Here is a 57671-nt window from a genome sequence, read left to right as displayed (position 1 = left end):
GGAAAGTGCCTATATTAAGACCGTAGCAATTAATTAGACTGTTAACTCTTTCAGCCATTTCTTTAGCAGCTTTATTAGTAAAAGTAACGGCTAGAATATTTTGAGGTGACGCTAAATTTTGGTGAACAATATTAGCTATTCTTGAGGTAAGTACTTTTGTTTTACCTGTCCCGGCACCTGCAAGCAATAAAAGCGGTCCTTCAGTATGAAGAACTGCTTTTTGCTGTTGTGGATTTAATGTATGTATGAAATCTTGATTTTGCATTTTACCTGTCATACCGTGGCTTGACCACGGTATCCACAAAATAATTAATACTAGCTACTTTAGTTTTTTACTGGATACCGTGGTCAAGCCACGGTATGACACTATTCTAAAGCATCACCTAATTCTTTTCAGATTTTTAATAATATAAGAAATAGTAATTATCGGACTACAAATAATTATTTTAAATAACCTAAAATAAGAGCTTAAATTTCTATCTTCAATAAACCAATTATATAAATCATTTATAGGTTTAATCTCAGCAGGAATAATATATTTATCTTTAAATAATTCTTTTAAAGCTCTTTTGGCCTGTTTTGCTTCTATTTTACGCTCTATTGTTAAGCTTTGATCATGTACTCGGTAGAAATATAAAGATTCCGGTATATGAGCAAATTTTGTAACAAGTCCAAAACGAAGCCAATATTCATAATCATCAACTAACTGCATATTTTCATTATACCCGCCTACTTTCCTTGCTAAATCAGCTCTATACAAGAAACATGCACCGACGCAATCTCTAATCGGTAAAAACTCAGGCGATTCTTGATAAAGTCTTGCACCTATACTACCTTGCTCATCGATTAAAGTATAATCAGTATATACAAGCCCTATCTCAGGTGAATTATCAAGTGTCTTAACCATTTTTTCTAAAGCATTTTCATGGAAAAGATTATCATCTGAAGTCCAAGTAAAATACTCCCCCTTGGCCTCTTTAAAAGCAACATTCAAGCTTGCCGGTAATTTTTTATTGGTCTCGTTTACTATTACCTTAATACGTGAATCCTGCTCTGCATATTTCCTAGCTACTATAACGCTACTATCTTTTGAGCAATCATCAATAATAATAAGCTCAAAGTCTTTAAAGCTTTGATTAAGGCAGCTCTCAATAGCAAAAGGTAATAGCTTCTCTCTATTATAAACCGGTAAAACTATTGAGATTTTTAGAGTGTTAGTACGCATTCACCCCTAGAATATCAAGTTTTTCTATATATTGAATTACGGTTTCTTGTAATTCGTCGGAATAATAATTATGCTCAAAGTTTAATAATGTATTACATAAAGCATTATTAAGCCCTTGAGGTATTATAATTTCAATCTTATTAAATTGTTCAATTAGTCGTACTATAGGATCAAAATATTCAATTGAAAGCGGTATCTCTTTATCTAACAATTCAGCAAGATTATTAGATGTTATGTGTAAGTGGTGATTAACTTTTTCTTTACCTATTATTAAACAAAGCGGTTCATAATTATCAAGTATAAGGCTAATTTCTTCAATTTTTCTTTCAATATCATTTATAGGAACAGGCATAATTTTTATTTCATTATCATATAGGTGTTGTTGCATGGATCAATTCTCCCGTCATTGCGAGGAAATTACGAAGTAATTGACGAAGCAATCTCAGGATGGTCATGCCTCCATATTGCAGTTACGCCTATTAAAAAGCTATACGTTCAATAAGAGTACCAATAACCTTATCATGAATATCCAATGACTTGGAAAAGCAGATTGTCTTACGTGCAAGCCTCTTGCATCTCGTTCTAAGGTTCAAGTTACTTCGTTCTATCCGTTGAGTGTATTTTTTACTGATAATATGCTTTTTAGGGTCTAATAACCTAGCATAACTCCCCCATCCATCTGTATAGTAAAAAGTCACCTTGAAATTCTCTAGTTTTTTCAGTAATGATTCTAATGTGCTATCACATCTTGTACCAAACGTATAAGCAACTACTTTTAACGAAATCTTATCCAAGGCATACCAAAGCCATCGTTGTCTGGATTTATTCTGTACATAAGACCATTGTTCATCTATCTCAGGAATTGAATATCCTGACTTTATTACTTCTTCTGTGTTGTTACAATATCTACACTTAACATCTATTTTTGCCATAACTCCTTAACTATAATTCTCTCTTATTACTGTTTGAGGATTATAGACTATTTACTCTAAACTGCAATACGGAGGCACGACCCTCAGGATATTTGATAAGATTGCCACGCAGCCTACGGCTGCTCGCAATGACGATTTGGTATCTACGCTTGTAAATTTATATATTTCGTATTTAGATATTCAAATATCCCTTCAAATGAGCCTTCAACTCCAAAGCCTGAAGCTTTACGCCCTGCAAAAGGTGCTTTTGCATTTCCGGGCAATGGGTTATTAATTGAAACCATACCAAAATCAAGCCTAGTTGCTATCATTTGTGCCACAGATATATTATTTGAATATACATATCCTTGCAAGCCGTATTCGGTATTATTTGCACGTTCTATTACTTCATCCAAATCTTTAAATTTATAGCACGCAACCACTGGACCGAATATTTCTGTTCTAAAGATATCCATATTATCCAAACAGTCAATAATAATAGTAGGCTCAATAAAATTATCAACAGCTTTACCGCCGCAAATTAATTTAGCTCCTTTATTTTGTGCATCAGCGAGTAGCTTTTGTATTTTTTCTATGGCAGCAGAGTTAATTAACGGACCTATATCTGATGCTTTATCAAATCCGTCACCAGATTTAAGCTTAGTAAATTTAGCCTTTAGAATTTCTATAAATTTTTCATATATAGATTCTTCTATAAATATCCTATTGGGTGAAGTACAAGACTGCCCGCTATTTCTAGTTTTAGCGATTACTAAATCACTTGCTACTTTCTCTAAATTATTATCTGCCGTTATAATGAAAGGAGCATTGCCGCCAAGTTCCAAAGATAAACGTTTTAGAGTATTTGCAGCATTTTGATATAGAATTTTACCGACATTTGTAGAACCGGTAAATGATAATTTCCGAAGCCTAAAATCTTCACAAAAAGACTTACCTATAACATCCGAATCACCGGTAATCACGTTAAATACTCCGGCGGGCAAACCGGCATCGCTTGCAAATTTCGCAAGTATTAAAGCTGATAGAGGCGTAAGGCTTGACGGTTTTAATATAACGCTGCAGCCTGCAGCTATTGCAGGCACTACCTTACGAGTAATCATTGCATTTGGAAAATTCCAAGGAGTTATAGCCGCAGACGCTCCAACCGGCTCATATTGCGTAACAATTTTATGAGCTTTACTACTGCCTGGTTTAATAGTCCCGTGAATATTATGTATAACATATGTATACCAATCAATAAAAGATGCTCCGTATAGAATTTCTTTTTTGGATTCAGCGAGTACCTTACCCTGCTCTAGTGTTAATATATGACTTAACTCATCAATATTTTCGATTACTAAATTATACCATTTTCTAAGAATCGTTATTCTTTCTTCAAATGAACTTTGTGACCATGAAGAAAAAGTTTGCACCGTATTATTAATCGCTGAATTAATCTCAGATAATCCTAAATTCGGAACTGTAGCGATTTCTTTTAAGGTCGAAGGATTAATAACGGATATTTGCTTCCCGAACTCTATAAATTCACCGTTTATATAATTCTTTCCCGTAATGTTTTTAAGTAAGTTCATAAATCCCTCATAGCATTATTGCGTGGATACTAAAATCGTCATTGCAAGCGAACATTGGCATTACTCGCATGGCTCTTATGTCATTCCCGCCTACGCGGGAATGACATTGAGGTGACATATAGTATTTTTCTAATCTTAAAATTATCCGCTAATACTAGCAAGAGAAATATAATAATTAAGCTACTTCATCGTAACAACTTCTTACTACGCCGGCAATATTTGTATCAAACTCTTCTACTCCAATCGTGAATTGTTGACCGTCTTTAGAGAACGTAATTTCTTTATCGGTATCTACTTTATCTCCAATAAAAACATCACCTTCTTGTACTCGTGTTATTAAATTTAGGTCGTGCCTCGTATTAAAAGTGGGTATCAATACAGTTATCCGTGTTTTAAAAAAATCTAGTATTAAAAACAATAAATCATTCTATCAGTACAACAGAAGTAATTATTGCTCCTGAGATAGATGAACAATGGTCTTATGTACAGAATAAATCCAGACAACGATGGCTTTGGTATGCCTTGGATAAGATTTCGTTAAAAGTAGTTGCTTATACGTTTGGTACAAGATGTGATAGCACATTAGAATCATTACTGAAAAAACTAGAGAATTTCAAGGTGACTTTTTACTATACAGATGGATGGGGGAGTTATGCTAGGTTATTAGACCCTAAAAAGCATATTATCAGTAAAAAATACACTCAACGGATAGAACGAAGTAACTTGAACCTTAGAACGAGATGCAAGAGGCTTGCACGTAAGACAATCTGCTTTTCCAAGTCATTGGATATTCATGATAAGGTTATTGGTACTCTTATTGAACGTATAGCTTTTTAATAGGCGTAACTGCAGGCATGACCCAGTTACCTTTGTAACTCCTATTTCTGCTCCTATAGCTTTTAAAAAAATTTCCCATTTTTTCTCTGAAGTTAAGTGCTGTGTAGGCATAATTCCTCTCTATTTTATAAAATTAGAAAGAAAGATTATATTGCTATAATTTTTAATACAAGAATTTATTAAAAAAATTAATAAATTCTTGTATGATTATGTCTTTTTTTTAGGAATTTTATTATTTGTTCAAAAATTTCTCTACCTCAAGAGCAGCCATACAGCCACTACCTGCAGCAGTTACTGCTTGTCTATAAATTTTATCCTGAACGTCACCGGCAGCAAAAACCCCTTCTACGCTAGTTTTAGTTGTACCTAACTTCGTGATGATATAATTATCGTCATCCATTGCAATTTGTCCGGTAAATAGCCCCGTATTCGGTGCATGCCCGATAGCTATAAATACACCGCTACAATTCACTAAACTAATTTCTTTGGTGTGGACATTTTGAATTTTAACTCCGGTAACGGATTTTGGTTTATCGCTACCTACAATTTCATCTACTACATGATCCCAAATTACCGATATTTTAGGATTTTTAAATAATCGATCCTGTAATATTTTCTCAGCTCTAAAACTATCTCTTCTATGTATTATAGTAACTTTGTTAGCATGATTGGTTAAGTATAAAGCTTCTTCTACTGCACTATTTCCCCCCCCTACTACAACTATTTCTTGATTCTTAAAAAAGAAACCATCGCAAGTAGCACATGCCGAAACACCAAAACCACGAAATTCCTGCTCTGAAGCTATACCAAGCCATTTTGCTTCTGCACCGGTACAGATGATTATACTTTCTGCTTCATATTCATTTCCTGATCCTGTAAATACTTTAAAAGGCCTCTTTGATAAATCCACTTTTTCCACATAATCACTAATAATTTCTGTACCGACATTTTTAGCCTGCATAGACATTTGTTCCATAAGCCAAGGTCCTTGCACCGTTTCCGCAAATCCGGGATAATTCTCAACATCGGTGGTAATTGTAAGCTGCCCGCCTGGCTGCATACCATTAATTAATATTGGTTTTAGAGCGGCTCTAGCCGTATAAATAGCGGCACTTAGACCCGCAGGACCTGAACCTATTATTAGTACTTTAGTAGTAATTTTCATAATTATTGTTTGTTTATTAATTTGACTTTATGTTATTGTATGGATACTAAATCGTCATTGCGAACAGCCATAGGCTGCGTGGCAATCTCATGAAATTAAAACTAGATTGCCACGTCGAGGCTTTGCCTCTCCTCGCAATGACGATGAATGACCTCACACCTTCTTCTCTAACCAAGATTTGATATAGTTAATTTCTTCAGGATTCATTAGGGAAGGAGCATGACCAGCATATTTTATTTCATAAAGATCAAAAGTTTTTGTTTCTTTCATCTTTTTAACAGTAGATTTTGTTAAAATTTGAGATTTCATCCCATGAATTACTAATATTCTACATTTTATTTTATTCCATACGGACCATAGTTTAACATCTTCTTGGTTACTAGCATTTTTCATTCCTTTTGTTATAGCAGGATCATAATTCATTTTATATTTTCCGCCAAATGTAGAAATTACGCTATATTTTGTTAAATAATCCCAATCTTCTTCATCTTTAATACCTATTTGGGCATAAATAAGTTTTAAATGTTCTTTTGCACTAGCCAAATCATCTAAGAGTACCGTTTTTTTAGCATAACCTCCAATTTTAATTAAAGGAACAGCATCAATAAATGCCCCTATATCATTTAATATTAAGGCTTTAAAAATATTTTTATATTTACTGGCAAGTACCATACCTATAATACCGCCCATTGAAGTACCGAGCCAAATAGGTTTTTCAATATTTAGTCTTTTAAAAAAGAATAACGTATCTTTAATATAGGTAGTATAATTATAATGATTAGCTTTTTTAAAATTTTCGCTATCACTACGACCGGGATAATTTATTGAAATTACTCTATAATTTTTACTTAACTCTTTAGCTATTTTATCAAAATCATGAGCATTTCTAGTTAAGCCGTGAGCACATACTATTATATTTTTATTTTTAGGATCACCGAATTCCACATAAGAAATTTTATGTTTCGGTATATATTGAAGAGGTAATAAATTAATATAGGGACCAATTTTTATTGAATTAATTTTCATATGAACCTATTAATACCAATTTAGAATAAATTTTAAAAAAATCATTGTCATCATGTTATTAATTTAAGTCACTTAAAAATATACTGACCATTGTCGGCATATATATAACTACAAAAAGCAAAGATAAAAACACGGTAGCTGCAACTTTCTCAGGATAAAATTTCTGTAAATTCGCTATAACTATAGTATTTGCTGCGAGTGGCGCCGTAGAAAGTAGTTTTAGAGCATTATAGTAATCATTGTTATACCATTTTGTTACAAAATGATCAAACATGATAAATAACCCTACTCCCAAAGGATAGAATAAAAATTTAGCAGCAAACGTAGCAAGAGTAAATTTTATATCGACTTCAAATTTTTGTAGAGATGAAAGAGCAAGGCCCACCATTACCATACCGAGTATCGAAAAAGAGCCTTTCATATTATATATAAAATCATCTAAAAAATCCGGTAAAGTAAAACCGCAAAAACTAAATAAACATCCCAAGAAAAAAGCATTTAAAATCGGTAATTTTACTACTTTTAATATACTATCGGTGGTATTTGCAAAACTTCGCATACAAATATAAAAGCCGACGGAACATTCATAAATATTAACTCCTATAACAGCCATCATGTAAATACTTAATGTATAATCATCGAAAAGTGCTGCAGCTATAGGCAACATAAAATATCCGCCATTTGCTGTACCTGCAGACAAAGCTATAATATTACGTGTATGATCTTGCCAAAATTTACCAAAAAAATAATAAGAAAAAAGCGATAAGAGTGTTGCAATTACAAATGTTACGACCGTAACGCTTAATGCCGAAAGTGTTAAGGTTGTACTAGCAGGTATCGTAAAAAATACTATAGGTGATATAAAATAGAATAGTAAAGAAGAGATACTATCTCTTTCAACATTTGAATATTTACCTGCTAAGAATCCTATTACTACACTTAATAATACCGAAACGGTTTTAAAAAAACTATACTAAAGATTATCATGTAATGAGCTAAAGATATAATTACTTATAATATATGAGGTTTTATTTTTTTTCACTAAATTTTGTAAAGATTTTTATTTTATTAACTTTTAATTAAAATAATATAAATATTATGGTATTTAAGATTTGTTATTTAATATTATATATTTATGCAAAATCTATTACCCTTATTAATTATATTTTTTGTTTAAATACCTATTCTAATCCTATGCCGCTTGGTCTTGAATTAAATAAAACTACCAATATAGATTTAACAAAAAAATACAGAATCATCAATAAAGAACCTAATTATTGGCAAGGATATAATTATTATATAGAACCAAATGAAAAAGCTATATCTAAAGCTTTAGTAATATGTAATGATTTTAATGTAATAGAAGCCGTTATCTTAACTATAGATAAAAATAAGTTTGAAGAGTTTTATAACATTTTAAAAGATAAATATAGTTTAGAAGAAGAAAATGATAAAGTGGTTACTTTCAAGGATGGTGAATGTTTAATCATACTTGAATCTTCTGAATTAAATACCGAAATGGAACTTGTATATATAACAAACGGTTTTTATAAAGAATTTTTAAATAAACTAGATAAAGAAGAAAAATTAGAGCAGCACCGGATAAAAGATTTGTTATAGTATAAATTTGACATTTATTAAATTATAACTTATGTTATTAATTTATTATTAATATATTTAATTAGACAAGCTTATGAAATCCGATACTCAAGAAATAACACTAGATAATAGAATTATTATACCTGAAGGAGGTAAGTTAGCATTACAAAACCCTTTACCTAATACACATATTACTTCTGAAAAATATCCTAATAAATTTGTAAAAATACTAGAATTTAATCCAATTTCTAATGAAATACTTATACAAAACGATAGCTTGTCTTTTCCTTTAAAATTTCAGGTAGACCATGGGGTAGTTTATATAGATGATAGTTTAGCAGTACGAATGTTAGGGCATTGCTAAATAAAGATAGATACCATCATTGCAAGCGACTATAGGCGTTGTTGCACAAATACCGAGTCGTCATTGCGAGCAGGCATCACAACTGTCCGAAGTTAAAATGAACAAAAGCTATTTAATAGCTAAAAATGGTATTTTTAACGTAAAACATTAAAAATACTACCAGCAATAGTTATAAAAACAATTGCTTATTCTACTTATTTTTCAACTTCGGACAGTTGTGAGCAGGCATCGGCGTTGTTGCATGGAATAATACTTATGCAAGGATAATATAATGAAGAATATGTAGACGAAGTTTAATTTGGAAAAGAGCAAGGCGTCTTGAAGCTGATAACCGCAGCGTACATACTAGTACGTGAGGATTATCAGCAAAAGACAACGTAGCCAATTTTTCAAATTAAACGAGTATACAGGAAGCCACTTCGGAAACTATAGGCATCTGCAAATTATATTTTTTTATCAAATCTAAAACTAACTTTAACGCTTCTCTTCCCTCTACTAATTCTTTATATTCTTGTAAAAATTTCTTTTTGTCGCTACTAATTCCAAGCTCATAACCGAATTTTGTATTGCGTGAGCCTAAGGAATAACAGGTAAGCACTAAATCACCTACTACTCCAGCTTCTAGTAAAATATCCGTCCTTTTACTACCCAAAGCCTTAGATAAAGTAGCAATTTCTTTTAAGGCGGATACTATAAGCGTTGCTCTTGCATTCTCGCCCTGCTTCTTTGCTAAATCAATTCCGCTTTTAATAGCAAAAATATTTTTTAAAGCTCCTGCTACTTGTAAGGTCACAATATCGCTTGTCACATTAGTAGTAAAATTTTTTGAACCTAGATTATAAGCTATCTTATTTGCTATATCTATATCTAAACTTGCAATACTTGCCGAAGCCGGTAAATTTTTAGCTAGTTCTTTCGCTAGATTCGGACCTGCAAAAAACACTGTAGTGCTATGCGGTAATAGAGTTTTTAACCTATCTGAAAATAATTCGGTAGGGTTACGAGCAAAGCCTTTTGTTGCGATTAGAAGAGTATTGTCTTTAGAAATGCTATGAGTTTTTAATAATTTTATTGAGTCATCAAAAGCATAAGACGGCACTGCAATAATAATTAGTTCAAAATCCTTAATTACACTTAAATTTGTAGTAGCCTGTAAATGAGCAGGTAATTTAATATCCCCTAAATATTTTACATTAGTTTTGTTATGTAAAATTTCTTTGGCTATTTCCTCATCACGTAAAAATAAAGTAACGTTATTACAGTTTTGTGCTGCTAAAGAAGCAAGACTAGTACCAAAACTCCCTCCTCCATAAACCGCAATATTTTTAAATTTATTCATTTTATTTTTTCTTTGTCACCCCGCAATACACAAATCGTCATTGCGAGGAGTTGCTTTAGCAACGACGCGGCAATCTCGTCAAATATCCTGAGATTGCTTCGTCAAAATTTTCAATTTTTCCTCGCAATGACGGAAAAAACGATCTACAACTCCTCTACTCCACAGCTTTCTCAAGATTTACTATTATTACAGGTGACTTATTTATTTCCTGTTTCAAGGTTTTACGGATTGTTCCTTTTATTGCTTCGATTACTTGTTCATCCGACAATGCTTTTTTAGCCTGTTTATTTTGAATGGTAACAAGTTCTTTAATGTCGTTTTTCATAAGGTTAACTAATGCCATATCCTCTTTTGGATCAAGCAGACCAGGCATAGACAGCATGGGGTTTGCAGCAAGCAGCCCTTTTTTATTAATTACTACTGATGCTACCACGATACCCGACTCACGCATACGTCTTCTAGCTTTGAAAATCGGAGATTCTACAGGGAGTAAATAATTACCGTCTACAGCTAAATAGCCATTTTCAACCTTTGAAATTACTTTTGCATTATTAGGTTCAAGCAATACTACACTACCATTTTCAACCTCTACTGCCTGTTTTATGCCGTTTTTCTTAGCAAGCTTAACATGTTCATGAATATGTACAGGCTCGCCGTGAACAGGTATACAAATATTCGGTCTAATTAGAGAATACATTTTTTGCAGCTCGTCAATCGATGGATGTCCTGAAACATGCACAAAATGGTCACGTTCGGTAATAACTTCTACACCGGCTTTAACAAATATATTAAATAGCCTGAATATTTTCTTTTCATTACCCGGAATAATTTTTGAAGAAAAAATCATTGTATCCTTAGGAGCAAGCTTTATAGATTGGTGAGAATTACTAGCTAATTTTGCGGTTGCTGCCATAGGTTCGCCTTGACAACCGGTAGCAATTACTAATAATTCTTCTCTTCTAAATCTACTAACGTCACGTTCACTAATTAGAGGAGCAATATCTTTGAAATAGCCGCTTTCTTGAGCAGCAAGCATCATACGATGCAAACTTCTACCGGTTAAAACTACTTTTCTACCGGCCAGCCCTGCAGCATGAATTATCGTATCAAGCCGTGCTAAATTAGAGGCAAAGGTTGAAACTACTACCATTTGAGGGCAGCCGGCTATGATATCTACTAAACTTTTTCTAACATCGCCTTCAGAACCTGAACTTCCTTTATTAAATACGTTAGTTGAATCACAAACAAGTGCAAGAACCCCTTCATCTCCATAAGACTTTAAAAGCTCCTCATCAGCTTTTTTACCAAGCACCGGATCATTATCAAATTTCCAATCTCCCGTATGTAAAATATTACCTGCATCTGTACGAATCATAACTGCTTGCATTTCAGGAGCCGAGTGAGTGAGCGGCACCATTTCTAAAGAAAAAGGCTCTAGATTTATTTTACTACCCGGTTTTACTTCGTGAATTTTTATATTTTTAGCAAAATCATATTCATTTAAACGAATTTTTAAAAAATTTGCTGTGAAAGTAGTAGTATAAATAGGACATTTAAGGCTATTCCATAAATATTGGACACCGCCTAAATGATCCTCGTGAGCATGAGTTAAAATCAGACCTACTATATCTTTTTTATATTTCTCTATAAAGCTACTATCGGCAATTATCATATCAACACCAGGTAAGTAGTCATCGGCAAAACCGCTACCGCAATCAATCATTAACCATTTACCTTTATAATGGTAAAGATTAAGATTCATACCTATTTCATTAGATCCTCCTAGCGGTACAAATAGCAGATCATTTTTATGATTTTTGATGTTGAATGATGACATAATTTAACTTAATATTTATTTTATTACTTTATTCTTATAACTTATTATTAGTTAAGCGTCTATACATTAAAAAAGAAATTCATATAATGAATATAAATAAAATAGCATTGATTTATAACCAAAATTCCAAACATCTAGATATTATAGAGGAAATAAAAAAACTCTATAATTATTGTAAAATAGAGGAAGCAGAAGCAATTATCGTAATAGGCGGCGATGGAGAATTACTACATAATATTCACCGCTATATGAATCTTAATATCCCTTTTTATGGAGTTAATTTAGGAAGTCTCGGCTTTTTAATGAATCCTTTAGATACCAAGAATTTATTACAAAATATACATGAAAGTACAGTTTCTATTCTAAATCCTCTTCTTATGCAAGCTGAAGATATAAGCGGTCAAATATATACAGCACTTGCTATTAACGAAGTATCGATATTTCGTAAAACTAATCAAGCTGCTAAATTTAGAATAGACGTAAACGGAATAGAGAGAATGAGCGAATTAGTAGCAGACGGAGCTTTAGTTGCAACGCCTGCCGGAAGTAGTGCTTACAATTTATCTGCCGGCGGTCCTATTTTACCGCTTGATTCAAACATGTTATGCCTAACCCCTATCTGCTCTTTTAGACCGCGTAGATGGCACGGTGCTTTACTGCTTTCATCTGCTACAATTAAATTTGAAATACTTAATACAAATAAACGACCGGTAAATGCTACTGCCGACTTTCAGGAGTTGAATAATATCACGAATGTTACCGTTAAATCTACTAAGGATAAACCTATCAAACTACTCTTTAATAAAAACCATACGCTGGAAGATAGAATTATTAAAGAGCAATTCGGTGGATAGGCATTGCTAACTAAAGAGAGATAAGGTCATGCCTCCATATTGCAGTTACGCCTATTAAAAAGCTATACGTTCAATAAGAGTACCAATAACCTTATCATGAATATCCAATGACTTGGAAAAGCAGATTGTCTTACGTGCAAGCCTCTTGCATCTCGTTCTAAGGTTCAAGTTACTTCGTTCTATCCGTTGAGTGTATTTTTTACTGATAATATGCTTTTTAGGGTCTAATAACCTAGCATAACTCCCCCATCCATCTGTATAGTAAAAAGTCACCTTGAAATTCTCTAGTTTTTTCAGTAATGATTCTAATGTGCTATCACATCTTGTACCAAACGTATAAGCAACTACTTTTAACGAAATCTTATCCAAGGCATACCAAAGCCATCGTTGTCTGGATTCATTCTGTACATAAGACCATTGTTCATCTATCTCAGGAGCAATAATTACTTCTGTTGTACTGATAGAATGATTTATTGTTTTTAATACTAGATTTTTTAAAACACGGATAACTGTATTGATACCCGCTTTTAATACTCTTACTGTATCTCTAACTCCAGAGCCGTTGATTGACATTTCTACTATTTGCTCCTTAACTCCAGGCTTAGATGCATTATTAATATACTCCAATTGAAAATATCGATTACACCGCTTGCATTGATATCTCTGTTGTTTTGAAATTGAATATCCTGACTTTATTACTTCTTCTGTGTTGTTACAATATCTACACTTAACATCTATTTTTGCCATAACTCCTTAACTATAATTCTCTCTTATTACTGTTTGAGGATTATAGACTATTTACTCTAAACTGCAATAATACGACCAGAGATAATAATAAAAAGCATCCCAGAGATAATAATAAAAAGCTCGATGTCATTCGTAATTTATTCACAGGATCAGTTAAAAATATCAATAATATTGATATTTTTAGTTGTTTTTTCTGGATACCGTGGACAAGCCACGGTATGACACACCTCTCTTTAGTTAGCAATTCGGTGGATAATTATTAAAAAATATTAATAATTTTTTGACTAAGAATTAAATTAATGTATGATGCCTTGTTAAAAATAACTAGGCATTATATATGAAATCAAAAAGTCTTCTATTAACTTTTCTGAAAATAACCATATTTTATGGTTACCGCTTGTTGGTGATATTATGTTACAAGGGACAACAACATATATCGAAGATAAAGTTAGAAAGTTTAAAATAGAAAATTATTTAGAAACTATAGAGAACGTAAAGGATTTAAAATTAGCTTTAGAAACAGCAAATATAGCAAGTAATAGACTAAGTAATAGACATAAAAAATTATTACTAAAATGTTTATTAAAAAATTATAATTATGAAGACCTTAAAAGCCATAAATTATTTGAAGATTATACCATAAATCAAGATAAAACGGCTATAATTCACAAAAGCTATGAATCAGAAATTAAGTTTAAATTTGAACCTATATCATTTCAAAATCCTTTAGATCGTATTACTTATAAGTATAATGCACAAAAAAATATTTTCTTTATAGCAGTAGTAGAAAAATATTCAAATTATGGAAAAAATAGCCAAAGATCTACTTAATACTGCCCCTGTAGTTTCAAAATTACTAAAAACTACAATAGATTATCCACAATATCTTCAATTCTTAGAACATATTGTAACATTTATAAAACCTGAAAAGCAACTTGAAGTTATAAAAAATTTAATAAATACAATAACTATAAATCTTATGAACTTAGCTCATTTTTCAGGAATATTAAGTAATGCTAAAGAATATGAAGCAGTAATAATAATACTTGAGTCTACACTACTTAATCCTCAGTTACCAACTTTAGTAAGTGACGGTGAAAAAAAAGAAGCTTTATATCGTTGTCGGACTAATCTGTGGTCAGCATATGTTAATACAAGAAATTTAGCATCAGCTGAAGAGCAATTATTGCTCATGTTAAAAGACAAACCAAATAATAGTAACTTCTATAATTTGTTTACGATTTATAGGCTCAATGGAAAATTTACAGAAGCAGAGAATTTAATACAAAATGCTTCTAATGATATAAAAACTTTAGCAAAAATGATTTTGAATTCTAACGAAATTTCTCAATCTAACTTAAATTCAATTAATCAAAATAATTTACCTGATAATTGTAAAGGCATGTTACGCATCTTTCAATATATGGCTAAATATAATAAATATTCTACTTCTGAGAAAATTTTAAATAAAGAAAACCTACGAGATGAGCTAATTAAAATTAGTAAGAGTGTTAATGAACCGTATACATTAGCTCAAATTGCATTAAAGACTAAACAATACGAACTAGCACAGCAGTTTTTAGAAAAAGTACCTCAAATAACTCTCTATCTAGATACACAAGTAAATAATACTTTTAAGGAATTAGAATTTTTACTAAACCCTGAAAAACATAGCAATCAAATCCATATAGAAAATCTTACCAATAAACTTCATTTTTCATCAGACCAAGCTATAAAAATAGTTGATAAGGTTAGCATCGGTTTGATTGCAGATAAGAAGTATAATCTAGCTTTAGAAAAAATTGATGAAGTTCTAAACCATGAGCCTCAAAATCAAGAAGTGCTTGAAAGAGGTTTAGAGGTTGCTTCATTAATTAACAATCAAGAAAAGATACAGCAATATTCTAATCTCTTACCTAAAGATGATAACTATGAGCTACCAAAAGAGTGGGATCCTATAGAAATCCATAAATATTATCAGTTAAGAAAAGAACAGGATTTATTTCATACTATACAACAAATTAATCGCCACCAAGAAATTATTCCTAATAGTATATGGCATATTACAAAAGAGCATGATATTACTACTAACGACGTTATTCCGCTTGGTAAATATAGAGGTTTAGATTGTTATGGAAAAATTAGTGAAAAATTACAAAAAAAATTAGATAAGAATCAATATGATAAATTTATAGATGCCTTAACGAAAGGTATAATACATAGCCCACAAGGTAAGAACGGCGTTAAATTTATCGGTAAAAAAGCAGTCGAAATTAAAATTGACGGTGACCAGCGTTTATTCACAAATATATTACATTCAAACGAACAAAGTGAATTGCTGATAAATTTTGATCATCAAGGGAATCATAATGATGTAGTAAAATTCGCCGGTGAACATCATCTAGAATTTCATCAAGATTTGCTATAGCTTTAATTGCTCTTTAATAATTCAATATTAAAGAGCAATTTGGCGAATGATTATTAAGATATAATATTTAATTATATTATATCCCCAACTAGTTCTTCCCCTAATAATTTTGATAATTCATATTCACTTGCTTCAGTCCAAGTTACAGGCGGCTCTTCATTCGGTAAACCGGTATCGTAACGATCATTAAATACTCTGACGGCTTGTTGAGTAATTTGATCAAAAGTACTTGTAGATTCTACTCCATAACCATATGCTTTTAACTTTGTTTGTAAAGTATCAACTTGTTCTCCAGTACTATCAGGACTTAATAATACTTTACTCTTTTGATCTTGCGTAGTCTCAAAATATCTACCAAAACCAGCTTCAGCTAATTCTTTCCAAGGAAATTTTGATCCAGGAGCTATATGAGCATTTCCTTCACGGTTTACAGTTACTTCACCAAGACCGACTAAATCATGTTTTAAATCTAAATCCGGATATCTTGTTGCTATATCTGCAAGAAAGCTTTTTAATTTCCCTATTTGCTCTTTAGAAAAATCGTTTTTTGCATCATTAATAAGCATATTCCCAATACCAAACTTATTAACACCCACTTCTCCTTTCCAGCTACTCTTGCCCGCATAAAAAGCTTGATCTGTTAAATCGTTATGATATTGATATTGTGTTCCATCCTTATCAGTTATGTAATGAACACTTGCACCTCGTGCTTGTAAGGCTTCAAGAGTGGAATTAATATTATTACTTACAGAATAAGTAATAACTACACAGTTAGGTTTTACTCCTTCCCATATATTTACCGTTTGGGCTATTTGTGTTACTGATACCGTTATTATTATCATTTGGCATAATATTTACCTCATATTTTTTTAATAAAAAGTTCAATCACTGAACTATGGCACTGTTAACAAAATAATTTGGTCGTGCCTCCGTATTGCAGTTTAGAGTAAATAGTCTATAATCCTCAAACAGTAATAAGAGAGAATTATAGTTAAGGAGTTATGGCAAAAATAGATGTTAAGTGTAGATATTGTAACAACACAGAAGAAGTAATAAAGTCAGGATATTCAATTTCAAAACAACAGAGATATCAATGCAAGCGGTGTAATCGATATTTTCAATTGGAGTATATTAATAATGCATCTAAGCCTGGAGTTAAGGAGCAAATAGTAGAAATGTCAATCAACGGCTCTGGAGTTAGAGATACAGTAAGAGTATTAAAAGCGGGTATCAATACAGTTATCCGTGTTTTAAAAAAATCTAGTATTAAAAACAATAAATCATTCTATCAGTACAACAGAAGTAATTATTGCTCCTGAGATAGATGAACAATGGTCTTATGTACAGAATAAATCCAGACAACGATGGCTTTGGTATGCCTTGGATAAGATTTCGTTAAAAGTAGTTGCTTATACGTTTGGTACAAGATGTGATAGCACATTAGAATCATTACTGAAAAAACTAGAGAATTTCAAGGTGACTTTTTACTATACAGATGGATGGGGGAGTTATGCTAGGTTATTAGACCCTAAAAAGCATATTATCAGTAAAAAATACACTCAACGGATAGAACGAAGTAACTTGAACCTTAGAACGAGATGCAAGAGGCTTGCACGTAAGACAATCTGCTTTTCCAAGTCATTGGATATTCATGATAAGGTTATTGGTACTCTTATTGAACGTATAGCTTTTTAATAGGCGTAACTGCAATATGGAGGCATGACCAATAATTTTAAAGCTAATTAAATTATTTTGTTAACAGTGCTATATTAATTATTAGTATTAATTAATAATTAGGTCAAGAAATAATTAATTTTTATTAAGTAATTAGATAGGTAAAAGCAATAATATTTTACTCAAAAGGTTGGCGTAGGTTAATAGCGGCAGATAAGGTACCCTCATCTAAATAATCAAGTTCACCTCCGATAGGTATACCGCTAGCTAGGCGAGAAGTTTTGGCAGGATGTTCTTTTAAATATTCAGTAATAAAATACGCAGTAGTTTGACCTTCTAAAGTAGAATTAGTAGCAATAATAACTTCTTTAATATTTTCTGCAAAACATCTTTTAAGTAGTTCAGGTAACCGAAGTATGCTAGGATTTTGCCTACTAGCTGCCGATAAATTATGACCTAGTACGTGATATAAACCTTTAAAATTACCGCTACGCTCCATTGCCCATAATTCAGCTACGGTTTCAACAACAGCAATAACCGATTTATCTCTATATTCAGAAGAGCAAATACAGCAAATATTTTCCGTATCCATATTACCGCAAATCTCGCATTTTACTATTTTCTTATCTATCTCTACAAGGTTATTAATCAGGCTTTTTAACCTAACATCTTTGTCTTGTAGTAGATAAAGCACTATACGTCTTGCCGACCTACTACCAAGCCCAGGCAATTTAGAAAAAAGATAAATTAGCTGGTCTATATCATTTGTGTTGTTGTTCATATATTAAGATTTGATTACGACGGTTCCGGCTATCTTATCATGCAATGCTTGTTTTTTAGAAGAAAAAAGTATGAAAAAAATACCAATAGGAAAAGTCATATACCCTAAAAATCTTTTAATTAACTGCTTTAAAGTCGGACGATTGAATGTTACGGCATCTACGATTTTCATACGTAAAAACATTTTACTAAGCGTTGCACCTTTATAATACCAAAGCGTTACGAAATATGAGCCTATTACTAATATATTAGTAGCAAAAATTGAAATATTAAACAAAATATATTTATTAAAATTCCCTGCTGTAAGATATTCATAAAATTCCTGACTCATAACAGAGTTAAACATTTCATTGGAATTATGAAGATTAATGTTATTACTAAGGAAATAATCATTAAAGAACAACCATAATAAATTAAAAGAACAAAATTGTGATATTGGGATTGCTATAAAGGCAAATAATGATAAATCAAGTGCCGTAGAAAAAATTCGTGCTATAAAATCAGGATAAATAATTTGCTTTTTCATTGCCGGTTACTTTATTTTGGTGTTAGATAGTAGGGGTTACCGAAATCGTCATTGCGAGGAGATGCGTAGCATCGACGCGGCAATCTCATAAAGTAATACCAATTCCTGAGATTGCCACGCTCCCTATGGTCGCTCGCAATGACAATTAGTACCCCTAATCAAAATTCAATATATTACATTTATGAACCAATTTGAAGCATATAGTTTATTATTTGTTGATAGTTTTGTCTCAAATCTTGTTATCGGTTTTCAGAATGAATTAATATTTCATTCTATGAAAATGTTTGGGGGCTATAATAGTTTAATAATGCTGCTAGTGGCTATTTGTGCTTCTCTTAGCGGTAATGCAGTCAATTATATTTTTGGAAGAATAGTTTTAAATATCTTTTATGCTTCCAAAAATGAACAAAATATCTTAAGACATAAAAATTTAACAAAATTATATTATAAATATGAGATATTTATAATTTTCTTAATGGCTTTTCCTTTTTGGGGATGCTTTATTTCCTTATTTTCCGGTTTTTTTAAAACAAAATTTCTAAAATTTTTAGGTATTGGTTGTTTGGCAAAAGCATGCTATTATACTCTAACATTATATATTTTATAATTTATGAAAAAATTAACCAAAACTAATTCTCATAGACAACAAAAATTAGCAAGCATTATAAATGAAGCATTAATCGAAATTCTAAGACGTGGTAAAATGCTGGATAGCAGACTTTTTGATTGTCCTCTCACTATTACAAAAGTTATAGTTACTGCTGATCTAAAAATAGCTAATTGTTATTTCTTGCCTTTTAATACTAAACTAACAATAGATGAAATTATGGATGCCTTAAGTAATTCTAAAAATGCTATCAGAAATTTTATTACTAATAAAATAAATATGAAATTCTCGCCTGATATAAGATTTCATTATGATCACGGATTTGATAATGCTATAAAAGTGGAAGAGTTGCTAAAAAATATATAGGTGCTAGGGGATAAACTCAATCATTGAAAACAATAATTATCCGTTATACTAAAAACGCTTAAAAATTAAGCCTTTAGTACAACAGCCCCCTAGCATAAATAAACTAAAGGCTATAAATGTTTTGCAATGATGGAGTTTAAACATCATTTACAAAACAATAATATCATAATAATTGAAATAATCAAGGTATTTTAGTTATCTTTTAATATTTTTTTTAAACTTTAAGCATAAGTCAAATAAAAATAAATCCTTATTTTTATTAAATAACTTTAAAAGATTATTTTTTTATATTAAGATATAAGAATAATCTTTTAATAAAAATAAATAGAAAATGTCTCCTCAAATAATAGAGTTATTAATTTTTGCCGTTATTGCCTTTTACATCATCAACAAATTAATTACGACTCTCGGTTCTACTTCAGAAGAGGAACAAACAAAGCAAAAATCTTATTTTGGCGAACCGGTTATTAAGGACGTAACTTACAGTACAGTTAAATCTAATAAAGAAGAAAAAAATATTCCAACAGCCCAAGATATTAAAGCTTTTAAAGATATAATAGTGGAACATAATATAACTGCGGTCGTAGATGGAATGGAACAAGTCCATAAACGCCTTTACTCCTTTGATCCGGTTAAATTCATAAATAATGCTAAAACTGCTTTTCAAATGATTATAGAGGCGGCTTATAAAAAAGATGCTAAAGAATTATCTGAGCTGATAGATAAAAGATATTTGGAAGAATTTGAAAAAATAACATCGTCCTATGGTGATTTTTTTGACTCATCGGCTTTAAGTGCAAAATATTCAGAAATTTACATGTTCGGTAATAACATATTTATTAAATTACTATTTCAAGGTAAAAATGTAGTTGACAAAATTGAAGATTTAAAAGAAGAATGGACGTTTACACGTAATGCTAATACTAAAGAAGTTGATTGGTTTTTAAGCAATATTGAGAAGGTGTAGCTGTCATCCCATGGCCCTTATGGCATTGTTGCGTGGATATAAAAACGTCTTGGGTGTCATACCGTGGCTTGACCACGGTATCCAGTAATTAAAATATACACATATTTTTAAAATTAAAAGCTCTATTCTTCTCGCTTTACCTGGATGCCGTGATCAAGTCACGGCATGACACTTATAAATAACCTAACAAACCATTAGTAATGAGTAAAATTTTCTATATTATAGGCACTATATTAATAATAAGTGTCGGTATTTTTATGTTTCAAAAGCAAACGATAACGGATAACAATCAAATAATCCCAAGAAAAGTTTTATTCGGTAACCCTGATAAAGCAAGGGTTTCTCTAACCCACGACGGCAAATATATTCTATATATTGCACCGAAAGACGGTGTATTAAATATCTGGCTAGCCCCCTCAGATGATATTAGTAAAGCAGAAGCCATAACCCATGACAAAGGACGTGGTATTTGGTCTTATGCTAAAGCTTATAATAATAAAAATATTTTATATACCCAAGATTTTAACGGTGATGAAAATGACCGAATTTATAGCTATAACATAGAGACAAAAGAGACAAAATTACTTACTCCTGAAAAAGGAGTTAAAGCCGGAATAGCAGGAGCAAGTCATAAGAAACCAAATGAGATATTAATATATTTAAATGAGCGTAATCCTGAATATTTTGATATTTACAAATTAAATCTAGATACTCTAGAAAAAGAATTAATTTATAAAAATGATAGATTTACTGATTGCGTAGTCGATGAAAATTTAAATTTAAGATTCGGTAGTTTACTAGATAAAGACGGAGCCGTTGAATATTATGAATTAAGAGACGGCGAACCTAAATTATATACTAAAATCTCAATGGAAGATTCTTTCAATACTTCTATACTCGGTTTTGATGCTAGCGGCGAAATTCTTTATATGCTTGAGGGGCGTAACCGCAATACTTCAGCCCTTAAGGCGATAACACTTGCTACAGACAGCGAAGAAATATTAGCCGAAGATGCAAAAGCCGATATCGGCTTATTTACAGTTCATCCCACAAAGCAAACTCCGCAAGCAGTATCTATAGATTATGATAGAGTCTCATATAAAATATTAGATAAAGATATTGAAGATGATATTAAATATTTGCAATCTCTCGATCGCGGTGATTTAATTATTAATAGTAGGACGCTAGACGATAAAATTTGGATTGTTGCTTATATGGCTGATAATGCACCGGTGAAATATTATAAATATGATAGGGCAAATAAAAAAGCCGAATTTTTATTTACTAATCGCAAAGAACTTGAGCAATATAATCTTGCTAAGATGATACCGGTAATTATCAAGTCACGTGACGGGCTTGATTTAGTTAGCTATATCACTTTTCCAAATGATGTAAAGCTTGATGAAAATAATATTCCTGATAAAAAAGTACCGCTAATAATTAATGTTCATGGCGGACCGTGGGTTCGTGATAGCTGGGGATACAATCCTGAGCATCAATGGCTTGCGAATCGTGGTTACGCAGTTTTAAGTATAAATTACCGTGGTTCTACCGGTTTTGGGAAAGATTTCTTAAACGCCGGTAATTTAGAATATGCCGGTAAAATGCACACCGATTTAATTGACGGTGTTAACTGGGCTATTAAGAATAATATAGTTGATTCTGATAAAGTTTGTATTATGGGCGGAAGTTATGGTGGTTATGCTACACTTGTCGGTCTTACCATGACTCCTGACATATTTGCTTGCGGTGTTGACGTTGTCGGTATGTCTAATTTATTAACTCATGTGCAATCTAAAGCTCCTTATATGACACCATTGTTAAGTATATATAAAACACGTATAGGACCTTGGGATACTGAAGAAGAAAAAGAGTTTTTAAGACAAAAATCACCGATTAATTTTGTTGATAATATCAAAAAGCCTTTATTTATAGCACAAGGTGCTCACGATGTGAGGGTCGTACAGGCAGAATCAGAACAGATTGTAAATAGCATGAAAGCAAAGCATATACCGGTAGTTTATGCACTTTACAAAGATGAAGGACATGGATTTGCAAAACCCGGTAACAGAATCTCATATTATGCTCTTGCTGAGCAGTTTTTAGCTAAGATTTTAAAAGGAAGAGCGGAGCATATAGGAGACGATTTAAAGAATGCTAATCTCATTCTGAATGATAAAGAAAAAATTAGCGGTACAGAGGCAGAAAAGATTATAGATAAGGCAGTTGGGAATTGATATCCTTACGTTATTGCAAGTAGTCATAAGCGTTGCCTGCATGGCTCTTTTATGTCATTCCCGCCTACGCGGGAATGACATAAAAGAGCGGGAATGACATTAAGTTCAGAATAATTTATTGGAGTACTATCATGCTACTTACAAATACTGAAAATTCTTATGGCTTAATTGCAAAACTTTTTCACTGGATAATGAGTATTATAGTTATAGTAATGCTCGTTGTCGGTTTCTTAATGGATAATTATATAGAACCGCCTCTAAAATGGCAATTATACGGGATACATGAAGCAACCGGTATAGTTGTTTTATCTTTAGTAATAATAAGGCTTTTATGGAAATTCTATAATGCTAATGTTTTATTACCAGCTGATTTACCGAATTGGCAAAAAAAAGCCGCTAATATTAATATAAATTTGCTATATCTTTTAATGTTATTAATGCCGATAAGCGGCTTTTTTATGACTATCCTATCAAATCATCATATTGATTTTTACGGTTTGTTTACTATAAATTCTTTTGCTCAAGATTTACAATTTGCCAAAATCTTTAAGAAAATCCATAAAAAAGCTGCTTTGTTATTTACTGCCTTAATTATTTTGCATATACTAGCTGCATTATATCACCACTTTATTAGGAAAGATAACGTACTTAAGAGGATGTGGAATGAGTAGCATATGTCATTCCTGCGGAAGCAGGAATCCAGCTCTTTCCCGTGTTATACCATGACTTGACCACGGTATCCATAAAAAAGTAAAAAAACTGGATTCCGCTACAAGCTCGCGGGATGACGTTGAGTACTACTGGATTCCTGCTTCCGCAGGAATGACAAGCGACAAAAAATTCTCTACTTTACAGTTTAAAGATTAATTATTATACTGTACTTTAATTATTTAAATAAATTATTTAAAATGAATATTCATGAATATCAAGCAAAAGAGATTTTAAGAAAATACGGCGTGCCTACTTCCACCGGACTCGTTGTCACGAAAACCGAAAAGATTAATGAAACAATAGATAAGTTAAATACGGAAGTATACGTGGTTAAAGCACAAATACACGCCGGCGGCAGAGGTAAAGCCGGCGGCGTTAAGGTTGTTAAGAGTAAAGAAGAAGCTAAGAAAGTGGCCCATGACATGTTCGGTATTAATTTAGTAACGCATCAAACAGGACCTCAAGGACAAAAAGTAAATCGTCTTTATATTGAATCAGGTTGTGATATTTTAAAGGAATATTATTTCAGTATCGTATTTGATAGATCAGCTAGCTGTATTACTTTCATAGCTTCTACCGAAGGAGGGGTTGATATTGAAGAAGTAGCAGAAAAAACTCCGGAAAAAATTGTTAAATTTTCCGTTGATCCTGCAACCGGTTTACAAGATTTTCATATGCGAGGCATAGCTTATGAGTTAGGCTTTAAGGATAACCAAGCAAAACAGATGAAAGAAATAGTAAAATCAGTCTATAATGCTTTTGTTGAAACTGATGCAGCACAAATTGAAATCAACCCGTTAATTGTACAAACGGACGGAAATTTACTCGCTTTAGACGCAAAAATCACTTTTGACGATAACGGCTTATTCAAACATCCGAATATTACAGCAATGCGTGATCACGATGAAGAAGATCCTTTAGAAACTAGAGCGGCAAACGCAGGACTTAGCTATGTAAAAATGGACGGTAATATCGGTTGTATGGTTAACGGAGCCGGTCTTGCTATGGCTACTATGGATATTATTAAGCTTTACGGTGCGTCACCTGCAAATTTCTTAGATGTTGGCGGTGGGGCTGATCGTGAGCGTGTAAAAGAAGCTTTAAAAATAATTTTATCCGATAAAGAAGTGCAAGGGATCTTAGTTAATATTTTCGGCGGTATTATGCGTTGTGATATTATAGCGGAAGGGATTATTGCAGCAGCAAAAGACATAGGTATAAAAGTACCGTTAGTGGTTCGTTTAGCCGGTACAAACGTTGAAAAAGGGAAAGAAATTTTATCAAATTCCGGTTTAGAAATAATACCGGCACATGATTTAGCAGATGCTGCAAATAAGATAGTTGAAGCGATACGGTAAAGTTGTAGGTGTCATTCTTAGCTAAAAGCAGGAATCCAGGGTAAAGCGAGATAAATCGAGCTTTTAATTTTAAAAACCTATTATGTATAACCTTTAAATTACTGGATTCCCGCCTACGCGGGAATGACATAATAACAATCCATGCAACAACGCTTTCAGTTGCTCGCAATGACGATGACGACACAAAAAAATAAAAACAATAAAAATTATTTAACATGGCAATATTAATAAATAAAAAAACAAAAGTTATCTGTCAGGGCTTTACTGGTTCACAAGGAACTTTTCACTCTGAACAAGCGATAGCTTACGGCACTAACATGGTTGGCGGTGTTACACCCGGCAAAGGCGGTCATACTCACCTTGATTTACCTGTATATAATACCGTACATGAAGCAAAAGCAAAAACCGGTGCAAATGCAAGCGTTATATATGTTCCGCCCGGCTTTGCCGCTGATTCGATATTAGAAGCAATCGATGCCAAAATCGAAGTAGTAGTATGTATAACGGAAGGAATTCCTGTACTTGATATGGTGAAAGTAAAACGTGCTTTAGTCGGTTCTAAAACTAGATTAATCGGTCCTAACTGCCCTGGAGTTATCACACCTGGTGAATGTAAAATCGGTATTATGCCTGGGCATATTCATAAAAGAGGAACGATAGGTATTGTTTCAAGATCAGGTACTCTAACTTATGAAGCAGTAGCACAGACAACAGCCGTAGGGCTTGGCCAATCTACATGTGTCGGTATAGGCGGCGATCCTGTTAACGGCACTAATTTTGTTGATTGTATTGATATGTTTTTGAAAGATGATGAAACAAAAGCAATTATTATGATTGGTGAAATCGGCGGTAATGCAGAAGAAGATGCAGCCGAGTTTATCAAGCAATCAAAAATCAAGAAGCCTATTGTTAGCTTTATTGCAGGTATTACAGCACCTCCAGGTAAAAGAATGGGACATGCCGGGGCTATTATTGCCGGAGGAAAAGGAAGTGCCGAAGATAAGCTTGAAGCATTGCAAAGTGCCGGCGTAACTATCACTAGATCCCCTGCCGATATCGGTAAAACTATGTTAGATTTACTGAATAAAGGCTAATCATTATATACTATCGTCATTGCGAAAAAATTACGACTTTGTTGCATGGTTCGAAAAACACGCTCGGTGTCATTCCTGCGAAAGCAGGAATCCAAAAAAAAGCATAAATACAGCAAATTTTTGAAATTAAAAGCTGAAGTTATTTCGCTTTATATGGATTCCTGCTTTCGCAGGAATGACATAAAACGATCCGTGCAACAACGTCCCTTGCAATAACAAATGACATTTATCTTTTCTTAAGAACTCTTATTATCCCTAATTTCTTTAACTATATTTAGTAATTGTGGGAAATCTATTAACCCGGGTATTAATTTTGAATCAATTATATACGCAGGTACTCCTTGGATTCTAAGGCTTCTAGCTATTTTCATATTTTGAGTAATTAAATCTTTAATCTCATTGCTATCGGCAGTTTCTTCAATTTCTGTAGCATTTAAGCCATTCTCGGTTAATAATTCTTTTATAGATTCCTTAGAAACATCTCTTATTTTTATTAGTTCATCATGAACAGCTTTAAATTTACTTGGATTAACCTTATAAACGGCTAAAACTATTCTTGCCAGATATTCGGAAGCATCTCCAAGGATAGGTAGCGGTCGTAATATAACTTTAACTTTTGGATCGTTTTGCAATAGTTCATTTATAGAAACATCACCTTTTTTACAATAAGAACAATTGTAATCATAAAAAGCAATTATTGTTACATCCCCGTCTTTATTTCCTATAACAGGAAAGCTTGTACTATCTTCAATACCTAACTTATTATCTTTTAGATAGTTATTAACTTTAGTCTCATTTTCCTGTACTTTACGTTTTTGCAAGCCTTCTATTGATTCTATTATTATTTCCGGAGTTTTAAGCAAATAATCTTTGATTATTTCTTGGACTCTTTCCTCTTCACATTTCCTTGCATCCTCGCTTTGTTTAACCTCAACGGAAACCGGATTTGTAGAATAAGTTTTCATTGTTTTGAAAACAAATAAAACTCCTATCACAACTACAAATATAACCAATATTTTACCTATAATATGCTGCATAAATTCCTATATTTAATTTTTATATTGTTTTTACTTTGTTTAACATTGCGAGCGGTCAAAGACCGTGCGGCAATCTCAGGAATTTGGTACGAGATTGCTTCGTCGAATTACTACATAATTCTTCTCGCAATGACGAAAAAAGCAAAATCCCTTACTTCTGTCTTATTAATCTGCTTTGATCTCTTTTCCAATCTTTTTCTTTAATTGATTCTCTTTTATCATGTAATTTCTTACCTTTAGCAATACCAAGTTCAACTTTTACTTTATTTTTTTTATTAAAATACATAGAAAGAGCTACTAGCGTATAGCCTTTTATTCTAATTCTACCGATAATTTTCTTTATCTCTTTAGTATGCAACAATAATTTACGAGGTCTACGAGTAGAATGATTAAATCTATTCGCTTTCTCATATTCCGCAATATGGCAGTTATACAAAAATACCTCATGTCCGGTATCTGCCGCATGGCTTTCCTCTATAGAAGCTTTGCCTTGACGCAGAGACTGTACTTCACTGCCCTTTAATACAATACCTGCTTCTAATCTTTCTTCAATAAAATAATTAAAAAGGGCTTTCTTATTTTGTGCAATAACTTTCTTATATTCGGTCATATTTTTATAGATAGTGATGTTATAATGTTTTCAATTTGTTTTTTAGCACTATCGCTTGCTTCAGTTAATGGGAGTCTAATTTCATTTTCACATAAACCTAAATAATATGCAGCATATTTTATCGGAATCGGATTAGACTCTACAAATAATGCTTTATATAAAGGCAGTAATTTCTGATGGATTTCTAATGCTCCTTTAGTATCATTCTTATTCCACTTCTCTAGTAGCTCTTTACATATATTAGGAGCAATATTAGAGGCTACGGAAGTCCACCCTACCCCACCTTGTGCGTTAAAAGCTAAGACTACTTCATCGTTACCGGTTAAAATGTTGAAATCCTTTTTAACTATTGCTCTAATCCGCAATGGGCGTTCTAAATCTACGCCGCAATCTTTTAATGCTAAGATACGCGGTAGCTTGCTAAGTTTTAATATCGTCTCATCAGAAAAATCTACTCCGCTTCTAGTTGGAGCTGAATATAACATAATAGGTAGATTACACGCTTCATGTAATGCTTCAAAATGCTTATAAATCCCGTGTTGGGTAGGTTTTACATAAGATGGCGGACTAGCCATAAAACCATCAACCTTGATTTTTGTAGATTCCGCTGCAAGCTCTCTTGCATAAGCAATATTATTTGATGAACATCCGCTTATTATAGGAATACGCTTATTAACGATTTCTACGCTAGTTTGCAGTAATAATTTATATTCTTCAAAGCTGAGATTACTACCTTCTCCGGTTGAGCCTGCAATTAATACTGCATCGACTTCATGCTTTATTTGATGTTTTAAAATTCTCTCTAAAGCATATAAGTCTAACTTATTATCTTTAAAAGGTGTTATAGCTGCGGTAATTAAACCTTTAAATATGTTATTCATTGTTTTTTATTTTTTTATTAATTTGTCATTGCGAGGAAGGCTTGCTTGCGTAGATACCAAAATCGTCATTGCGAGGAGAAACGTAGTTTCGACGTGGCAATCTTGTCAAACATCCTGAGATTGCTTCGTCAAATTACTTCATAATTTTCCTCGCAATGACGGCTCGCGTGTCCCACACAGCTCTTCCTACTCCCTAACAATACGCCCATACTCTTTTTTCAAACGCTCTGCAGTTTTATGATCATCAAAAGTAATCTTTTTATTGCCTAAATCTATAGAATCAATATTTTGTACCTCGATTGCCGTGCCTGTAACAAAACATCCGGTAAAATTCTCTATTTGCTCTAATTTCAAACGCTCTTCTTTTACTTCTAGACCTAAATCTTTTGCAATTTCAATAATAGTCTGTCTTGTTATACCGTTTAAAAATCTATCGGCAATTGGAGTATATAATGTTTTATCTTTAACAAAGAAAATATTTGTTGTAGTGCATTCAGCAATATATCCTTCATAATCAAGTAATAAGGCATCATCATAGCCAAGAGCTTTAGCTTCTTTTTTACTCGTTATTGCCATATTATATTGAGCGGCGGATTTAGATTGTACCGGGGTGCTATCAGGTATTGCTTTACGCCAGCGGCTTACATGCAAATTTATACCTTTCTCAAAAGACCTGGGCATTGATGGAATACCGGCAATCAAAAGATTAGTAGACAAATCAGGGTTAGTAATATTTAGCGACTCGTCTCCGCACCAAATAAGTGGTCTTATATACGCATCCTTAATATTATTCTGTTTTATTACAAGTTCATGAGCTTTTATTATCTCGTCCACACTATAAGGTACTTTCAAACCTAATGCTTCTGCTGATTTTATTAATCTTTCCGTATGTTCTTTTAGTTTAAAAACTTTGCCGTTATAAGCTCTCTCACCCTCAAACACCGATCCTGAATAATGCAGGCTATGAGTTAAAACATGAATCCTTGCGAATTGATAAGGAACTAAATCACCATTAATCCAAACATGCCAAAAAATTTGCTCTAGTTTTATCATTGTCATTAACCTATATTTATATTAAAGTATTGTCAATTGTCATTGTGAGAGGTCGGCTACCCGTCATTGCGAGAAGAATTACGTAGTAATTCGGCGAAGCAATCTTAGGAGTTTGTTATTATTTCATGAGATTGCCACGCAGCCTACGGCTGCTCGCAATGACGACTCGTTATTCACGCAAGCAACAACACCAATTTTTCAAATTAAATGAGTATACATGCAACCATATAAAGCACATATTTTAATCGTAGATGATGATAGCAGAATATTAGCACTTTTAAAGCAGTTTTTAAATAAAAACAAGTTTTTAGTATCAACGGCAAGCTCAGTCATAGAAGCTAAAAATCTATTAAAAACTTCTAATTATGATTTAATTATTTTAGATGTTATGTTACCTGAAATAACAGGGCTTGATTTTGCTACTACTATAAGGGATGCCGGTAATAATATTCCTATAGTTATGCTTACTGCTTTATCGGAAGCCGATGACCGTGTTAAAGGGCTTGAAGCCGGTGCCTCTGATTATATAACTAAACCTTTTGAACCGAGAGAATTATTACTTCGGATAAATAATTTAATTAATAATTATAATAACTTTAAAAAAGAAACGAATATAATTAAATTCGGCAATAATTTCTATAATTTTGATACAAAGGAATTCACTAAGAACGATCAAATCATATCTCTTAGCTCGACCGAACAAAAATTACTTGAGATATTAATAAAAAATTCCGGTAAATCTACTAGTCGTTTTGAACTTTCAAAAATTATGGGCGGGCTTAGTATGCGTTCTATCGACGTACAAATTACAAGAATAAGAAGTAAACTAGAAGATAATCCAAAAGAGCCGAAATATTTAAAAACCGTGCGTAATGAGGGCTATGCACTTTATATCTAAATTATTACCGAGAACATTATTTGTACGATTTATGTTCATTATAATCATTCCGATTTTAATAGGGCAAATCGTTGCTATATTTTTGTTTTACGATCGTCATTGGTATAATGTTTCATATTATACTAGTACTATTATTATTAATGAAATAGAATCACTGATTAAAGAACATAGAAATAATTCAAGAGAGATAACCCATTTATCGGAAAATTATCTTAATTTATCTTATCAATTTCAGCTTAATAAAAAGTTATCTATAAGACAACCTAAATTAAGTGAGCCTCTAACTATATTTAAAAATATTTTAGCTACAAAAATCCATGAAAAAAATATAGTTAAACTAAATAAAGAAAATAAAATCGAAGTATTTTTAGAATTAAAAGATGGAATATTATATATTACTTTTCCTGCAAAATTACTACTTAATCCTACAGTATATATATTTGTTTTATGGATTATATCTTTAACTGTTATATTACTTTCTATTTCTATTATTTTCTCCAAAAATCAAATTAAATCAATAATCACTCTTGCGGATAGCATGGATAAATTTGGTCGAGGTGTTTTAAAAGGCAAAAATTTCAAACCTTCAGGAGCTTTAGAAATAAGAAAAGCAGGGCTTGCTTTTTTAAAAATGAAAGCCCGTATTGAAAAACAAATTACTAAAAGAACCACTATGCTTGCTATGATTTCGCATGACCTTAGAACTCCTTTAACAAGAATGAAGCTACAACTTGAATTGATGGAAGAAAGTGAAGAAATTAAAGGATTAAAACAAGATATATTAACTATGCAGCAAATGATAAATTCTTATTTAGATTTTGCTAAAGGTGAAAGTACAGAAGAATTTGAAGAAATTTTATTATTACCTTGGATAGAACATTTTTTAAATAAATTGTCACATGTAGATATTGAATTTATAAAACTTAATAATATAGTTAATTCAAAAGTACGAATTAAACCGAATTCTTTTGAAAGAGCTTTGTCTAATTTAATCGGTAACGCTATAAAATATGGAAATAAAATTAAAATATCTTTAACAGATAATTCATCTATGGTAGCTATAATTATTGAGGATAACGGTCCCGGTATAGATGATACGGAAAAACACCTTGTATTTAAACCGTTTTATAGATCGGATAAAGCAAGACAGCTTGATAATGCAAGTAACGTAGGACTTGGGCTTGCTATTACTAAAGAAATAATAAACGATCATAAAAGCTCTATTTATTTAGAAGATAGCAAGGATTTAGGCGGGTTATCGGTAAGAATCGAAATACCTAGAATATGACGCCGATGTCATTGCGAGGAGAGGCAAAGCCTAGGGCGTGGCAATCTCATAAAGTAGGACTCCTGAGATTGCCACGCTCCTTGCAGTCACTCGCAATGACGGGAAAATCTATTCATGCAGCAAAATTTAAAATATAAAATAATGACTAACATAAAACATTTAGCAATAATAATGGACGGTAATGCTCGTTGGGCAGATCGGCATAACTTAACAAAATCTGAAGGACATAAGCTAGGTGCCGATAAAATTCGTGAATTACTGCCTGAGTTTATTAATCTTAATATACCTTATATAACTTTATATACTTTCTCTTCCGAAAATTGGCAACGTTCAAGCACGGAGGTAGATTTCTTAATAAAATTATTAAGTATTTATTTAAAAAATGAATTAAACAGTTTACATAAAAACGGCGTTAAAATAAAAGTAATAGGTAGGCTTAATTTATTAAGTAGCTCATTGCAAAAACAAATAAATAATGCTATAGAATTAACAAAAAATAATAATAATAAAATAACGCTTTGTATAGCTTTTAGTTATGGAAGTCGTCAAGAAATAGTTGATGCCTGCACAAAAATTATTGCAAGCGGTAAAAAAGAAATAAGTGAAAGCGATATAGGACACGCTTTATATGATCCTGAAATGCCGGATGTAGATTTATTAATAAGACCGGGCGGGGTCTATCGCATCAGTAATTTCTTGCTTTGGCAAGCAGCTTATGCTGAATTATATTTCTCACCCAAATATTGGCCCGATTTTAATAAAGATGATATAATAGAAGCTATAAATGATTACTCAAAAAGGAAAAGAACATTTGGCAAAAGATAAACAAAATATATATTTAAGAATCCTGTCCGGTATAGTTTTAGTGCCGTTATTTGTTATAGCTATATTATGGTTTAAGCCTTTATTCTATATTCTAATGATATTAGTGGGTATGGGAATGTTAAGTGAATGGTATAATATGACCTATTCTTCTATTCCTTATCTATTAATCGGGCTAATTATTATTCCGATTCCTATAAGCCTATTAATATTTTTAAGTATGGAAGATACCAATAGATGGCTTATTATGCTTTATTTTTGTATTATTTGGTCCGTAGATAGTTTTGCAATGATTGGCGGCAAAACTTTTAAAGGAGCAAAGCTTGCTCCAAAAATCAGTCCTAAAAAAACTTGGAGCGGTTTAGTTACCGGAGTATTATCGGCAGGTTTGGTTGCGGTATTAGCTAGTTTTATACCAAACTTTCATATTGAAAATTACTATTTTTCAAATAAAATTTATTTGTTTATAATTAGTTGTATATTAGCATTAATAGCTCAATCAAGTGATTTATTTATTTCATATTTTAAGCGAAAATTTAATATTAAAGATAGCGGTCATATAATACCTGGTCATGGAGGAGTACTAGACAGATTTGATAGTATTATTTTAACCGCTCCAGTATTATTTTTTATAACTATACTCTAATCGTCATGAGCTAAGCAGCCGTAGGCTGCGTGGCAATCTCGTCAAATATCCTGAGATTGCTTCGTCACTACGTTCCTCGCAATGACGGAAAATTTGGTCCATTATAACTTATGATAATACATTTAAACAATCATTCTAAAAAAATAATTTTAAATATCTTTTTAGCTTTACTGCTTGGATATTTTGTTTTTCATTGCATATATGGTAACAAAGGGATTATTGCATATTTAAAAGTAAATAGGCAGCTTGAAAAAGCTTATGATGAACTAAAAGGCTTACGAGCAGAAAGAGTAGAACTTGAACATAACGTCAAATTACTCCGAACGGAATCGTTAAATAAGGATATGTTAGAAGAACAAGCAAAGCAAGTTTTAGGAGTAGCAGATCCTAAAGAACAGGTGTTTACAATAAAAGATACACCTAGTCAAAAGTAAACAACGTCATTGCGAGGAAGGCTTGCTTGCGTAGACCTATTTATCCGTCATTGCGAGAAAATTACGTAAGTAATTGACGAAGCAATCTCAGGATGCTTGACAAGATTGCCACGTCGCTTCGCTCCTCGCAATGACGGGAAAATGAATCATATAACAACATTATTGATTAAAAGGAATTGAACATAATTTATGAACATTAAAATTTATCAAGACGACCTACCTAATAATTTTGAACTTGAAGGGGATATTGCTATAGATACCGAGACAATGGGGTTAAATCTACATAGAGATAAACTCTGTTTGCTACAATTTAGTAACGGCAACGGTGAAGCCCATCTTGTTCATTTTGTAAATCAAGATTATACTGCTCCTAATTTAAAAGCATTATTGTTAGATAAAACTAGATGCAAGATATTTCATTTTGCTAGATTTGATTTAGCAGCTATAAAAAAATATTTGAGTATAGATTTAGAAAATATCTTTTGTACTAAAATATCTTCAAAGCTCGTTAGAACCTATACTGATAGCCACGGTCTTAAGGATTTATGTCGAGAGCTACTTTCCATAAATATTTCTAAACAACAACAATATTCCTATTGGGGTACTGACAATTTATCTTCAGAACAAAAAGAATATGCAGCAAAAGATGTGCTTTATTTGCATCAGTTAAAAGATATTTTACAAAAAATGCTACTTAGAGAAAATAGGCTTGAACTTGCCCAAGATATTTTCCGCTTTTTACCGACAAGAGCTAATTTAGACCTTATAGGTTGGAATGAAATCGACATTTTCATGCATTAATTTAAATTAATATAAGTTAATAAAAAGATTAAATTATTAACTTAATAAATTGAAGTATAAAATCCTGCACACTATTTAAAGAGGCTATATATAGTACCTTATGATTTTGACTCTATGTCTTTGCTGCAGAAAAGGCATTGTTGCGTGGATCGGAAAACGCACTCGGTGTCATCCCATGGCTTGACCACGGGATCCAAAAATATAACTTAAAATACTAATAATTATTAGTATTTTTAACTGGATCCCGTGAATAAATCACAAGATGACAGCGGTGGAATTGATACACGCAGGCAATGCCACGCAGGAATGACATTAATCGTAGAGTACTATAGCTAACCTCTTAGTAGCTAATTAATTTTTTTAAATTACTTAGTCTACACAATTAATCACTAAAATAGGGGATCTTTATATGACTAAACAAACAAAACCAATAAAAAAACCACAAAAAGAAATAGTGGACTTAGATAACATTCCACTAGAAATGAATCTAAGCGATATAATAAAATGTGATTATCAGCTACCTACTACGACAGCTTATGAAGTAGTAGAAGTTATAACACCGGAAAAACAAGATACTTTAAATGTTATTAAAGGCTTTGAGAAGCTAAAACAAGAAGAAAATACTTTAAGTAGTGATGTAGGTGTTTTTGTCGCATTTTGTTGGTGGGCAATAGCTTATGTAGTAAAATCATTAGTAGACAATATTTGTAATTATCTTGTAGAGAATCCCCTCCATCATGACATTGTTGCATCACCGCATCAAGAAAAGCTAGCGGGGGCTGACTCTGAAATGGATGTTATGGTCGGGATACTAGCGGGCTAAACAAATAATAACGGACGTTTTGCATTGCAAGCGGATTTGCCTTGCATGGATACTGAAGGTCGTCATTGCGAGGAGCGAAGCGACGCGGCAATCTCATGAAATAATAACAAGCTCCTGAGATTGCTTCGTCAATTGCTATGCAATTTCTGTAGCTCAGACGGAAAAAATATCAAACAATAATATTCACAATTTTACGAGGAACGAGAATAATCCTCTTCGGCTCTTTTCCTTCTAAGAACTTTTGCACTTTCGGCAGATTGACGGTAATTTGCTTTATTTCATCTTCACTTGCGACAGTTTTAAACTCATAGGTATCACGGAGTTTGCCGTTAACCTGCACCGCCATAACATATGTATCTAACTCTAACATTGATTCATCAAATGCCGGAAAGGCTGAATTATATAACCGCTCTTTATTCCCAAGCTTTTGCCAAATTTCTTCCGTAATATGCGGTATGAACGGATTAAGCAGCTGAACTAAAACATTAAAGCCGTATCTTACGGTTTTAACATCAACCACTTCTTTATTAAGCTCAGCAGATATAGCATTAGAAAGCTCCCGCATACGTGCTATTGCTCTATTTAGGGCAAAATGCTTTATATCGTCTGCGACGTGCTTTATGGTAAAATGCACTAATCTATTAAGTTCCTTGTTAATTTCACTATTCACATCATCTTTTAAAGAAACTATCGCCTCAAACATATGCTCAAGCTTATTAATAAAACGTGAGCAGCCTTCAATACCGCTTGCCGACCATTCTAGATCTTTCTCAGGCGGACTATCGGACAGTACAAAAAGCCTAATAGCATCAGCCCCATATTGCTCTTGCATCGTCTCAAGATCAATGAGATTCTTTTTAGACTTACTCATCTTTTCAATGCGTCCCTGCACTACTCTATTATTGCTTTCTTTATGAAAAAATTCATTACCTTTTTTAACTACTTCTTCAGGATATAACCAATTATTATGTTCATCTTTATAAGTAGCATGCAGCACCATCCCTTGAGTAAATAGCCCTTTAAAAGGCTCACGAACGCTTACGTAATTCTGTTCGTTCATTACTTTTGTGAAAAACCTTGCATATAATAGATGCATTACTGCATGTTCTATACCGCCTATATATTTATCCACCGGTAGCCAATAATCACAAGCTTTTTTATCGGTCATCTCTGTAGCATTGCTATTGCAATATCTCGTAAAATACCAAGATGACTCGAAAAATGTATCAAAAGTATCGGTTTCACGAATAGCCGACTTATCGCATTTCGGACAATTAACATGTTTCCAACTAGGATGATGATCAAGCGGATTACCGTGACCGTCAAAACTAACATCATCAGGTAACGTAACGGGTAAGTCACTGCACGGTACGGGAACTATGCCGCAAGCTTCACAGTGAATCATAGGAATAGGACATCCCCAAAAACGTTGACGAGAAATTCCCCAATCTTTTAGACGATAATTTACACTGCGTTTACCTATGCCTAGTTTCTCAAATTCATCGATTACTTTTTGTTTTGCTTCATTACTAGTTAAGCCGTTTAGAAAATCTGAGTTAACCAAAATTCCATCTTCCGTATAAGCGGTCTTTTGTACATCAATATCCGTTTCAATTACCTGCTTAATAGGCAAATTCATTTTAACAGCTAATTCATGGTCACGTTCGTCATGAGCAGGACAACCGAAAACAGCACCAGTGCCGTAATCCATTAACACAAAATTCGTAATAATAACCGGTAAAACTATATTTGAATCGAAAGGATGAATGACATAAAGACCGGTAAAAACTCCCTCTTTTTCAGCCTTTTCTAGTTCTCTACTTCCTGTAATATGAGAACATTTAGTTATAAAACTCAATATTTCAGGTGTCTTGGAAATTAATTTCTCTATTATAGGATGATTAAAGGCAATTCCTATAAAACCAGTGCCGAAAATAGTTTCAGGTTTGGTTGAGAATACTTCTATAGTATTATCTTCATTATCCTTAATTTTGAAATGAAAGTTAGCACCTATCGATTTACCTATCCATTTCTCTTGCATAGAGCGAACGGCTTCAGGCCATTCTTTTAAATTCTGAATTTCATTTAATAACTCTTCAGCATAATCGGTGATTTTTAAGAACCATTGCTTTAAATAACGCTTCTCAACAATTGCACCTGAACGCCAACCACGCCCGTCTACAACTTGCTCATTTGCAAGAACGGTATTATCAACCGGATCCCAGTTAACAAGCGATTCTTTTTGATAAGCAAGATTTCTCTCATAAAGCTCTAAAAAGAATTTCTGTTCATGTTTATAATACTGCGGATCACAACTATTTATCTCTCTAGACCAATCATAAGAAAAGCCCATAGATTTTAGCTGCTTTTTCATATTTTCGATATTAGAATAAGTCCAATCTTTCGGATGAGAATTATTTTTTATTGCGGCATTTTCGGCAGGTAGCCCAAAAGCATCCCAGCCCATCGGATGAAGCACGTTAAAACCTTGCATAGTCATAAACCTTGCAATAACATCACCTATAGAATAGTTGCGTACGTGACCTACATGGATTTTGCCGGAAGGATAAGGCAACATTTCAAGTACGTAATATTTTGGCTTGCTACTCTGGTTTGATACCTCAAAAGCTTTCTCATCATGCCAAATTTGTTGCCATTTTTGTTCTGTTTGGTTCATATTTTTTTATAATTTATATACTGAGTCGTCATAGGATTTGTTGCATGGATCAGTTGTCTCATCATTGCGAGGAGATGCGTAGCATCGACGCGGCAATCTCAGGAGTTTTATACTACTTCACGAGATTGCCACGTCGCTTCGCTCCTCGCAATGACAAGTTGGGTAATACCTCTTCACAATGACGGAGTCATTACCTCGCACTATTAATATATATATCTCTAGCTTTTCTTAAAATTTTATCTTCAAGCGTGATAGCAAGATTTGAGGTGTTTTCATTAAGTACCCATTGTTTATTTTTAAGCATTTCTTCAAATACTTTCACTTCAATTGAATCAGGGCTTATTACATCGTCTTTGATAAATATATTAATTTTAAATCGAAAATTAGAATTAGAGCGTGGGCTATACCATTCCGTAATAATCACACCGCCGTTTGAGTCAGCTGATGCAAGAGGAGCAAAACTTATAGTCTCTAATGCTGCTTGCCAAAGATATTTATTAACCGAGCCTCCTACAGCTTTAGTAGATTCGTTTTTTACCCTGCCCGGTCTAAAAACTAATCCTTCTTCACCTGCTATAGAACCTACTTCGTCCCATTTCTGCTCTCGTTCTGTTTTTGGATAATCATCCGCTAAGATACTAGTACTTATTGCACTAAGTATAATTACAAAAAATAATCCGATAATTTTTTTCATAACCAATATTTAATTAGGGTGCTTGAGGGAAATAATAGAGAAGCTTTGGCTATTAGTCAAAAATTATTTGAACTAATTATATGTCATTCTCACCGCCTTTTATGTCATTCCTATACCCCTCTATGTCATTCATAGCTAGAAGCGGGAATCTTTCGTTGTCATACCGCGACTTGTGAGCTAGATCCAGCTAAAAATACTAAAATTATTAATACTTTAAGTGTTTTTTTGGATCCCGTGGTCAAGCCACGGGATGACAGAGTACAGATTTAATTACTTCTCAGAGATAAATTCAAAACGTGGAATATTTTTTCCATTTAATAAAACCTTTCCGTTAAACATTTCAAGCGGTCTTACCCAAAGCTGAAAATCATCATATAATGCTTTATAAACTACTAATCCTTCCAAAGTTTCGGTATGTTTCGCGGTATCTATAACTTGGTATAATTTTCCTTTGTAATGCTTATATATTCCGGTTTTCATAAAACTTACACCTTAACTGGCATGACGACAAAAATATCTTTAGGATTCTCAGGAAATTTAATAAGTACCGGTGCTGAAACATCTGAAAAATATAGTTCTACTAAATCCGATTTCACTGCTTTTAAGACATCTTCCAAATATTGCGGATTAAAGCCTATAGCTAAAGACTCATCACTATTATATTCATAAAAACTTTCCTTATCTTGTGAAGAATTAATAACCTCTTTTGCGTTACCTCTTGCCTCACCGACGGCACTAATCTCTAAGGTTTCACGAGATAAGGATAATTTTACCGCTCTAAATTTTTCAACGGTTATTATCGCTATCCTTTCTATACTATCTGCAAATATTTTTCGATTAATTACTAATTTTGAACTGCTGCTTTCCGGAATAAAAGCACTATAATCAGGGAAAGTACCGTCTATAAGCTTTGATAGCATAATAGTATTTTCGTTACATATAAATTTAATCTTATTGCTACTTAATAAAATTTCTATATCTTCATTTATATTTTTAGGATCTTTAACTATTTTTAAAATTTCCTCTGCACTTTTTTGCGGTAATATAACTCCAAAATTCTTTATTTGTTTTTCTAATGTTACCCATGAAATCGAAAGCCTATGCCCATCGGTACTTGCCGAACAAAACTCTTTGTCTTTTATGTGTAAATAAACACCGTTTAAATTATAACGAGTTTCATCTAAAGAAATTGAAAATTTTGTCGATTCGATTATTTTAGCAAAATCCGTGCAGGAAATTTTAAAACTTGCTTCAGGATTAATACTATCCATTGGAGGAAAAGAACTAACCGGCAAAGTAAATAAATTAAATTTACAATTTTTTCCTTTGATTTCAAGTCCCGTTGTACCGAGATCTGTTAATGTAAGCTCGGAATCCGGAAGTTTTCGGACTATATCATTTAGAGTTTTCGTAGAAACGGTAAGTTCACCTTCACTTACTACCTGTACTGCTATTTTTTGACTTAAGTACAAATCCATATTAGTAGAACTAAGCTCTAGATTGCCGTCTTTTGCCGATAATTTAATGTTTGCATATTCAGGTATTACATTACGTTTTTCAACAACGGAACTTGCAAACCCTAGGGACTGAACTAACGTTTTTGTTTCAACTATTAATTTTAGCATATTGTTATTCTCTTAATGTTCCTTGAAATTTTTGTTCAATAGCTGCAATTAAATCTTGGCTAAATAAATTTAAGTCAGCTTCAGTTAAAGTACGATCATCTGCTTGTAGCTCTATTTTAATGGCTATAGATTTTTTACTTTTAGGTAATTTATCACCGCTATAAATATCAAATAATATAACTGATTTGACAAGCTTTTTATTAAAATTATTTATATATGATATTATTTCACCGACTCTATGATCTTGATCAACAATGAATGCGTAATCTCTAAAATTAGCTTGGAAATCCGATACCGCAAATTCGTCTCTTTTACCGAATTTAGCTTTTATCAACGGCAAATTCGTAATATTTAGCTCGAATGCAAATATTTCCTGATTAATATCGTAATATTTCAAGATTTTAGGGTGTATCTGTCCAAAATGACCTAATAAATTTTTACCAAGCCCTATATTTACTGCTCTAGTTGGATGATAATATTGTGGCAATGCTGTCCCATTTGTTGCTATACATTTATCTATAGATAGTCCTGCATAATCCACTACCAGCTCTAAATCGCCTTTAAGATCAAAAATATCATAGCCTCGTCCAAGCGAATGAGGATTTTTATTATTATATGAACCGCTTATAATTGCCGTTAAATAAGTTGCTTCCGTATTTAAATCTATAAAGCTCGGTCCAACTTCAAAAAAAGCCATATCTTTTATAGAGCGTGCTAGATTTTTACTTACTATACTTAACAAATTCGGCAGTATAGTAGGACGCATATAATTGTCTCCTATACTAATAGGATTAAGCAAAAATAACTCTTCTTTTAATTTAGCAAACAACTTTGCATCTTCACTACTCATAAAAGAGTTAGTTACTACCTCATCATAGCCTTTGCTTGCTAATATCCTTTTAAAACTAGATATTCTTTTATGCTCTCTTAGCTTATTATTATCTTGGTCTAGTTCGGGTAGTTTTATACTCTCTATTTTATCATAGCCGTAAATACGAGCGATTTCTTCAGCTATATCTTCTAAAATAGTTATATCATGACGCCAAGAGGGAGCTATTACCTTTATAATCTCACCTTTAACATCCGTAACAAATCCAAGTCTATTTAATATATCTTCTATCTCTTTGATACTTAATTTAATTCCCGTAATTTTTTCTAAATAGTATGCTGAAAAATCTAAAGGTTTTTTTTGAGGCTCTTTCTCACCGAATTTCACTACTTCCGATACTTCACCGTTTCCGCATATTGACAAAATAAGATTAGTCGCTATGTCTAAAGCTTTTTCCGTAAAATTTCTATCGATATTACGCTCATTACGATATCTAGCATCCGTATCAATTTGAAATCTTCGCCCGCTAGCTGCAACCATTTTAGCATTAAAACATGCAGCTTCCAGTATTATATTAGTCGTACTATCAGTACAACTACTCTTAGCCCCACCAATTACACCGGCAAGACCTTGGATACCGCTTTCATCTTTTATAGCTAAATCATTTTCGGTAAGTAAATATTCTTTGCCGTTTAGGGCGTGGAAAGTAACTGTGTCATTGCGAGATGGCATTGCCCGCGTGGATACCGAACCGTCATTGCGAGGCTGCAAAGCAGCCGCAGCAATCTCAGGACTTTTGCACGAGATTGCTTCGTCACTACGTTCCTCGCAATGACGTGTTACTGTAATCCCCCCTTTTATCCTATCCGCATCATAAGCATGCATCGGCTGCCCAAAGCTATAAGAAATATAATTTGTTACATCCACTAAGCTTGAAATAGTTTTTACCCCGACATTTTTTAATAATTTCCGTAACCAATCAGGGCTTGGTTTATTTTTTAAATTTCTTATTTCTCTAAAAGTAAATAAAGGGCAGGTTTCTTTGTCTTGCGCGTTAAGCTTCATTTTAGAAGTAAATGTACTTTTTATTTCCGGGATTTCTAGCTCTTTAAGTATTCCTATTCCTTTAGCTGCTAAATCTCTTGCAATGCCGTAAACTCCAAGTGCATCACCGCGATTAGGAGTAACGTTAATAACAAATATAGGATCATCTAAACCGTAATATTTAGTAAAATTCTCTCCAACTACGGCATCTTCAGATAGCTCTATAATCCCTTCAGACTCTGAAGCTAGCAGTAATTCCTCTTCAGAGCAAAGCATACCGCAGCTTTTTTCACCTCTAATAATAGATTCCTTAATTTTAAACTTACCGTTTGGTATTTCTATTCCGATATTTGCAAGTACTACTTTTATACCTGCTCTTGCATTACTCGCACCACAAACTATTTGTCGCATACCGCTTTTAGTCTCAACATCACAAAGTTTTAACTTATCGGCTGACGGGTGAGGTTTAGTACTTGCTATATATGCTACTTCAAACTTTTGTAGCTCTGCCGCTTTATCTATTACCTCTTCTACTTCAAGACCAATAGCTGTTAGGGCTTCGGCAATTTCAATAACTGTGCTAGAAGTCTCTAAAAATTGTTTTAACCATGATAACGTAAATTTCATTTCGTAAGCCCTCCTGCTAAATTCGGTATATCAAAGCTCCCAAAATTATAATGTTTAAGCCAACGCATATCTCCTTCAAAAAATTGTCTTAAATCTTTGATATTATATTTTAGCATTGCAAAACGCTCTACCCCAAGCCCAAAAGCAAAACCTTGATACTCGCTACTATCGATACCGACATTTTTAAGCACGTTTGGATGAACCATCCCACAACCGAGTACCTCAAGCCATTTATCGTTTTTATTCATCCGAATATCAACTTCGGCAGAAGGTTCGGTAAATGGGAAAAAGCTGGGTCTAAAACATAATTCAATATTAGAATTTTCAAAAAAGCTTTTTATAAATTCCGTGATAACATATTTTAAATGCCCCATATTGATATTTTTATCAATAACAAGTCCTTCTATTTGGTGAAACATCGGCGTATGTGTCATATCCGAATCTGATCTATAAGTCCTACCAGGTGCTATAAACCTAAAAGGTGGTTTGCCGTTTTTCATAGCTCTAATCTGCACTGTTGAGGTATGAGTACGTAATAACAGCGGTTTATTGTTTTCTTGACCTTTCAAATAAAAAGTATCATGCATTTGCCTTGCGGGATGGTCATCTTCAAAATTGAGAGCAGTAAAATTATGGAAATCATTCTCGATATTCGGTCCGTTTTCTATAGTAAAACCAAACTGCGAAAATACTTGTATTAACTCCTCACTACATTGTGTTATTGGATGAATAGAACCTTGCTTATATCTTCTTGCCGGGATTGTTAAATCAATTTTATCGGCAGCAAGTTTTAAATTTAGTTCCTGCTCCTCTAAAATTTCTTCTTTTGCTTTTATTATATTCTGTATTTTATCTTTTAATTTATTGATTTTTAAGCCAAATTCTTTACGTTCCTGTTCATTTAAACTACCTAATTTTTTAAGCTCACCGGTCACTATACCGTTTTTACCTAAAAATTCTACTTTATATTCTTGTAGTTCTTTTAAGTTTTGTACTAATAAGATTTTTTCCTCAGCAAGCCTTAATATTGTTTCTATATTTTCCATGATGTTTTTTTGTTTGTTTTATGTTAACACTGTCATCCCGTGGCTTGTCCACGGGATCCAGTAATAAAAAATACAGCTATAAAAAGCTCGATTTATCTCGCTTTATGCTGGATCCCGTGGACAAGCCACGGGATGACACAGAGGACGTTTTTTGATCGATGCGGCAATCTCAGAAATTAGTATTATTTCATGAGATTGCCACGTCGCCTACGGCTCCTCGCAATGACGAGGTGGTTAAATCAACATACACTTCATATTATTCCCCTCTATTCCCACCAACTTCGCTTTAAATATCTGCCCTATTTCTAAAGGTTTGTCTAGCTTTACTGGAATAAAATTTTCGGTATGGGCGATATTATTATTCTCTACCAATAACTCTACTTTCTGACCTATATGCTTCTTAAAGAACTCAGATAGCTGATTCTGCCCCTCTTGTCTTAGAATTTCGGCTCTTTCTTTCCTTACAGCTTTCGGTACTTGCGGCATACGTGCTGCAGGCGTTCCTTCTCTTTCCGAATAAGGAAAAACATGCAGATATTGCAGCTCCGCTTCTGTAATTAGTTTCCTGGTATTTTCAAACATTTCAGGAGTTTCAGTCGGGAAACCAGCTATAATATCCGCACCAAACGATACTTCCGGTCTTATTGCTCGTAGCTTTCGACAAAACTCTATTACGTTTGCTCTATTATGCCGTCTTTTCATACGTTTTAATATCATATCATCGCCTGCTTGCAAGCTAATATGAAAATGCGGCATTATCCTCTCACTATAAGCTATAAGCTCAAAAAGTTCATCATCTATTTCTGCAACATCTATTGAAGATAAACGAAGCCTTTTTAGTTCAGGTACTAAATTTAAAACTCGTTTAATCATTTGTGCAAATGTTGGACTTCCGGGTAAATCTGAACCGTAAGCCGTAACGTCAACACCGGTAAAAACTACTTCTTTAAAGCCGTTTAGTACTAAATGTTTTACCTGCTCTGCTATAGCTCCTATCGGTACTGATCTACTTTTACCTCTACCGTAAGGGATAATACAGAAAGTACAAAAATGATCACAACCGTTTTGTACCTGAATAAAAGCACGAGATTTACCGTCAAAGCTACTTACTAAATGACCTGCCGTCTCTTTCACCGACATTATATCGTTAACTGCTATTTTTTCATCCGTAATTTGGTAATAGCTAGGCAATAACTTCTCTTCATTACCTATAACCTTATCAACTTCCGGCATATTACCGTACATTTGTGGACTTGTTTGAGCGCTACAACCGGTAACGATAATTTTTAAATCAGGATTATTTTTTTTAGCCTTGCGGATAGCTTGTCTTGCTTGTTTCTCAGCTGCTTTAGTTACTGCACAAGTATTGAATATTGCCACATTATCGATACCCGATAATTCCAAGTTTTTTCGTATTATCTCACTTTCGTAAATATTAAGTCTACAGCCGAATGTTACTACTTCTTGTCTTAAATTATTGCTCACAATAATATTCCCCACGTGCTACAAGCGTAGCTGCTCCTTGCATTATTATATTACCGTTTTCTTCTTTCATAGTAAGGCTGCCATGCTTAAATACTACCATACTCGGTGAATGGATAAAACCAAGCTTTAAACCGGCAGCAAAACTACCGCAAGCCCCGCTTCCGCAAGCAAGAGTTAATCCTGCCCCTCGCTCCCAAACAGATAAATAGATTTTATTATCTTTTACTTCAGCAAAATTAACGTTTACCCCATCTGCGAATAATTCCTTAGCCTGTAATTTTTCACCGACGATTTTTTGATCTTGAGGTTCTAACTTACTAAAAATAACTAAATGCGGATTACCTATATCAACGCAAATAGTTTCCTTTAAATCAATCATATAACGCTCTGCGAGTTCCCAAATTTTATCACGGCTTGGCATCCAAGCTTCATTAAAACTAACCTTTCCTACATTAACGCTAATATTATTTTCATTCTCCACATTACATAGCAATTTTTTATTGCCTACCATTACAGTAATATCTTTCTTTCCCGTATCAAGGTAAATTAACTTGGCTAAACACCTCGTAGCATTACCGCATAATTTAGCACTAGAGCCATCTATGTTATAGATAATCATCTCATAAAAATCATCATGCTCTTCATAAATAATAAACTGATCGCAACCGATGCCTATATGACGATCAGCCATATTTTTTGCTAGCTGCGATAAATCATATGAATTTGATAAATCTCGTTTGTTAACAACAACAAAATCATTACCGAGACCATGCATTTTTACAAAATTAATTTTACTAATCATAATGTTTTATATATTAGGAAATTGTATTATAGCAAATTTCTTGGAATTTGCTATAATGAAGTGACGATATATAAAAAATAGAAATGAAAGTACTCAATATTATGCTAAGTCGTGATCTTGGCGGAATTCAACAAGCATTTTTAGATTATAACGCAGCTTTTGAAATGCAAAAAATTGAGGTTATAAATATCACTTCTTATAAAGCAAAAATAAATTCTTTTTTACGTAAAACAAGTTTTAAACTACCTAATATAGTACCGATTGATCCGTTATCGGTACTTATTCTTAAATATATAATCTACAAAATTAAACCTGATATAATTATAGCACACGGTAATAGAGCAATAAATTTTAGTAAATTTGCTAAATCACAAAATATAAAATTAATCGGTATCGCTCATAATTATAGCCTAAAAGGACTACGTAAATGTGATTTTGTTATTGCTCTAACAAACCATATGAAAGAATTTTTACTAAAAAATAACTTTATCGAGTCTAAGGTATCTATTCTACCGAACATGCTAAATATTAGCCAAGATTTTGTTCCAAATAAAACATATCGAAAACCTGTAGTAATCGGTGTACTAGCAAGATTTGTAGCTAAGAAAGGTGTTGATGTTTTTATTAAAGCTATAAAAATTTTAAAAGAAAAAAAATATGATGTTCAAGCAGTTATAGGCGGAAGCGGTGAGGAAATTGATAATTTAATTGCTTTAGTACATAAATTTAATTTACAAGATCAAATATCATTTACAGGATGGGTTAACGATAAAGATAAATTTTTTAAACAAATTGATATTTTTTGTCTTCCATCACTACATGAACCGTTTGGTATTATAATACTTGAGGCAATGGAAGCAAGTGTACCTATTATTAGTACGGATACCGAAGGACCTGCAGAAATTCTAACCCACCTACAAGACGGGCTTATTTGTAAAGCCGGCTCGATAGAAGATTTAGCAGAAAAAATTACCTATCTAATAGACAATCCTTTAAAAGCAGAAGAATTTTCTAAAAACGCTCACCTTACCCTCAAACAAAATTATGATATTAAGGTTGTTTCTAAAAAGTTACAGCATATTTTAGAAAGCTTGATATAAGCGAATTTTGCAGGATTCGCCCGTGCTCACGTATTTTTTATACGCTGTGGTGCAGCCTCACCTTTAAATTCATCTTATCTGAAGCTTTTTAAAATATGCTGTAGCAACATTATTACGCAGTTACAAAAATAGTTAGTTGAAAAAACAATAGTCTATATTGACATAATAGTTTAAAGATTCATAATTAAAATTAAGTAATGTTAATTTATTTGGTCGTGCCTCCGTATTGCAGTTTAGAGTAAATAGTCTATAATCCTCAAACAGTAATAAGAGAGAATTATAGTTAAGGAGTTATGGCAAAAATAGATGTTAAGTGTAGATATTGTAACAACACAGAAGAAGTAATAAAGTCAGGATATTCAATTTCAAAACAACAGAGATATCAATGCAAGCGGTGTAATCGATATTTTCAATTGGAGTATATTAATAATGCATCTAAGCCTGGAGTTAAGGAGCAAATAGTAGAAATGTCAATCAACGGCTCTGGAGTTAGAGATACAGTAAGAGTATTAAAAGCGGGTATCAATACAGTTATCCGTGTTTTAAAAAAATCTAGTATTAAAAACAATAAATCATTCTATCAGTACAACAGAAGTAATTATTGCTCCTGAGATAGATGAACAATGGTCTTATGTACAGAATAAATCCAGACAACGATGGCTTTGGTATGCCTTGGATAAGATTTCGTTAAAAGTAGTTGCTTATACGTTTGGTACAAGATGTGATAGCACATTAGAATCATTACTGAAAAAACTAGAGAATTTCAAGGTGACTTTTTACTATACAGATGGATGGGGGAGTTATGCTAGGTTATTAGACCCTAAAAAGCATATTATCAGTAAAAAATACACTCAACGGATAGAACGAAGTAACTTGAACCTTAGAACGAGATGCAAGAGGCTTGCACGTAAGACAATCTGCTTTTCCAAGTCATTGGATATTCATGATAAGGTTATTGGTACTCTTATTGAACGTATAGCTTTTTAATAGGCGTAACTGCAATATGGAGGCATGACCCTACTATGCTTATATTTCTCTTAGTTATTATCGCAACGGCTTATTTATTCGGGAAAGTCTGTAAAGGCTTTATGCCTGATTCCGATACGGGACAAATCTTAGTTTTTACTGAAGCCGCTCAAACTATTTCTTTTGATGCGATGGTCAAAGAACAACAGCAAGTAAGCGATGTATTACTTAAAAATCCTAATATAGATTCATTCTTTTCGGCAGTCGGTGTTTCAGGTAGAAATTCTGCCGTCAATCAGGGTACAATCTTTATTAGCTTAAAACCAAGAAATCAACGAATTGGGGCAGACGAGGTAATTGACCAGCTACGCTCAAAACTAAATCATTTAGTAGGTTTAAGGGTATATATCCAGAACGTACCGACCATTACGATTGGCGGACAGGCAACCAAAAGCCAGTATCAATATACTATGCAAGGACTCGATCAAGATGAGCTATTTAGCTTTACACCGAAATTAAAGGACAAACTCGCACGACTGCCGGGCTTTATTGACGTAACTTCGGACTTACAAATAGCACAGCCACAAACCTTAGTGCAGATTGATAGATATAAGGCTGCAAAACTCGGTATATCAGTCGAGCAAATACAGAATATCTTATATGCGGCTTACGGTGCTGAGCAGATTTCAACATTATATACCCCAACAGCTCAATATGACGTTATTTTAGAGCTAGACCCTAAATATCAAACAGATTCATCAATGTTATCTTTAGTCAATATTAACTCTGCAAACGGCAATTTAGTACCGTTAACGACGCTTGCTAAAATCGTTAATAATGTTGGTTCTCTTAGTATTTCACATTTCGGGCAATTACCTTCGGTTACGGTATCGTTTAACCTGCAAGACGGATATTCAATTAGTGATGCCGTTCCAAAAGTTAATCAAGCGATAAAAGACCTACAAATGCCGGCTACGATTACGGAAAGCTTCCAAGGAACGGCTTAAGCATTTCAGTCGTCTTTTTCCGATCTTGGTTTATTGCTTGGGCTTGCCGTTATAGTCATTTACATTATCCTTGGCATGTTATATGAAAGCTTCGTACACCCGATAACCATACTTTCAGGACTACCTACGGCTATATTTGGAGCATTACTTACATTGCTAATATTTAATAGCGAGCTTGATATGTACGGATTTGTCGGGCTTATAATGCTAATCGGTATCGTTAAGAAAAATGCTATTATGATTATCGATTTTGCCTTAGAACTTGAGAGAACAGGCCATAAATCCTCGCATGAAGCAATCTACGAAGCATGTATAATAAGGTTCAGACCGATTATGATGACTACCTTAGCTGCTCTAATGGGAGCTATGCCTATTGCCCTTGGAGTCGGAGCAACGGGAGCAGAGAGAAGATCGTTAGGACTTGCCGTAGTTGGCGGCTTACTCATATCACAATTACTTACTCTTTATATTACACCGATAATTTTTTTATATTTAGAAGCAGCTAAGAGATGGTTAAAAAATAGCAATTACAAAGCTGAAATTAGAAGCTATCCGGAATTAAATTGGAAAGATTAACATTGTTGTATGGCTCGAGAAACCCGTTCGGTGTCATACCGTGGCTCGACCACGGGATCCAGCTAAAAATACTAAAATTATTAGTATTTTTAACTAGACCCCGTGAATAAACCACAGAATGACAGCGTTATCAAGCTTGTTCAGTATTCGGCGTCGTTTTCTCTTCTCCGGCAACCGTAATTTCATCACTATCATAATTAAATGTGTCTGTTGTAGAAGGGGTAGACGGTACAGGCGATTTGCTTACTAACTCAGAAGACTTTTGATCTAAATAGTCTCTTACCTCTCGTTTACCAAGCAATTCCATAGCATTATTCTTATTACTTTCTTTTATATATGCTTCAGGAATATATGCTTTAATATATTCCATATCAGATGCGTTTTTTAATAAATAAGGTGATACAAATTCTAATATATCCTTACCGCTTCTTTTATAATTAGCAAATGAGTAAGCAACACAAATGCCGTAGTCATTTAATTTATTACAAAATTCTTGTGTCTTGTCTGTCAAATGTTGTTTTGCAGATTCTACAGCTTTTAAAGCATATAATATCTGTTCTCTTGTTGCTTGAATGGAAACATCATCTGAAGCCATCCCGTAAGCTTTTTCAAGCTCTTGATCTTTAAAATATAATTTTTTTGTTAATTCTTTTATTTCAGTAACAATAGGGTTTTGAAGGCCTTTTATAGAGGTAAGACTAGCAGTACTTGCTGAGAGTTTACTTTTCATAATATACCTATTAATAAATTTAACATATTTCTATATTCAAATATTAATTTTTATTAATAAATAATAATCTTATTTGAAAAACAATAAATCTATTAAATAGTGATAAATATATTACATAGTATGTTATTCCTGCGGAAGCAGGAATGACATATATTATATCGAACAAGCATTACTACCGTTATCATCATCTTCACGGATAAATTTTTGCTTTACCTTAGAATTGTTATTATACGGCTTACTATTTTTTGCCGGTGGATAATTTACAGGTTCATAATTTGTAACGGGCGGTGCATAATTTTGGTTTACCGTAGCATTTGGACAAGTATATTTTGATATATCACGCTTAGTTTCTCTAAGCATTGCTTTTATCTGATTTAATTCCTCTTGCATCCTTTTTTCTTTATCGCTATCGTCTTTTCTAACCTTTTTATTTGCTCTACTTAAAGTCATATCATCATCGGATTCAACGAAGCCGGATTCTGCTTTTTGCCTTGCTATATCTCTTTTAATCATCTTAAGATACATATCACGATTTCTCTTTACAGGATCGATTCTTTCTCCTCTTAAAGGACTATCGCTATCATAGTCATCATCATCGTCGTTATCATCATCAAGATTATCTTCTACTATATTCTTTTTAGCCAAAGTAATATATTTATTATTATATACAGGTCTTCTTTTGCCGCCTTTAGCACCTTTACTATCAACCAATCTATTATTTGCGGATCTTTGAAAATAGCTTCTAAAATTATCGGTACAAGCCGAAAGTAAAAACATTCCTAAAAATAATATTATAATTTTTTTTAACATATATTTATATTATTCCAAAACTTTTATTATGATTAATGCCACATAATAGCTAAACTTGCAAGGATAAAGAACCGAACTTCTGTGTGCTTAATTAAATTATTGTTATTCTGAGGTATTTTTTATCTACTTTGAGTAAATGAAGAATTGGTATACGAAGATCAACTTCAAAAAGAGCAAGGTGTTCACAAGGCGAGGAGCGGAGCGTATACTTAATACGTGAGCACCGCAGAACTTGTAGAACGACGTAGCCAATTTTTGAAGTTCATCGAGTATACACTTCTTCTATTAAATCACTCAATAGCTTATGCCCTTCTTTTCTTCTTTTTAATAAATTTTGTGAAGCATCCTCTAATATCTTAGGACTATTTATCAAATCGAGTATTTTATCTGCTAGTTCCTCGGCAGAAATGCTATTCTGCTCTAAACACCATCCTGCTTTTTTATCTGCAAGCAATTTTGCATTGTAATATTGATGATTATCCGCAGCACTAGGCAGTGGGATAAAAATTGCCGGCAACCCTATATAGGTCAATTCCTCTATAGTAGATGCTCCTGCTCTTGAAATCACTAAATCAGCTTCTTTATATTTTAATGCCATATTATCAAAGAATTCGGCAAATTCATAATTAATGTTTAATTTCGAGTATATATCTTTTATTTTTACTTGATCATCTAATGCTGCTTGCTGGATTATATTTAATTTAAGATTTTGCTGTTTTTGCATTAAAATTTGAATACTTGCAGGTATCAGCTCTGAAAATAGCTTAGCTCCTTGACTACCGCCAAAGATGAATATAGTAAAAATACTATCTTTGTCATTCCGTGGCTTGACCACGGAATCCAGTCTTTTTAGTAAGGATTTTCTGGACCCCGTGGACAAGCCACGGGGTGACATTACATTTCTAATATCCTCCCTAATCATCCCTCCGGTAACTACTATTTTACTTTTTGCAAATTCCGGTAAATTTTTTACGTCTTCATAAGAAATAGCTATCTTTTTAGCAAAGCTTGCAAAAAATTTATTAACTTTTCCAAGGTAAGAATTCTGTTCATGAATTATAATCGGCACTCTTAAAAAAATTGCCGCAAACATTGGAGCTATAACAGGATAACCGCCAAATCCTATAATAGCTGAAGACCTGATATTATATAATAATTTAATAGCTTTTAAGATCGCAATTGATAAGTTTGGTAAAAATAAAAAAATATTATCTGAGCGTTTTAAATCTAAGATATGAAAAATTAACCCCATATTCTGATTTATATATTTTTGGCATCTTAAATCAGTAATAAAATGAACTGCATAGCCACGCTTGATTAATTCTTCTCCAAGAGCAACAGCCGGAAAAAAATGCCCGCCCGTACCACCTGCTACTAAAATTATTTTTTTCATATTTCAATATTACGAATTTTGTACGAATTTAAAGGGGTTCTGTGTCTTGTAAAGCCAAGAAGCATACCGGTAGCGATAGCTATTGCAAGCGTTGAAGAACCACCGTAACTAATAAACGGTAATGTCATACCTTTAGTAGGAAGTAAATGCAAGGTCACACCCATATTAATTATTGCCTGAAGCCCTAATTGTGCAATTATACCGCTAGCAGCGAATTGTACAAATTTATCTGTTTCGTTTAATAACTTAATAAGACTTCTTAATACTATAAAAGCAAATATACCTATAACAATAAGGCAAATAATAGCACCAAATTCCTCACCTGCTACGGCAAAAATAAAATCCGTATGCGAATCGGGTAGTACCTGCTTTACTGCTCCCTCCCCTGGACCTCGTCCATATAACCCCCCATGCTCAAAAGCCTTAAGAGACTTACTAACTTGATAATTTTCACTACTATCGGGATCTAAAAACGAATTAATTCTTTGCGTAACGTGTGGTAACCAAAAATAAGCGATAGTTACTCCTATCATTCCTAAAAAACCGGCTAGAACAATCCAAAATATCGGCATACCCGCAATAAACAGCTGAATACCGAAAACTGCCGTAATCATTACAAGCATTCCAAAATCCGGCTGAATAATTAAGAGAATAGCAACAATAGAATAAAGTATTACACAAATCGTAAAACTTGGAAAATCATCATTAAATTTTAGCGATAATATCCAGCCTGTAACAACCGCAAAAAACGGTTTGATAAATTCCGAAGGCTGAATAGATAGACCTAAAATATTAATCCATCGCACTGCCCCTTTTACTTCATAACCAAAAAATTTAACTGCTATTAATAAAACTATACTAGCAATAAACCCAACTATTGCAAAACGCCTTAACCATTTTTTATTAAGACATGAAAATAATAATATAAGCCCTGAAGCGGCAGCTAAATAAAATATTTGTCTAGATGCAAAATAACTTTCTTCAAGCCCTATTCTACTTGCTACTGCTGAGCCGGAAGTAGTAACAAGCATTAGACTAAAAGCAAATAAGATAATTAAAGAAATTATTATTTGCCTATCGGTACTCCGCCACCATAATTTTATAAAATTATTAGATATTTCGTTATTCATATTATATGCCCTTTTCGTCATTGCGAGCAGTCGTAGACTGCGTGGCAATCTCATGAAAATAATAACAAACTCCTGAGATTGCTTCGTCAATTATTATATAATTTCCTTGCAATGACGTTTGGATAACTTCATAAACAACTCGCCACGCTCTTCAAAATTTTTAAACTGATCATATGAGCTACAACTAGGTGCTAACAAGATATTTTTCATCTCCGCGTTATCACCTACTGCATCCTTATAAGCAAGATCAAAAGCCTGCTCAAGATTATCACATATTACAAAATCTACTATATTCTTAGCAGTATTTGCAAATATTTCTTTAGCTTGACCATAAAAATAAGCTTTCTTAATTTTACTGAAATAAGGCTTTATTTCCTCAATACCGCCCTCTTTAGGGATTCCTCCCGCAAGCCAGTAAATATTATCTAGTGCTTTAATTGATTGCACGGCAGATATGGCATTTGTTGCTTTACTATCATTATAAAAACTTATATTATTTATACTACCGATATATTGCATTCTATGAGGTAAACTTTGAAAACTACTTATAGACTCAAGTATTTTTTTAGCCTCTACTCCTATTATTTTAGCTACTGCATAGCTTGCAGCTATATTCTCGCAATTATGAGTTCCTTGCAAATTTTTATTACACGGTAATTTATAACTTATATCATTATCGTTAATTAGACTTCTTGCATAACTTGCTTCTAAGGGTAATTTGTGCGTCGATCCGGTACTCGAATCCTCACGTATGTCTATATACGCTGCGGTTCTGCGTTCCGTGTCTCCTACAAATTCCTCCTTATTAGCTTCGTTATGCAAGAAGTCTATTGTATCATCAACTATTGATATACCATTTTTAAGGATTTTAGTAACAGAAAAAGGAATTAGCTTTATACGCTGCTCTTGCTGTAATAGCATAAAAATTTCACGGCAATAATCATTATCAATATTAATTACTGCATAACTATCTTTATCCATTCGATCAAAAATCTTAGATTTTGCTGCAATATAACCGGTCATGTCTTGATGTCTATCTAGATGGTCGGGAGTGATATTAAGAAGTACTGCTATTTTAGCTGTAAAGGTTTTTACTAGATCTAGCTGAAAAGAAGACAATTCAAGTATATATCCATCCTTACTTGCTTTAGCTTGCAAAGCAGGAACTCCAATATTACCGGCAACCGGATAGTCTAAACCGTTACTATTTAAGATATGGCTTATTAAAGAAGTAGTAGTACTTTTACCGTTTGTACCGGTTACGGCGATAAAGTTTAAATTTTTTGATTTTTCAAATAATAAATCTATATCGGAAGTGATTGGAATATTAAAATTTTTTGCAATACCTACTATCTTATGCGTTAAAGGAATTCCAGGGCTTAAGACAATTTTATCTAAATTTTGCCATCTTGAATCAGATAAAGCAGCAATTGAGTTGTTGGTATATAATTCTTCAAATATATCTCTATTTGCTTTTAAATCATCATAAACAATTACGTCACATTTACCTTGCAGCTCTTCATAAACCGATATACCGGTTTTACCAAGCCCAAAAACACCTATTTTTTGTTTTGTATGAGAATTCATGAGTTAATTTGAAAGAACAACGTCATTGCGAGCGACTGAAAGGAGCACGGCAATCTCATGAAACAGTATATAAACTCTCGAGATTGCCACGTCGAGGCTTTGCCTCTCCTCGCAATGACGTTAAAATAACAATTCTTAATTCATATCTTGCATTAAAGCTTGTTCACCTTCATTAAATTCACCCTGTCCTTTTATATTATTATAGGTCGATTTACTATTCCCGGGATCAGGCAAATAATAATGAGGAGGAACTTCTAGTGCTTTAGCACGCTGTACTTGATACTCATTAGGTCCGGCTGTTGATATACCTACAGTTTCTTTTAACTTTTTACTACAAGCAGAAGTAATTAATAAAACAGTAAATAATAAAAAAATCTTTTTCACTTAATACACCTTTAATTTAAATTATATTTTATCGTCATTGCCTTGTTCGACATTACGAATTTTTTCAGCCATAGCTTCAATTTGAGCATTATCATAATTCCCTTTAGCCTTTTCTTCAATAACTTTTTTAGTACTATAATAATCTTCTATTAAGATAATTACTCCTATTGTAATAAAGCAATCAGCTAAATTAAATACGGGGAAGCTATAATTCTGATAATGAAAATGGATGAAGTCAAAAACTGCTCCTCTAAAAAATCTATCAATTAGATTACCAATAGCTCCGCCGATTACAAAGCTATAACCTGCAAAACCCCCTATTGTTTTTGAACGTATCATCAGATAATATAAATAACAGACAATAAGCGTGTTAGTTATTAAAAAAATAGCATTGCTATATTGATAATATTCACGCATTAGACCAAAACTAATACCGTAATTCCAAGTATAAACCATATTTAAGAAAGAAGTAACCTTAAGCATTAAGCCCGGCTTCCATCTTAAATTATCAATAAACCACCATTTACTTAACTGATCAATAATTACTAATGTTATTATTATACGACTACTACGAGCCAGTGTTATATATAGTTTTTTTAGGAGTAGGAACATAGATGTTTATGAAATATTAAATGTATAGGACTGGTTACGCAAATCGTCATTGCGAGAAGAATTACGAAGTAATTCGACGAAGCAATCTCAGGACTTTGGCACGAGATTGCAACAATGCTTCGCTCCTCGCAAGGCATTGTTGCGTAGACCTGTTTATCCGTCATTGCGAGGAAATTGCATAGCAATTGACGAAGCAATCCAGTAAAAAATTCTGTAACTCAGAATTTTTTTATTATTTTCCTAGATTGCCGCGTCGCTTCGCTCCTCGCAATGACGGTTTGACATCCACGCAACAAGACCTCCTCGCAATGACGATTTCTTTACAAAGAAACCGTGGCTGCTTTATCAGCTTGCAATTCCTTATCAAGCTTAACATTTAAAGTTTTTATTTCTTTTTTAAATTGTTTAAATTTCTCTAAATTTTTTCCGTTTAATTCTACACCCGGTGTTGTTTTAACCGACATAGGATTAACATGTTTGCCGTCAATTTTAACTTCATAATGCAAATGTGGACCTGTAGCTCTGCCGGTACTCCCGACATATGCTATAACCTGCCCCTGTTTTACTATGCTTCCTACTTTTAAATTTTTTGCAAAATTTGAAGCATGAGCATAAGCAGTAGATAGCGTACCACTATGTTTTACCTGAATAAATTTTCCATAACCCGACTTCCAACCTATCTCCGTTATAACTCCGTTTCCTGCGGAATATATAGGCGTACCGGTTGGAGCTGCAAAGTCAACTCCCTTATGCATTTTAGTATAACCGAGTATCGGATGCTTTCTATTACCGTAATGCGAAGAAACTTTTATAACCTTTAACGGAGTTTTAAGTAAGCTTCTCTTTACGCTCTTACCGTCTTCGGAGAAAAAACTTTGATTATTTGCCTTATTATCATGTGAATAACGATACATATTATATTCTTTTCCTGAAAGATTTAATGAAACATATAAAATTTTACCGTGATGGGAAAATTTACCGTCTTCCGTTACGTATTTTTCCGTTATTAC

At 33.0% G+C, this 57671-nt stretch carries 54 protein-coding genes and 7 pseudogenes (2 of these 61 cut by a window edge); 25 read left to right on the top strand and 36 right to left on the bottom strand.

Features of this window, described 5'->3' with window-relative positions:
* Positions 1–277: the 5' end (the start) of a DNA helicase PcrA gene (pcrA, locus tag ACNFN7_RS06650; protein ID WP_485441390.1), read on the bottom strand. Its footprint begins 1697 nt before the window's first position; 277 of the gene's 1974 nt are visible here — the first part of the coding sequence; it begins with the start codon at positions 275–277; the stop codon falls past the left edge of the window.
* Here pcrA and ACNFN7_RS06645 point away from each other — a divergent pair.
* A pseudogene (locus ACNFN7_RS06645) lies at positions 267–368 on the top strand (palindromic element RPE4 domain-containing protein); the annotation flags it as partial. The gene pcrA and the pseudogene ACNFN7_RS06645 overlap by 11 nt on opposite strands.
* 11 nt (positions 369–379) lie before the next feature.
* On the opposite strand, the gene ACNFN7_RS06640 reads toward ACNFN7_RS06645, so the two are convergent.
* The 5 genes from ACNFN7_RS06640 to ACNFN7_RS06620 all read right to left on the bottom strand — a co-directional run bounded on the left by ACNFN7_RS06640 (position 380) and on the right by ACNFN7_RS06620 (position 4104).
* Positions 380–1225 carry a glycosyltransferase gene (locus tag ACNFN7_RS06640; RefSeq protein WP_485441345.1) on the bottom strand — a complete coding sequence of 282 codons (846 nt, stop codon included), beginning with the start codon at positions 1223–1225 and terminating at the stop codon, positions 380–382.
* Complete coding sequence (locus ACNFN7_RS06635) at positions 1215–1613, bottom strand: hypothetical protein (protein ID WP_485441344.1); 399 nt, start codon at positions 1611–1613, stop codon at positions 1215–1217. Before ACNFN7_RS06635 ends, ACNFN7_RS06640 begins: the two co-directional genes overlap by 11 nt.
* Before the next feature lie 91 nt (positions 1614–1704).
* Positions 1705–2157 (bottom strand): IS1 family transposase, encoded by a 453-nt coding sequence (locus tag ACNFN7_RS06630; protein ID WP_485441343.1) that lies wholly within the window; start codon positions 2155–2157, stop codon positions 1705–1707.
* A 143-nt stretch (positions 2158–2300) separates the two neighbouring features.
* Positions 2301–3728, bottom strand: coding sequence for an NAD-dependent succinate-semialdehyde dehydrogenase (locus ACNFN7_RS06625; RefSeq protein ID WP_485441342.1), 1428 nt, complete (start codon positions 3726–3728; stop codon positions 2301–2303).
* A 175-nt stretch (positions 3729–3903) separates the two neighbouring features.
* A complete protein-coding gene (locus ACNFN7_RS06620) occupies positions 3904–4104 on the bottom strand; it encodes a hypothetical protein (RefSeq protein WP_485441341.1) in 201 nt (66 codons plus the stop codon).
* A gap of 41 nt (positions 4105–4145) precedes the next feature.
* Here ACNFN7_RS06620 and ACNFN7_RS06615 point away from each other — a divergent pair, with 41 nt between their 5' ends.
* Positions 4146–4565 carry an IS1 family transposase gene (locus tag ACNFN7_RS06615; protein WP_485440853.1) on the top strand — a complete coding sequence of 140 codons (420 nt, stop codon included), beginning with the start codon at positions 4146–4148 and terminating at the stop codon, positions 4563–4565.
* Positions 4566–4797: 232 nt separating this feature from the next.
* Here the strand turns inward: ACNFN7_RS06615 and trxB are convergent, their stop codons facing one another.
* From trxB to ACNFN7_RS06600, 3 genes and pseudogenes are all read right to left on the bottom strand, one after another.
* Complete coding sequence (trxB, locus tag ACNFN7_RS06610) at positions 4798–5730, bottom strand: thioredoxin-disulfide reductase (protein ID WP_485441340.1); 933 nt, start codon at positions 5728–5730, stop codon at positions 4798–4800.
* Between the two features lie 153 nt (positions 5731–5883).
* Positions 5884–6756, bottom strand: coding sequence for an alpha/beta fold hydrolase (locus ACNFN7_RS06605; protein ID WP_485441339.1), 873 nt, complete (start codon positions 6754–6756; stop codon positions 5884–5886).
* Positions 6757–6814: 58 nt separating this feature from the next.
* A pseudogene (locus ACNFN7_RS06600) lies at positions 6815–7743 on the bottom strand (AEC family transporter).
* A gap of 111 nt (positions 7744–7854) precedes the next feature.
* Between ACNFN7_RS06600 and ACNFN7_RS06595 the strand changes: the two are divergent.
* Both ACNFN7_RS06595 and ACNFN7_RS06590 read left to right on the top strand, forming a co-directional pair.
* Positions 7855–8376, top strand: coding sequence for a hypothetical protein (locus tag ACNFN7_RS06595; RefSeq protein ID WP_485441338.1), 522 nt, complete (start codon positions 7855–7857; stop codon positions 8374–8376).
* A 73-nt stretch (positions 8377–8449) separates the two neighbouring features.
* Positions 8450–8719: a hypothetical protein gene (locus ACNFN7_RS06590; protein WP_485441337.1), complete on the top strand. Its 270-nt coding sequence runs from the start codon at positions 8450–8452 to the stop codon at positions 8717–8719.
* Positions 8720–9113: 394 nt separating this feature from the next.
* On the opposite strand, the gene ACNFN7_RS06585 is transcribed toward ACNFN7_RS06590, so the two are convergent.
* Together ACNFN7_RS06585 and ACNFN7_RS06580 are read right to left on the bottom strand one after the other, a co-directional pair.
* The gene (locus tag ACNFN7_RS06585; protein ID WP_485441336.1) at positions 9114–10058 is read right to left on the bottom strand and encodes an NAD(P)H-dependent glycerol-3-phosphate dehydrogenase; all 945 of its coding nucleotides are present in this window, start codon (positions 10056–10058) and stop codon (positions 9114–9116) included.
* 154 nt (positions 10059–10212) lie between these two features.
* Positions 10213–11895, bottom strand: coding sequence for a ribonuclease J (locus tag ACNFN7_RS06580; RefSeq protein ID WP_485441335.1), 1683 nt, complete (start codon positions 11893–11895; stop codon positions 10213–10215).
* An 86-nt stretch (positions 11896–11981) separates the two neighbouring features.
* Between ACNFN7_RS06580 and ACNFN7_RS06575 the strand changes: the two genes are divergently transcribed.
* Positions 11982–12749: an NAD kinase gene (locus ACNFN7_RS06575; protein ID WP_485441334.1), complete on the top strand. Its 768-nt coding sequence runs from the start codon at positions 11982–11984 to the stop codon at positions 12747–12749.
* Positions 12750–12803: 54 nt separating this feature from the next.
* Here the strand turns inward: ACNFN7_RS06575 and ACNFN7_RS06570 are convergent, their stop codons facing one another.
* Positions 12804–13496, bottom strand: coding sequence for an IS1 family transposase (locus tag ACNFN7_RS06570; protein WP_485441333.1), 693 nt, complete (start codon positions 13494–13496; stop codon positions 12804–12806).
* A gap of 411 nt (positions 13497–13907) precedes the next feature.
* Between ACNFN7_RS06570 and ACNFN7_RS06565 the strand changes: the two genes are divergently transcribed.
* Both ACNFN7_RS06565 and ACNFN7_RS06560 read left to right on the top strand, forming a co-directional pair.
* A complete protein-coding gene (locus ACNFN7_RS06565) occupies positions 13908–14327 on the top strand; it encodes a hypothetical protein (RefSeq protein ID WP_485441332.1) in 420 nt (139 codons plus the stop codon).
* On the top strand, positions 14299–15924 hold the full coding sequence (locus ACNFN7_RS06560; RefSeq protein WP_485441331.1) for a hypothetical protein: 1626 nt from the start codon (positions 14299–14301) through the stop codon (positions 15922–15924). The genes ACNFN7_RS06565 and ACNFN7_RS06560 overlap by 29 nt, the downstream gene beginning before the upstream one ends.
* A gap of 71 nt (positions 15925–15995) precedes the next feature.
* On the opposite strand, the pseudogene ACNFN7_RS06555 reads toward ACNFN7_RS06560, so the two are convergent.
* Positions 15996–16773, bottom strand: a pseudogene (locus ACNFN7_RS06555) (N-acetylmuramoyl-L-alanine amidase).
* Between the two features lie 152 nt (positions 16774–16925).
* Between ACNFN7_RS06555 and ACNFN7_RS06550 the strand changes: the two are divergent.
* A pseudogene (locus ACNFN7_RS06550) lies at positions 16926–17619 on the top strand (IS1 family transposase).
* A gap of 157 nt (positions 17620–17776) precedes the next feature.
* Here ACNFN7_RS06550 and recR read toward each other — a convergent pair.
* Positions 17777–18379, bottom strand: a complete 603-nt coding sequence (recR, locus tag ACNFN7_RS06545; RefSeq protein ID WP_485441330.1) for a recombination mediator RecR — start codon at positions 18377–18379, stop codon at positions 17777–17779.
* Between the two features lie 3 nt (positions 18380–18382).
* Entirely contained in the window at positions 18383–18904 is a 522-nt protein-coding gene (locus ACNFN7_RS06540) for an RDD family protein (RefSeq protein ID WP_485441329.1), read from the bottom strand.
* Positions 18905–19085: 181 nt separating this feature from the next.
* Between ACNFN7_RS06540 and ACNFN7_RS06535 the strand changes: the two genes are divergently transcribed.
* From ACNFN7_RS06535 to sucD, 7 genes are all read left to right on the top strand, one after another.
* Positions 19086–19511: a YqaA family protein gene (locus tag ACNFN7_RS06535; protein WP_485441328.1), complete on the top strand. Its 426-nt coding sequence runs from the start codon at positions 19086–19088 to the stop codon at positions 19509–19511.
* 3 nt (positions 19512–19514) lie between these two features.
* Positions 19515–19877, top strand: a complete 363-nt coding sequence (rbfA, locus tag ACNFN7_RS06530) for a 30S ribosome-binding factor RbfA (protein WP_011270999.1) — start codon at positions 19515–19517, stop codon at positions 19875–19877.
* A gap of 331 nt (positions 19878–20208) precedes the next feature.
* Positions 20209–20844 (top strand): Tim44/TimA family putative adaptor protein, encoded by a 636-nt coding sequence (locus ACNFN7_RS06525; protein WP_485441327.1) that lies wholly within the window; start codon positions 20209–20211, stop codon positions 20842–20844.
* Positions 20845–21044: 200 nt separating this feature from the next.
* The gene (locus ACNFN7_RS06520; protein WP_485441326.1) at positions 21045–23081 is read left to right on the top strand and encodes a S9 family peptidase; all 2037 of its coding nucleotides are present in this window, start codon (positions 21045–21047) and stop codon (positions 23079–23081) included.
* Positions 23082–23212: 131 nt separating this feature from the next.
* A complete protein-coding gene (locus ACNFN7_RS06515; RefSeq protein ID WP_081427757.1) occupies positions 23213–23752 on the top strand; it encodes a cytochrome b in 540 nt (179 codons plus the stop codon).
* 237 nt (positions 23753–23989) lie between these two features.
* The gene (gene sucC / locus ACNFN7_RS06510) at positions 23990–25150 is read left to right on the top strand and encodes an ADP-forming succinate--CoA ligase subunit beta (RefSeq protein ID WP_485441325.1); all 1161 of its coding nucleotides are present in this window, start codon (positions 23990–23992) and stop codon (positions 25148–25150) included.
* 215 nt (positions 25151–25365) lie between these two features.
* On the top strand, positions 25366–26244 hold the full coding sequence (sucD, locus tag ACNFN7_RS06505) for a succinate--CoA ligase subunit alpha (RefSeq protein WP_485441324.1): 879 nt from the start codon (positions 25366–25368) through the stop codon (positions 26242–26244).
* A gap of 236 nt (positions 26245–26480) precedes the next feature.
* Here sucD and ACNFN7_RS06500 read toward each other — a convergent pair whose 3' ends face one another.
* From ACNFN7_RS06500 to ACNFN7_RS06485, 4 genes are all read right to left on the bottom strand, one after another.
* Positions 26481–27281, bottom strand: a complete 801-nt coding sequence (locus tag ACNFN7_RS06500) for a DsbA family protein (RefSeq protein ID WP_485441323.1) — start codon at positions 27279–27281, stop codon at positions 26481–26483.
* Positions 27282–27432: 151 nt separating this feature from the next.
* On the bottom strand, positions 27433–27891 hold the full coding sequence (gene smpB / locus ACNFN7_RS06495; protein WP_011270991.1) for an SsrA-binding protein SmpB: 459 nt from the start codon (positions 27889–27891) through the stop codon (positions 27433–27435).
* Positions 27888–28772: a 4-hydroxy-tetrahydrodipicolinate synthase gene (dapA, locus tag ACNFN7_RS06490; protein WP_485441322.1), complete on the bottom strand. Its 885-nt coding sequence runs from the start codon at positions 28770–28772 to the stop codon at positions 27888–27890. Before dapA ends, smpB begins: the two co-directional genes overlap by 4 nt.
* 186 nt (positions 28773–28958) lie before the next feature.
* Positions 28959–29831, bottom strand: coding sequence for a branched-chain amino acid transaminase (locus ACNFN7_RS06485; RefSeq protein ID WP_485441321.1), 873 nt, complete (start codon positions 29829–29831; stop codon positions 28959–28961).
* Positions 29832–30042: 211 nt separating this feature from the next.
* Here ACNFN7_RS06485 and ACNFN7_RS06480 point away from each other — a divergent pair, with 211 nt between their 5' ends.
* The 7 genes from ACNFN7_RS06480 to ACNFN7_RS06450 all read left to right on the top strand — a co-directional run bounded on the left by ACNFN7_RS06480 (position 30043) and on the right by ACNFN7_RS06450 (position 35537).
* Positions 30043–30723, top strand: a complete 681-nt coding sequence (locus ACNFN7_RS06480) for a response regulator transcription factor (protein WP_485441320.1) — start codon at positions 30043–30045, stop codon at positions 30721–30723.
* Positions 30707–32011, top strand: a complete 1305-nt coding sequence (locus ACNFN7_RS06475) for an ATP-binding protein (RefSeq protein WP_485441319.1) — start codon at positions 30707–30709, stop codon at positions 32009–32011. Before ACNFN7_RS06480 ends, ACNFN7_RS06475 begins: the two co-directional genes overlap by 17 nt.
* Positions 32012–32125: 114 nt before the next feature.
* Positions 32126–32836, top strand: a complete 711-nt coding sequence (gene uppS, locus ACNFN7_RS06470; RefSeq protein ID WP_485441318.1) for a polyprenyl diphosphate synthase — start codon at positions 32126–32128, stop codon at positions 32834–32836.
* A complete protein-coding gene (locus ACNFN7_RS06465; RefSeq protein WP_485441317.1) occupies positions 32796–33479 on the top strand; it encodes a phosphatidate cytidylyltransferase in 684 nt (227 codons plus the stop codon). Before uppS ends, ACNFN7_RS06465 begins: the two co-directional genes overlap by 41 nt.
* Positions 33480–33589: 110 nt before the next feature.
* Positions 33590–33913, top strand: a complete 324-nt coding sequence (locus ACNFN7_RS06460; protein ID WP_485441316.1) for an FtsB family cell division protein — start codon at positions 33590–33592, stop codon at positions 33911–33913.
* 189 nt (positions 33914–34102) lie between these two features.
* Complete coding sequence (locus ACNFN7_RS06455; RefSeq protein WP_485441315.1) at positions 34103–34714, top strand: ribonuclease D; 612 nt, start codon at positions 34103–34105, stop codon at positions 34712–34714.
* A 409-nt stretch (positions 34715–35123) separates the two neighbouring features.
* A complete protein-coding gene (locus ACNFN7_RS06450; RefSeq protein ID WP_485441314.1) occupies positions 35124–35537 on the top strand; it encodes a hypothetical protein in 414 nt (137 codons plus the stop codon).
* Between the two features lie 169 nt (positions 35538–35706).
* Here ACNFN7_RS06450 and leuS read toward each other — a convergent pair whose 3' ends face one another.
* The 8 genes from leuS to dapF form a co-directional block, all read right to left on the bottom strand.
* Entirely contained in the window at positions 35707–38214 is a 2508-nt protein-coding gene (gene leuS / locus ACNFN7_RS06445) for a leucine--tRNA ligase (RefSeq protein WP_485441313.1), read from the bottom strand.
* A 190-nt stretch (positions 38215–38404) separates the two neighbouring features.
* Positions 38405–38908: a DUF3576 domain-containing protein gene (locus ACNFN7_RS06440; protein WP_485441312.1), complete on the bottom strand. Its 504-nt coding sequence runs from the start codon at positions 38906–38908 to the stop codon at positions 38405–38407.
* A gap of 270 nt (positions 38909–39178) precedes the next feature.
* Entirely contained in the window at positions 39179–39388 is a 210-nt protein-coding gene (locus ACNFN7_RS06435) for a DUF1653 domain-containing protein (RefSeq protein ID WP_485441311.1), read from the bottom strand.
* Between the two features lie 5 nt (positions 39389–39393).
* A complete protein-coding gene (dnaN, locus tag ACNFN7_RS06430; protein WP_011270979.1) occupies positions 39394–40533 on the bottom strand; it encodes a DNA polymerase III subunit beta in 1140 nt (379 codons plus the stop codon).
* A gap of 4 nt (positions 40534–40537) precedes the next feature.
* On the bottom strand, positions 40538–43033 hold the full coding sequence (pheT, locus tag ACNFN7_RS06425) for a phenylalanine--tRNA ligase subunit beta (protein ID WP_485441310.1): 2496 nt from the start codon (positions 43031–43033) through the stop codon (positions 40538–40540).
* Positions 43030–44079, bottom strand: a complete 1050-nt coding sequence (gene pheS / locus ACNFN7_RS06420) for a phenylalanine--tRNA ligase subunit alpha (RefSeq protein ID WP_485441309.1) — start codon at positions 44077–44079, stop codon at positions 43030–43032. The genes pheT and pheS overlap by 4 nt, the downstream gene beginning before the upstream one ends.
* 234 nt (positions 44080–44313) lie before the next feature.
* Positions 44314–45579, bottom strand: a complete 1266-nt coding sequence (gene mtaB, locus ACNFN7_RS06415; protein WP_485441308.1) for a tRNA (N(6)-L-threonylcarbamoyladenosine(37)-C(2))-methylthiotransferase MtaB — start codon at positions 45577–45579, stop codon at positions 44314–44316.
* Positions 45554–46366, bottom strand: coding sequence for a diaminopimelate epimerase (gene dapF, locus ACNFN7_RS06410; protein ID WP_485441307.1), 813 nt, complete (start codon positions 46364–46366; stop codon positions 45554–45556). The genes mtaB and dapF overlap by 26 nt, the downstream gene beginning before the upstream one ends.
* 83 nt (positions 46367–46449) lie before the next feature.
* Here dapF and ACNFN7_RS06405 point away from each other — a divergent pair, with 83 nt between their 5' ends.
* Complete coding sequence (locus ACNFN7_RS06405; RefSeq protein WP_485441306.1) at positions 46450–47466, top strand: glycosyltransferase family 4 protein; 1017 nt, start codon at positions 46450–46452, stop codon at positions 47464–47466.
* Here ACNFN7_RS06405 and ACNFN7_RS06400 read toward each other — a convergent pair.
* Positions 47438–47576: pseudogene (locus ACNFN7_RS06400) on the bottom strand (palindromic element RPE3 domain-containing protein); the annotation flags it as partial. The gene ACNFN7_RS06405 and the pseudogene ACNFN7_RS06400 sit on opposite strands and share 29 nt — an antisense overlap.
* Before the next feature lie 183 nt (positions 47577–47759).
* On the opposite strand from ACNFN7_RS06400, the pseudogene ACNFN7_RS06395 reads away from it, so the two are divergent.
* Both ACNFN7_RS06395 and ACNFN7_RS06390 read left to right on the top strand, forming a co-directional pair.
* Positions 47760–48453, top strand: a pseudogene (locus tag ACNFN7_RS06395) (IS1 family transposase).
* Positions 48454–48488: 35 nt separating this feature from the next.
* A pseudogene (locus ACNFN7_RS06390) lies at positions 48489–50015 on the top strand (efflux RND transporter permease subunit).
* A 130-nt stretch (positions 50016–50145) separates the two neighbouring features.
* On the opposite strand, the gene ACNFN7_RS06385 reads toward ACNFN7_RS06390, so the two are convergent.
* The 8 genes from ACNFN7_RS06385 to ACNFN7_RS06350 all read right to left on the bottom strand — a co-directional run.
* Positions 50146–50745: a hypothetical protein gene (locus tag ACNFN7_RS06385; RefSeq protein WP_485441397.1), complete on the bottom strand. Its 600-nt coding sequence runs from the start codon at positions 50743–50745 to the stop codon at positions 50146–50148.
* Positions 50746–50898: 153 nt separating this feature from the next.
* A complete protein-coding gene (locus tag ACNFN7_RS06380; RefSeq protein ID WP_485441305.1) occupies positions 50899–51555 on the bottom strand; it encodes a hypothetical protein in 657 nt (218 codons plus the stop codon).
* Between the two features lie 262 nt (positions 51556–51817).
* Entirely contained in the window at positions 51818–52948 is a 1131-nt protein-coding gene (gene murG / locus ACNFN7_RS06375) for an undecaprenyldiphospho-muramoylpentapeptide beta-N-acetylglucosaminyltransferase (RefSeq protein WP_485441304.1), read from the bottom strand.
* On the bottom strand, positions 52945–54078 hold the full coding sequence (gene ftsW, locus ACNFN7_RS06370; RefSeq protein ID WP_039594980.1) for a putative lipid II flippase FtsW: 1134 nt from the start codon (positions 54076–54078) through the stop codon (positions 52945–52947). The genes murG and ftsW overlap by 4 nt, the downstream gene beginning before the upstream one ends.
* 93 nt (positions 54079–54171) lie before the next feature.
* The gene (gene murD / locus ACNFN7_RS06365; protein ID WP_485441303.1) at positions 54172–55665 is read right to left on the bottom strand and encodes a UDP-N-acetylmuramoyl-L-alanine--D-glutamate ligase; all 1494 of its coding nucleotides are present in this window, start codon (positions 55663–55665) and stop codon (positions 54172–54174) included.
* A gap of 135 nt (positions 55666–55800) precedes the next feature.
* The gene (locus tag ACNFN7_RS06360; RefSeq protein ID WP_485441302.1) at positions 55801–56049 is read right to left on the bottom strand and encodes a DUF3035 domain-containing protein; all 249 of its coding nucleotides are present in this window, start codon (positions 56047–56049) and stop codon (positions 55801–55803) included.
* Positions 56050–56070: 21 nt separating this feature from the next.
* Positions 56071–56661, bottom strand: a complete 591-nt coding sequence (gene lspA, locus ACNFN7_RS06355; RefSeq protein ID WP_485441301.1) for a signal peptidase II — start codon at positions 56659–56661, stop codon at positions 56071–56073.
* 320 nt (positions 56662–56981) lie between these two features.
* Positions 56982–57671: the 3' portion of a peptidoglycan DD-metalloendopeptidase family protein gene (locus ACNFN7_RS06350; protein ID WP_485441300.1), read on the bottom strand. 675 nt of this gene lie beyond the right edge of the window; only the last 690 of its 1365 coding nucleotides appear in the window; its start codon lies beyond the right edge, outside the window — the gene reads right to left on this strand; the stop codon is at positions 56982–56984.

It is taken from the genome of Rickettsia sp. MAE-05 (genome assembly GCF_057319745.1).
The sequence above is the reverse complement of the archived record's forward strand: the minus strand, read 5'-3'. Positions and strand labels throughout refer to the sequence as shown.

What these genes read in the sequence shown, in the direction of transcription:
- ACNFN7_RS06640 (WP_485441345.1), bottom strand. Translation starts at nt 1,225, where the DNA reads ATGCGTACTAACACTCTAAAAATCTCAATAGTTTTACCGGTTTATAAT.
- ACNFN7_RS06635 (WP_485441344.1), bottom strand. Translation starts at nt 1,613, where the DNA reads ATGCAACAACACCTATATGATAATGAAATAAAAATTATGCCTGTTCCT.
- ACNFN7_RS06630 (WP_485441343.1), bottom strand. Translation starts at nt 2,157, where the DNA reads ATGGCAAAAATAGATGTTAAGTGTAGATATTGTAACAACACAGAAGAA.
- ACNFN7_RS06625 (WP_485441342.1), bottom strand. Translation starts at nt 3,728, where the DNA reads ATGAACTTACTTAAAAACATTACGGGAAAGAATTATATAAACGGTGAA.
- trxB (WP_485441340.1), bottom strand. Translation starts at nt 5,730, where the DNA reads ATGAAAATTACTACTAAAGTACTAATAATAGGTTCAGGTCCTGCGGGT.
- ACNFN7_RS06605 (WP_485441339.1), bottom strand. Translation starts at nt 6,756, where the DNA reads ATGAAAATTAATTCAATAAAAATTGGTCCCTATATTAATTTATTACCT.
- ACNFN7_RS06595 (WP_485441338.1), top strand. Translation starts at nt 7,855, where the DNA reads ATGGTATTTAAGATTTGTTATTTAATATTATATATTTATGCAAAATCT.
- ACNFN7_RS06590 (WP_485441337.1), top strand. Translation starts at nt 8,450, where the DNA reads ATGAAATCCGATACTCAAGAAATAACACTAGATAATAGAATTATTATA.
- ACNFN7_RS06585 (WP_485441336.1), bottom strand. Translation starts at nt 10,058, where the DNA reads ATGAATAAATTTAAAAATATTGCGGTTTATGGAGGAGGGAGTTTTGGT.
- ACNFN7_RS06580 (WP_485441335.1), bottom strand. Translation starts at nt 11,895, where the DNA reads ATGTCATCATTCAACATCAAAAATCATAAAAATGATCTGCTATTTGTA.
- ACNFN7_RS06575 (WP_485441334.1), top strand. Translation starts at nt 11,982, where the DNA reads ATGAATATAAATAAAATAGCATTGATTTATAACCAAAATTCCAAACAT.
- ACNFN7_RS06570 (WP_485441333.1), bottom strand. Translation starts at nt 13,496, where the DNA reads ATGGCAAAAATAGATGTTAAGTGTAGATATTGTAACAACACAGAAGAA.
- ACNFN7_RS06565 (WP_485441332.1), top strand. Translation starts at nt 13,908, where the DNA reads ATGTTACAAGGGACAACAACATATATCGAAGATAAAGTTAGAAAGTTT.
- ACNFN7_RS06560 (WP_485441331.1), top strand. Translation starts at nt 14,299, where the DNA reads ATGGAAAAAATAGCCAAAGATCTACTTAATACTGCCCCTGTAGTTTCA.
- recR (WP_485441330.1), bottom strand. Translation starts at nt 18,379, where the DNA reads ATGAACAACAACACAAATGATATAGACCAGCTAATTTATCTTTTTTCT.
- ACNFN7_RS06540 (WP_485441329.1), bottom strand. Translation starts at nt 18,904, where the DNA reads ATGAAAAAGCAAATTATTTATCCTGATTTTATAGCACGAATTTTTTCT.
- ACNFN7_RS06535 (WP_485441328.1), top strand. Translation starts at nt 19,086, where the DNA reads ATGAACCAATTTGAAGCATATAGTTTATTATTTGTTGATAGTTTTGTC.
- rbfA (WP_011270999.1), top strand. Translation starts at nt 19,515, where the DNA reads ATGAAAAAATTAACCAAAACTAATTCTCATAGACAACAAAAATTAGCA.
- ACNFN7_RS06525 (WP_485441327.1), top strand. Translation starts at nt 20,209, where the DNA reads ATGTCTCCTCAAATAATAGAGTTATTAATTTTTGCCGTTATTGCCTTT.
- ACNFN7_RS06520 (WP_485441326.1), top strand. Translation starts at nt 21,045, where the DNA reads ATGAGTAAAATTTTCTATATTATAGGCACTATATTAATAATAAGTGTC.
- ACNFN7_RS06515 (WP_081427757.1), top strand. Translation starts at nt 23,213, where the DNA reads ATGCTACTTACAAATACTGAAAATTCTTATGGCTTAATTGCAAAACTT.
- sucC (WP_485441325.1), top strand. Translation starts at nt 23,990, where the DNA reads ATGAATATTCATGAATATCAAGCAAAAGAGATTTTAAGAAAATACGGC.
- sucD (WP_485441324.1), top strand. Translation starts at nt 25,366, where the DNA reads ATGGCAATATTAATAAATAAAAAAACAAAAGTTATCTGTCAGGGCTTT.
- ACNFN7_RS06500 (WP_485441323.1), bottom strand. Translation starts at nt 27,281, where the DNA reads ATGCAGCATATTATAGGTAAAATATTGGTTATATTTGTAGTTGTGATA.
- smpB (WP_011270991.1), bottom strand. Translation starts at nt 27,891, where the DNA reads ATGACCGAATATAAGAAAGTTATTGCACAAAATAAGAAAGCCCTTTTT.
- dapA (WP_485441322.1), bottom strand. Translation starts at nt 28,772, where the DNA reads ATGAATAACATATTTAAAGGTTTAATTACCGCAGCTATAACACCTTTT.
- ACNFN7_RS06485 (WP_485441321.1), bottom strand. Translation starts at nt 29,831, where the DNA reads ATGACAATGATAAAACTAGAGCAAATTTTTTGGCATGTTTGGATTAAT.
- ACNFN7_RS06480 (WP_485441320.1), top strand. Translation starts at nt 30,043, where the DNA reads ATGCAACCATATAAAGCACATATTTTAATCGTAGATGATGATAGCAGA.
- ACNFN7_RS06475 (WP_485441319.1), top strand. Translation starts at nt 30,707, where the DNA reads ATGCACTTTATATCTAAATTATTACCGAGAACATTATTTGTACGATTT.
- uppS (WP_485441318.1), top strand. Translation starts at nt 32,126, where the DNA reads ATGCAGCAAAATTTAAAATATAAAATAATGACTAACATAAAACATTTA.
- ACNFN7_RS06465 (WP_485441317.1), top strand. Translation starts at nt 32,796, where the DNA reads ATGATTACTCAAAAAGGAAAAGAACATTTGGCAAAAGATAAACAAAAT.
- ACNFN7_RS06460 (WP_485441316.1), top strand. Translation starts at nt 33,590, where the DNA reads ATGATAATACATTTAAACAATCATTCTAAAAAAATAATTTTAAATATC.
- ACNFN7_RS06455 (WP_485441315.1), top strand. Translation starts at nt 34,103, where the DNA reads ATGAACATTAAAATTTATCAAGACGACCTACCTAATAATTTTGAACTT.
- ACNFN7_RS06450 (WP_485441314.1), top strand. Translation starts at nt 35,124, where the DNA reads ATGACTAAACAAACAAAACCAATAAAAAAACCACAAAAAGAAATAGTG.
- leuS (WP_485441313.1), bottom strand. Translation starts at nt 38,214, where the DNA reads ATGAACCAAACAGAACAAAAATGGCAACAAATTTGGCATGATGAGAAA.
- ACNFN7_RS06440 (WP_485441312.1), bottom strand. Translation starts at nt 38,908, where the DNA reads ATGAAAAAAATTATCGGATTATTTTTTGTAATTATACTTAGTGCAATA.
- ACNFN7_RS06435 (WP_485441311.1), bottom strand. Translation starts at nt 39,388, where the DNA reads ATGAAAACCGGAATATATAAGCATTACAAAGGAAAATTATACCAAGTT.
- dnaN (WP_011270979.1), bottom strand. Translation starts at nt 40,533, where the DNA reads ATGCTAAAATTAATAGTTGAAACAAAAACGTTAGTTCAGTCCCTAGGG.
- pheT (WP_485441310.1), bottom strand. Translation starts at nt 43,033, where the DNA reads ATGAAATTTACGTTATCATGGTTAAAACAATTTTTAGAGACTTCTAGC.
- pheS (WP_485441309.1), bottom strand. Translation starts at nt 44,079, where the DNA reads ATGGAAAATATAGAAACAATATTAAGGCTTGCTGAGGAAAAAATCTTA.
- dapF (WP_485441307.1), bottom strand. Translation starts at nt 46,366, where the DNA reads ATGATTAGTAAAATTAATTTTGTAAAAATGCATGGTCTCGGTAATGAT.
- ACNFN7_RS06405 (WP_485441306.1), top strand. Translation starts at nt 46,450, where the DNA reads ATGAAAGTACTCAATATTATGCTAAGTCGTGATCTTGGCGGAATTCAA.
- ACNFN7_RS06385 (WP_485441397.1), bottom strand. Translation starts at nt 50,745, where the DNA reads ATGAAAAGTAAACTCTCAGCAAGTACTGCTAGTCTTACCTCTATAAAA.
- ACNFN7_RS06380 (WP_485441305.1), bottom strand. Translation starts at nt 51,555, where the DNA reads ATGTTAAAAAAAATTATAATATTATTTTTAGGAATGTTTTTACTTTCG.
- murG (WP_485441304.1), bottom strand. Translation starts at nt 52,948, where the DNA reads ATGAAAAAAATAATTTTAGTAGCAGGTGGTACGGGCGGGCATTTTTTT.
- ftsW (WP_039594980.1), bottom strand. Translation starts at nt 54,078, where the DNA reads ATGAATAACGAAATATCTAATAATTTTATAAAATTATGGTGGCGGAGT.
- murD (WP_485441303.1), bottom strand. Translation starts at nt 55,665, where the DNA reads ATGAATTCTCATACAAAACAAAAAATAGGTGTTTTTGGGCTTGGTAAA.
- lspA (WP_485441301.1), bottom strand. Translation starts at nt 56,661, where the DNA reads ATGTTCCTACTCCTAAAAAAACTATATATAACACTGGCTCGTAGTAGT.